Source organism: Sandaracinaceae bacterium, from assembly GCA_016706685.1.
Classification (GTDB): domain Bacteria; phylum Myxococcota_A; class Polyangia; order Polyangiales; family Houyiibacteriaceae; genus JADJJE01.
Genome location: JADJJE010000002.1, coordinates 343,254 through 400,924 on the forward strand (window position 1 = coordinate 343,254; position 57,671 = coordinate 400,924).

General features: G+C 70.8%; 49 protein-coding genes (2 of these 49 cut by a window edge). 26 read left to right on the forward strand and 23 right to left on the reverse strand.

Features of this window, described 5'->3' with window-relative positions; genetic code table 11:
* The 10 genes from IPI43_05080 to IPI43_05125 all read left to right on the forward strand — a co-directional run.
* Nucleotides 1–397, forward strand: the 3' end of a protein-coding gene (locus IPI43_05080) for a hypothetical protein (protein MBK7773495.1). It extends 1,877 nt beyond the left edge of the window; only the last 397 of its 2,274 coding nucleotides appear in the window; the start codon falls outside the window, past its left edge; its stop codon occupies nt 395–397.
* Nucleotides 398–597: 200 nt separating this feature from the next.
* Nucleotides 598–1,587, forward strand: coding sequence for a hypothetical protein (locus IPI43_05085; protein ID MBK7773496.1), 990 nt, complete (start codon nt 598–600; stop codon nt 1,585–1,587).
* A 492-nt stretch (nt 1,588–2,079) separates the two neighbouring features.
* Nucleotides 2,080–4,245, forward strand: coding sequence for a hypothetical protein (locus tag IPI43_05090; GenBank protein MBK7773497.1), 2,166 nt, complete (start codon nt 2,080–2,082; stop codon nt 4,243–4,245).
* Between the two features lie 13 nt (nt 4,246–4,258).
* A complete protein-coding gene (locus tag IPI43_05095) occupies nt 4,259–5,344 on the forward strand; it encodes a hypothetical protein (protein MBK7773498.1) in 1,086 nt (361 codons plus the stop codon).
* Between the two features lie 68 nt (nt 5,345–5,412).
* The gene (locus tag IPI43_05100; GenBank protein ID MBK7773499.1) at nt 5,413–8,055 is read left to right on the forward strand and encodes a TonB family protein; all 2,643 of its coding nucleotides are present in this window, start codon (nt 5,413–5,415) and stop codon (nt 8,053–8,055) included.
* The gene (locus IPI43_05105) at nt 8,052–8,936 is read left to right on the forward strand and encodes a hypothetical protein (protein MBK7773500.1); all 885 of its coding nucleotides are present in this window, start codon (nt 8,052–8,054) and stop codon (nt 8,934–8,936) included. The genes IPI43_05100 and IPI43_05105 overlap by 4 nt, the downstream gene beginning before the upstream one ends.
* 38 nt (nt 8,937–8,974) lie before the next feature.
* Nucleotides 8,975–9,961: a hypothetical protein gene (locus IPI43_05110; protein MBK7773501.1), complete on the forward strand. Its 987-nt coding sequence runs from the start codon at nt 8,975–8,977 to the stop codon at nt 9,959–9,961.
* 6 nt (nt 9,962–9,967) lie between these two features.
* Nucleotides 9,968–10,828: an energy transducer TonB gene (locus IPI43_05115; GenBank protein ID MBK7773502.1), complete on the forward strand. Its 861-nt coding sequence runs from the start codon at nt 9,968–9,970 to the stop codon at nt 10,826–10,828.
* A 46-nt stretch (nt 10,829–10,874) separates the two neighbouring features.
* A complete protein-coding gene (locus IPI43_05120) occupies nt 10,875–11,306 on the forward strand; it encodes a transcriptional repressor (GenBank protein MBK7773503.1) in 432 nt (143 codons plus the stop codon).
* Between the two features lie 50 nt (nt 11,307–11,356).
* Nucleotides 11,357–12,283 carry a hypothetical protein gene (locus tag IPI43_05125; protein ID MBK7773504.1) on the forward strand — a complete coding sequence of 309 codons (927 nt, stop codon included), beginning with the start codon at nt 11,357–11,359 and terminating at the stop codon, nt 12,281–12,283.
* Between the two features lie 30 nt (nt 12,284–12,313).
* On the opposite strand, the gene glgA is transcribed toward IPI43_05125, so the two are convergent.
* Nucleotides 12,314–13,768, reverse strand: coding sequence for a glycogen synthase GlgA (gene glgA, locus IPI43_05130; protein MBK7773505.1), 1,455 nt, complete (start codon nt 13,766–13,768; stop codon nt 12,314–12,316).
* 124 nt (nt 13,769–13,892) lie between these two features.
* Here glgA and IPI43_05135 point away from each other — a divergent pair, with 124 nt between their 5' ends.
* On the forward strand, nt 13,893–14,924 hold the full coding sequence (locus IPI43_05135) for a phytanoyl-CoA dioxygenase family protein (protein ID MBK7773506.1): 1,032 nt from the start codon (nt 13,893–13,895) through the stop codon (nt 14,922–14,924).
* Between the two features lie 19 nt (nt 14,925–14,943).
* Here IPI43_05135 and IPI43_05140 read toward each other — a convergent pair whose 3' ends face one another.
* The 5 genes from IPI43_05140 to IPI43_05160 all read right to left on the reverse strand — a co-directional run bounded on the left by IPI43_05140 (nt 14,944) and on the right by IPI43_05160 (nt 21,259).
* Nucleotides 14,944–15,846 carry an AEC family transporter gene (locus IPI43_05140; GenBank protein ID MBK7773507.1) on the reverse strand — a complete coding sequence of 301 codons (903 nt, stop codon included), beginning with the start codon at nt 15,844–15,846 and terminating at the stop codon, nt 14,944–14,946.
* Between the two features lie 52 nt (nt 15,847–15,898).
* Nucleotides 15,899–17,551, reverse strand: a complete 1,653-nt coding sequence (locus IPI43_05145) for a DUF3556 domain-containing protein (protein MBK7773508.1) — start codon at nt 17,549–17,551, stop codon at nt 15,899–15,901.
* Between the two features lie 44 nt (nt 17,552–17,595).
* Complete coding sequence (locus IPI43_05150; GenBank protein MBK7773509.1) at nt 17,596–18,675, reverse strand: MBL fold metallo-hydrolase; 1,080 nt, start codon at nt 18,673–18,675, stop codon at nt 17,596–17,598.
* Nucleotides 18,676–18,716: 41 nt separating this feature from the next.
* Nucleotides 18,717–20,522 carry a hypothetical protein gene (locus IPI43_05155; protein ID MBK7773510.1) on the reverse strand — a complete coding sequence of 602 codons (1,806 nt, stop codon included), beginning with the start codon at nt 20,520–20,522 and terminating at the stop codon, nt 18,717–18,719.
* Nucleotides 20,523–20,644: 122 nt separating this feature from the next.
* Complete coding sequence (locus IPI43_05160; protein ID MBK7773511.1) at nt 20,645–21,259, reverse strand: TetR/AcrR family transcriptional regulator; 615 nt, start codon at nt 21,257–21,259, stop codon at nt 20,645–20,647.
* Nucleotides 21,260–21,317: 58 nt separating this feature from the next.
* Here IPI43_05160 and IPI43_05165 point away from each other — a divergent pair, with 58 nt between their 5' ends.
* Nucleotides 21,318–22,757, forward strand: coding sequence for a hypothetical protein (locus tag IPI43_05165; GenBank protein MBK7773512.1), 1,440 nt, complete (start codon nt 21,318–21,320; stop codon nt 22,755–22,757).
* Nucleotides 22,758–22,778: 21 nt separating this feature from the next.
* Here IPI43_05165 and IPI43_05170 read toward each other — a convergent pair whose 3' ends face one another.
* Both IPI43_05170 and IPI43_05175 read right to left on the reverse strand, forming a co-directional pair.
* The gene (locus tag IPI43_05170; GenBank protein ID MBK7773513.1) at nt 22,779–23,567 is read right to left on the reverse strand and encodes an SDR family NAD(P)-dependent oxidoreductase; all 789 of its coding nucleotides are present in this window, start codon (nt 23,565–23,567) and stop codon (nt 22,779–22,781) included.
* A 9-nt stretch (nt 23,568–23,576) separates the two neighbouring features.
* A complete protein-coding gene (locus IPI43_05175) occupies nt 23,577–24,206 on the reverse strand; it encodes a class I SAM-dependent methyltransferase (GenBank protein ID MBK7773514.1) in 630 nt (209 codons plus the stop codon).
* A gap of 94 nt (nt 24,207–24,300) precedes the next feature.
* Between IPI43_05175 and IPI43_05180 the strand changes: the two genes are divergently transcribed.
* Entirely contained in the window at nt 24,301–26,343 is a 2,043-nt protein-coding gene (locus IPI43_05180; protein ID MBK7773515.1) for a M3 family metallopeptidase, read from the forward strand.
* Nucleotides 26,344–26,351: 8 nt separating this feature from the next.
* Here the strand turns inward: IPI43_05180 and sthA are convergent, their stop codons facing one another.
* Nucleotides 26,352–27,758, reverse strand: coding sequence for a Si-specific NAD(P)(+) transhydrogenase (gene sthA / locus IPI43_05185; protein ID MBK7773516.1), 1,407 nt, complete (start codon nt 27,756–27,758; stop codon nt 26,352–26,354).
* A complete protein-coding gene (locus IPI43_05190; GenBank protein ID MBK7773517.1) occupies nt 27,755–29,926 on the reverse strand; it encodes a molybdopterin oxidoreductase family protein in 2,172 nt (723 codons plus the stop codon). Before IPI43_05190 ends, sthA begins: the two co-directional genes overlap by 4 nt.
* Nucleotides 29,927–30,060: 134 nt before the next feature.
* Here IPI43_05190 and IPI43_05195 point away from each other — a divergent pair, with 134 nt between their 5' ends.
* The 3 genes from IPI43_05195 to IPI43_05205 all read left to right on the forward strand — a co-directional run bounded on the left by IPI43_05195 (nt 30,061) and on the right by IPI43_05205 (nt 33,102).
* A complete protein-coding gene (locus tag IPI43_05195) occupies nt 30,061–31,140 on the forward strand; it encodes a hypothetical protein (protein MBK7773518.1) in 1,080 nt (359 codons plus the stop codon).
* Nucleotides 31,141–31,143: 3 nt separating this feature from the next.
* Complete coding sequence (locus tag IPI43_05200; GenBank protein MBK7773519.1) at nt 31,144–32,322, forward strand: trypsin-like peptidase domain-containing protein; 1,179 nt, start codon at nt 31,144–31,146, stop codon at nt 32,320–32,322.
* 153 nt (nt 32,323–32,475) lie between these two features.
* The gene (locus IPI43_05205; GenBank protein MBK7773520.1) at nt 32,476–33,102 is read left to right on the forward strand and encodes a TetR/AcrR family transcriptional regulator; all 627 of its coding nucleotides are present in this window, start codon (nt 32,476–32,478) and stop codon (nt 33,100–33,102) included.
* Nucleotides 33,103–33,539: 437 nt separating this feature from the next.
* On the opposite strand, the gene IPI43_05210 is transcribed toward IPI43_05205, so the two are convergent.
* Nucleotides 33,540–34,505, reverse strand: a complete 966-nt coding sequence (locus IPI43_05210; GenBank protein MBK7773521.1) for a hypothetical protein — start codon at nt 34,503–34,505, stop codon at nt 33,540–33,542.
* 67 nt (nt 34,506–34,572) lie between these two features.
* Between IPI43_05210 and IPI43_05215 the strand changes: the two genes are divergently transcribed.
* Together IPI43_05215 and IPI43_05220 are read left to right on the forward strand one after the other, a co-directional pair.
* Nucleotides 34,573–35,658, forward strand: coding sequence for an aromatic ring-hydroxylating dioxygenase subunit alpha (locus IPI43_05215; protein ID MBK7773522.1), 1,086 nt, complete (start codon nt 34,573–34,575; stop codon nt 35,656–35,658).
* 4 nt (nt 35,659–35,662) lie between these two features.
* Nucleotides 35,663–36,580 (forward strand): serine/threonine protein kinase, encoded by a 918-nt coding sequence (locus IPI43_05220; GenBank protein MBK7773523.1) that lies wholly within the window; start codon nt 35,663–35,665, stop codon nt 36,578–36,580.
* 3 nt (nt 36,581–36,583) lie between these two features.
* Here IPI43_05220 and IPI43_05225 read toward each other — a convergent pair whose 3' ends face one another.
* The 5 genes from IPI43_05225 to IPI43_05245 all read right to left on the reverse strand — a co-directional run bounded on the left by IPI43_05225 (nt 36,584) and on the right by IPI43_05245 (nt 43,600).
* On the reverse strand, nt 36,584–38,980 hold the full coding sequence (locus IPI43_05225; protein MBK7773524.1) for a DUF87 domain-containing protein: 2,397 nt from the start codon (nt 38,978–38,980) through the stop codon (nt 36,584–36,586).
* On the reverse strand, nt 38,977–41,151 hold the full coding sequence (locus IPI43_05230; protein ID MBK7773525.1) for a hypothetical protein: 2,175 nt from the start codon (nt 41,149–41,151) through the stop codon (nt 38,977–38,979). Before IPI43_05230 ends, IPI43_05225 begins: the two co-directional genes overlap by 4 nt.
* 63 nt (nt 41,152–41,214) lie before the next feature.
* The gene (locus tag IPI43_05235; GenBank protein MBK7773526.1) at nt 41,215–41,988 is read right to left on the reverse strand and encodes a hypothetical protein; all 774 of its coding nucleotides are present in this window, start codon (nt 41,986–41,988) and stop codon (nt 41,215–41,217) included.
* Nucleotides 41,989–41,997: 9 nt separating this feature from the next.
* The gene (locus IPI43_05240) at nt 41,998–42,621 is read right to left on the reverse strand and encodes a hypothetical protein (GenBank protein ID MBK7773527.1); all 624 of its coding nucleotides are present in this window, start codon (nt 42,619–42,621) and stop codon (nt 41,998–42,000) included.
* A gap of 103 nt (nt 42,622–42,724) precedes the next feature.
* Nucleotides 42,725–43,600, reverse strand: a complete 876-nt coding sequence (locus IPI43_05245; protein ID MBK7773528.1) for an NmrA family NAD(P)-binding protein — start codon at nt 43,598–43,600, stop codon at nt 42,725–42,727.
* A 109-nt stretch (nt 43,601–43,709) separates the two neighbouring features.
* Between IPI43_05245 and IPI43_05250 the strand changes: the two genes are divergently transcribed.
* On the forward strand, nt 43,710–44,654 hold the full coding sequence (locus tag IPI43_05250) for a LysR family transcriptional regulator (GenBank protein MBK7773529.1): 945 nt from the start codon (nt 43,710–43,712) through the stop codon (nt 44,652–44,654).
* Between the two features lie 21 nt (nt 44,655–44,675).
* Here the strand turns inward: IPI43_05250 and IPI43_05255 are convergent, their stop codons facing one another.
* Nucleotides 44,676–45,443 carry a hypothetical protein gene (locus tag IPI43_05255; protein MBK7773530.1) on the reverse strand — a complete coding sequence of 256 codons (768 nt, stop codon included), beginning with the start codon at nt 45,441–45,443 and terminating at the stop codon, nt 44,676–44,678.
* A 655-nt stretch (nt 45,444–46,098) separates the two neighbouring features.
* Between IPI43_05255 and IPI43_05260 the strand changes: the two genes are divergently transcribed.
* Nucleotides 46,099–46,539, forward strand: coding sequence for a hypothetical protein (locus tag IPI43_05260; protein MBK7773531.1), 441 nt, complete (start codon nt 46,099–46,101; stop codon nt 46,537–46,539).
* A 7-nt stretch (nt 46,540–46,546) separates the two neighbouring features.
* Here IPI43_05260 and IPI43_05265 read toward each other — a convergent pair whose 3' ends face one another.
* A complete protein-coding gene (locus tag IPI43_05265; GenBank protein ID MBK7773532.1) occupies nt 46,547–47,263 on the reverse strand; it encodes a queuosine precursor transporter in 717 nt (238 codons plus the stop codon).
* A 60-nt stretch (nt 47,264–47,323) separates the two neighbouring features.
* Between IPI43_05265 and IPI43_05270 the strand changes: the two genes are divergently transcribed.
* Nucleotides 47,324–48,319 carry an alpha/beta hydrolase gene (locus tag IPI43_05270; GenBank protein ID MBK7773533.1) on the forward strand — a complete coding sequence of 332 codons (996 nt, stop codon included), beginning with the start codon at nt 47,324–47,326 and terminating at the stop codon, nt 48,317–48,319.
* Here the strand turns inward: IPI43_05270 and IPI43_05275 are convergent.
* Entirely contained in the window at nt 48,316–48,954 is a 639-nt protein-coding gene (locus IPI43_05275; GenBank protein MBK7773534.1) for a hypothetical protein, read from the reverse strand. The genes IPI43_05270 and IPI43_05275 overlap by 4 nt on opposite strands.
* A 75-nt stretch (nt 48,955–49,029) precedes the next feature.
* On the opposite strand from IPI43_05275, the gene IPI43_05280 reads away from it, so the two are divergent.
* From IPI43_05280 to IPI43_05300, 5 genes are all read left to right on the forward strand, one after another.
* Nucleotides 49,030–50,979, forward strand: coding sequence for an acyl-CoA dehydrogenase (locus tag IPI43_05280; GenBank protein MBK7773535.1), 1,950 nt, complete (start codon nt 49,030–49,032; stop codon nt 50,977–50,979).
* A gap of 552 nt (nt 50,980–51,531) precedes the next feature.
* Nucleotides 51,532–52,623, forward strand: a complete 1,092-nt coding sequence (recA, locus tag IPI43_05285; GenBank protein ID MBK7773536.1) for a recombinase RecA — start codon at nt 51,532–51,534, stop codon at nt 52,621–52,623.
* Nucleotides 52,624–52,822: 199 nt separating this feature from the next.
* A complete protein-coding gene (locus IPI43_05290; protein MBK7773537.1) occupies nt 52,823–53,677 on the forward strand; it encodes a hypothetical protein in 855 nt (284 codons plus the stop codon).
* Between the two features lie 158 nt (nt 53,678–53,835).
* Nucleotides 53,836–54,324 (forward strand): CarD family transcriptional regulator, encoded by a 489-nt coding sequence (locus IPI43_05295; protein ID MBK7773538.1) that lies wholly within the window; start codon nt 53,836–53,838, stop codon nt 54,322–54,324.
* Nucleotides 54,325–54,401: 77 nt separating this feature from the next.
* Entirely contained in the window at nt 54,402–55,130 is a 729-nt protein-coding gene (locus IPI43_05300; GenBank protein ID MBK7773539.1) for a DsbA family protein, read from the forward strand.
* Nucleotides 55,131–55,173: 43 nt separating this feature from the next.
* Here IPI43_05300 and IPI43_05305 read toward each other — a convergent pair whose 3' ends face one another.
* The 4 genes from IPI43_05305 to IPI43_05320 form a co-directional block, all read right to left on the reverse strand.
* Nucleotides 55,174–55,548: a VOC family protein gene (locus IPI43_05305; protein ID MBK7773540.1), complete on the reverse strand. Its 375-nt coding sequence runs from the start codon at nt 55,546–55,548 to the stop codon at nt 55,174–55,176.
* A complete protein-coding gene (locus IPI43_05310; GenBank protein MBK7773541.1) occupies nt 55,503–56,243 on the reverse strand; it encodes a hypothetical protein in 741 nt (246 codons plus the stop codon). Before IPI43_05310 ends, IPI43_05305 begins: the two co-directional genes overlap by 46 nt.
* 111 nt (nt 56,244–56,354) lie before the next feature.
* Nucleotides 56,355–57,623 carry a hypothetical protein gene (locus tag IPI43_05315; GenBank protein ID MBK7773542.1) on the reverse strand — a complete coding sequence of 423 codons (1,269 nt, stop codon included), beginning with the start codon at nt 57,621–57,623 and terminating at the stop codon, nt 56,355–56,357.
* Nucleotides 57,623–57,671, reverse strand: the 3' end of a protein-coding gene (locus tag IPI43_05320) for a protein kinase (GenBank protein ID MBK7773543.1). Its footprint extends 2,393 nt past the window's final position; only the last 49 of its 2,442 coding nucleotides appear in the window; its start codon lies beyond the right edge, outside the window; its stop codon occupies nt 57,623–57,625. The genes IPI43_05315 and IPI43_05320 overlap by 1 nt, the downstream gene beginning before the upstream one ends.

Consider the following 57,671-nt stretch of genomic DNA (forward strand, 5'->3'; position numbering starts at 1 on the left):
CGGCCTGCGCGACCGCATCGCGCTCATCACCGAGCGCGGCGGCTACCCGGCCGAGGGCTTCGGCTTCGACCTCAACGGCTTTGCGGGCGCGCCCGGGCCACGCTTCGGTGACGAGTCCGGCTGCGGCAGCCCGCAGAGCGATCCGATCACCTATCCGTTCATGTCCTACGCGGGTGACGTGACGTTCCAGGCGCCCCAACTGGGCAGCCGCGCGGTGGATTTCAACACCGAGGGCATGATCCACGTGGGCCTGATCCCCGAGCTGATCGAGGACGCCCGGCGCGATGGCGTGAGCGACGAGGACCTCGAGCCGTTGTTCCGCTCCGCCGAGGGCTATGTCCGCATGTGGGAGCGCGCCGAGATGCGCGGGGCGGAGCTGCGGGCCGCGCAGCCGTGAGCGGTGATCCGAGCGTGGCCTGGCAGGACGCGCTGGGCCCCTGGTAAGGTGACGCGCCGAGACCAAAGAAAGAGGTACGACGTGCAGCCTAGTAAGACTTCCTGGATGCAGCGGACTGCGCCACGCGGCCCGGGGGCCTGGCTGCTTTGTGGGGCCACTCTCCACACGGCCGACGCCGAAGTGCTCGCGAGCGACGCGCCTTGAAGCGCACGCGCAGGACCCCGTGGCTGGGCCCGTGGCTCGTGACGGTCGGGCTGCTCGCGGCATGCGGTCCGTCCCCGCGGCGTGCGCAGATCGCGTCGGCCGGTGCCACCGGCTGCGAGCCCGCGGCCATCGACGTCAGCCAGCTGCGGGGTGGCACGCAAGGGAGCTCGTGGATCGCGCGCTGCGGTGACGTGCACTTCCAGTGCAGCAGCGTCCCCGACGCCGCCGTGAGCTGCACCCCGGTGCGCAGTCGTGCGCGCGCTGCTGACGGCGCGGTGGAGGTCGCCCCCCGGGAGGCGTCGCGGGGCCAGGGCCCCCGGTTCCAGTTCGCGCGCCGAGGTGAGACGCTCCACGGCGTTCGGGCCACGTTCCGAACCGAGACGGCCACGCTGACGTTCACCTTCACCCCGGAGCAGAGTCGAGAACTTGTGCAGCTGACCCTCGAGCCACCCGAGCCCGGCGCCAGCCTCTCGTGCGAGTCGCTCGTAGTGTCGGCCGACGGATCCACCCTCTTCGATGCCCCGATCCAGGATGGCGCGGCGCAGCTTCCGCGTGCGTCCCTCCTCGCGGCCATGCAGGCGCATGCCCTGACGATGCGGTTCTGCGGCACCGAGTGGGTGCCCGACAGCGCGGACGTGCGCGGCTTCGAGCAGCTCGCGCGCCACATGGACGAGGCGCTGGCCGCGGCACCCGGCGAGCCTGCCGCCACCCCGAGCACCACCCTCGCTGTGGGTTCCGCCGAGGCGATCCGTGCGGTCCGGGAACACCTCGAAGCGCAACGTGCGCTGCTCCGGGGGTGTGCGGGCGTTCCTCGCGATGGCGTTCTCTCGGTGGAGGCGACCTGGGACGCGACCGGGGTGATGTCCGTGACCGTCCGCGGCCAGACGGACTCCGCGGTGAACGAGTGTGCTGGCAACGCGCTACGCGACCATCGGGCGCCGCTGGGAGTGGCTGGTCGTCTGATCCACGTGCTGCCCGCGGACTGACGGCACAGATCGTCGCGAGCAGAGGTTCGGCTCGTCGCGACGTTCACACCGAGGTCGTCTTTGCGTCCACGGGACCGTTGGAAGGAACGAACATCGAGGAGTCCTGGTGCCCTGTGGCTGGAGACATCGAGCGCCTTGACGACGCGCTTCACTATCAGGGTGAGCCTCGTGGCTGGTGGACGGTGTCGTGCCGACGAGGCCACCGCCGCCGTAATCGGCGCAGCGGGGGCGGTGTCCGAAATGCGGAGGCCGTCCGCGTAGTTGCCTCCGCGCGTGCCATCGTCGCCCGAGGATGCAACCATGGGTCCCGGACGCGCCGGGGCTGCCCGACCGCATACGACGTGACCCGATCCGAGGAGTGTCTCTGTGCCCCACCTGGTCTCCCTCTCTGTCCCATCTGCTCCACGCCGTGCGTGGCTCGCGCTGGGGCTCCTTTCGGCGCTCGCCTGCGCAGCTCTCCCGGCCTCCAGCGTCAGCGCGCAGGCTGCCCGCTTGCCGGAGTGCTTCGGCCCAGGCCCGAGCGGCAGCGCGGCCGCGTTCCTCGGCACGGCGGTGCGCCTCAGCAGCGAGTGCGAGTACAGCTTGTCGCGCAGCACGGGCTTCCGCTCGCTGGGGCTGAACCGCGACGTGGCGTTCTTGGCGGTGCTCGGCCAGCTCGGCTGGCGCAGCCCGCAACTGCCCGTGCTCTACGGGCGTCCGCGTGCGGCCGCGGCCCCCACGGCGCCTGCCACGCCGGCGCGCGGAGGCAGCGCGGCCTCGGTGCCGGCCACGCCCGCGTCCTCGCTCATCTTGGCGCACTGCACGGACTTCGTGCTGGAGGCCCAAGGCGCCTTCGCGGTGCAGCCGGACCCCAACGCGCGACGGCTCGCGGTGCGGCGCGCCTCCAACGAGTGTGGGGCGCCTTCCATGGACCTCGAGTTCACGTGCACCGCCGGTGGGGCCGCCCAGGCCATGCCGCGCACCCAGAGCACCATCACGCTGCCCGAGTGCGAGGGGCCCTGGCGCGTGGTGGCCCGCGTGGAGGGCACCACGGCCTATCCTCTCGGTCAGGTGAGCTCCGGCCGCCCCACGGCGCTGCTCGACTACTTCGCCACCGACGCGGCGCAGCGCGCCCTGCTGGTGCCGGACTTCACGCGCGGTGAGCGGGGCCTGTCGCTGCGGCGCGGGCCCGACGCGGAAGACGACCTGTGGGCCGAGCTCCAGCTGGCCGTGGCAGCGGGCACGCTGCGCTTCGTGCGTGGGCGTGGCGCGGACGCGTGCGAGGTGGGCGAGCGCATCGGCGCTACGGCGCTCGAAGACCGCATCGAGCTGGACGGCGGCCAGATGGGGCGCTTCATGACCACGCGCTACGGCGACACGGGCGCGAGCCTGGTGCCGGCGGCCACCGAGTGGACGGCGCTGCTGGGCGACGTGAGCGTGTGCATGGCGTCGTCGCACGGCGTGCACCGGCCCACCATGCAGGCGAAGCCGCTCGGCACGCTGGCGGCGCTGGACCTCATCGCGCGCACCACGCCGGCCGTGCGCTTCTGCGTGGACGAGCCGCGCGTGAGCGTGCGCCCCGATGGCGTGCAGGAGCTGGACCGCAGCCCGCGCTGCATGACCACGGGCGACGGCGCCACGCTGCTCACCACGGCGGGCGCCACCATCGCGGAGCTGCCGGCCGAGACGGTGCTCTGCCACGGCGAGGACGCGGTGAGCAGCCTGCCCATCACGCTTCAGCGCGGCTTCTACGAGCTGCGCTTGGCGTCGTCGGCCGGCTGCCGCGGGGCCACCGGGCTCTCGGCGGGCCGCATCGCCGTCATGGACCCAGCGCAGGACTGGGCGCCCGTGGGCTTCACGCGCGACGCCGACGGCGAGACGGGCGAGGCGGTCCCGGCCTGGCAGGGCGTGCGCCGCGATGACCCTCCCACCTTCGCCTTCCGCCGCAGCGAGGACGAGCTGCGCTTCCGCGTGGCCTCGCCCGAGGGCATCGCCAGCTCGTGGAACGACCCGCGCAGCGAGCGGCGCACGGTGCTCTCCGACCAGGCGCCCGTGGTGGGCGGCGAGACGGGCGACTACGGCCACGCCGGTGAGTCCGCCTTCGCGGTGGCGCTCACCAACGGCGGGGCGTGCCCCGTGGACGAGGCCGGCCAGCTCAACAGCAGCGCGCTCATCTCCTCGGCCGCCGAGCTGCGCATCGACCAGAAGGTGTACGCGCACTTGTTGCTGCGTGAGGCCGGCACCACCCGCTGCGTGGCCCGCGCGGCCCTGCGCGTGTGGCAGAGCCGCGTGGTGGCGCACGCCGTGGGCAGCGAGCGCTGGCACGGGCGCCTCGGCATCCTGGGCGACCCGCGCCTGGGCGTGTTCTTCAGCCAGCCGGACCCGTGGGCCATCGGCGTGGTGCTGCCGCTGGTGCACTTCGACATGAAGTTCAACTACGGCTTCGACCTCGAGTTCTCGGTGCCGTTCATTGCCAGCATCGCGGCCGACGGGCACGCCAGCCGCATCGGGCCCGCGTTCATGGTGGGCCTCGACTGGGGCTTGCCCAGCCGCGCGCAGAACCTGTTCACGCTGGGCTTCTTGGTGCACCCCAACTGGCCGCACCCGGACGACCAGGTCTACAGCTTCTTCTTCGGGCTGAACCTGGGCGGGCTCTACGACCTCATCGGGGGGCGCTGACGTGGGCCCGCGAATGACGGCTCGTGTGGGCGTTGGCGCGCTGCTCGGGCTCATGCTCGCGGCCTGCGCCTCCACCCACGCCACCGGCGTAGAGAGCCCGGCGGCCCCCGAGCTGGTGGCCGCGCCGCTGCCGGCCAACGAGGTGGACGTGTCGCAGGTGCGCGCGCTCGAGGCCCAGTGCCGCCAGCGCTTCTCGGCCGAGACCTTCCAGCAGGCCGCCAACGCGCTCACCGTGGCGCAGGTGGCGGTGGGCCAGCTGTGCACCATCGAGCTGGTGGGCAACTCGCCGCTCCAGTGGCGCGTGAGCTGCGGCAGCGACGACTTCTTCGAGTCGGGCGCGCACACGCTGGCGTCGGCCACCGGCTGCGAGGTGGGCGGCGTGCGTGGGCAGAACGGCTTCGAGTGCCTGGGCCTCGCCCTGCGCGCCATGCTGCCGCACGCCGAGACGGTGGACATCGCCACCATCGGGCACGTGGACTTCACGCGGCCGGCGGCGCGCCTCGACTGCGCCGACCTGGTGGGCGAGGGCTGGGGCACGCCGCCCTGGACCGAGCACAGCAGCCTGCGTGGAGACGCCGCGCGCGACGCCGCCAACGATCGCCTGGCCTGGTGCCGCGCCGCGCGTGCGGCCAGCGCCATCGCCACCGGCATCGGCCGGCGCAACAACGGGGTGCGCTTGGTGGCTGCGGGCGCGTCCACCAGCTGGATGGCTCCGCGCTACCGCGCGCCCGATGAAGAACTGGAGACCGCGGGTGAGTGCCCGCCGCCCAGCGCGCCCGACCGTGACGACCCGAGCGTGGGTCGCTGCGCCAGCTCCCGCCGCGTGGACGTGCTGGTGCGCATGAGCGCTCGTGCCGAGGCCAACGACACGGGCGCTCGCTGCGACCGCGCCGACCAGGCCCACACCCCGGCGGGCGCGCTCTACTGCCTGGAGCAGTGCCTGGCTTCCCCCGAGCGCTCGGCCAGCGGCCTGGGCGCGGCCACGCCGTTCTTGGAGCCCGGCTCGCCGGCCACCCCGCCTGCGCGCTGGCACGTGTCCACCAGCGACAGCGGCTTGCGGGTGGACCTCGGCATCATCACCCGGCGTCTGGGGTACTGACGACAGCTGAGATCCACAATCTTCTGCAAGTCATTTGCATTAGCATCCTGATGTGATAATCCGAGGCCATGTTCCCCGCCTGGGCACCTGGCTTCCGTCCCATTCGCCTCTGCGCCTGTAGCGCGCTGGCGTTGGTGGTCACGTGCGGCCTGGCGGCGCAGGTGCACGCCCAAGCAGGCGCCCCGGGCTCGGACGGCTCGGGTGAGGCTCTGCCACAGCCCGTGATTCAGCCCCCCGTGGTGCAGCACAGCGTGGCGGCCACGTACCCGCCCGCGGCCCTTGCCGCACGGCTCGAGGCGCACGTGGATCTCGGCGTCACCGTGGAGGTGGACGGCAGCGCGGGCAGCGTGGAGGTGCTGCTCTCGGGCGGCGCGGAGTTCGACGCGGCAGCCGTCGAGGCCATGCGGCAGTGGCGCTTCTCGCCTGCCACGCGGGACGGCCAGCCCGTGGCGGCGCGCATCCGGGTGCCGTTCGACTTCGTGCTGCCCGCGGCCGAGCCCGTGGCCGTGCCCAACGAAGAGCATCCCGAACACGGCAGCACACCGCAAGACGCCAGCACCACGCCCGCGCCAGAGCCGGACACGGATCCCGCCGCCGCCTCCACCACCCCCACGGCAGAGGAAGAGGTCATCGACGTGACCGTGCGCGGCGAGCGCGAGCTGCGCACCGAGGGCCGCTCCGCCAGCGACTTCGAGCTGCAGCGGGACCAGCTGGCTGCCGCGCCCCGCTCCGAGGGGGCCGAGGTGCTGCGTTCGGCGCCAGGGCTGTACATCGGCCGCTCCGAGGGGCCGGCCGTGGCCCACAACTACATGCTGCGCGGCTTCGACGCGGAGCACGGCCAGGACATCGCGTTCCGGGTGGGCGGGCTGCCCATCAACCTGCCTTCGCACATTCACGGGCAGGGCTACGCGGACCTCGGCTTCCTGATCGCCGACGTGGTCAGCGGCATGAATGTGCGCGCGGGCGTGTCCGATCCGAGCCAGGGCGACTTCGCGGTCGCGGGCTCCATCGACATTTCGCTGGGCGTGGCCGAAGACGAGCGCGGCGTGCGCCTGGCCACCAGCTACGGCTCGTTCCGCACCTCGCGGCAGCTCCTGCTCTTCGCTCCGCGCGGCCTTGCAGAGGAGACCTTCGGCGCCGTGCAGTACACGCGCACCGACGGCTTCGGGGAGAACCGCGCGGGCCAGGCCGCGAGCGCCATTCTCCAGCGCGCGGCCGAGGTGGGCGACTTCACGCTGCGCGCCATCGGCGTGCTGCACACCGCGCGCTCGGACCTGGCCGGCGTGCTGCGCCAGGACGACATCGCCGCCGGCCGCGTGTGCTTCACCTGCGTGTACGACCTGCCCACGGCGCAGGCGCAGAACGCGCTCGCCAGCCGCGTGATGCTGGGCCTCTTCGCGGACTACCGCGGCGAGCGCGGGGACAGCGGCCAGCTGGGCGTGTGGCTGGGCTACGACCAGTTCCGCATCCAGGAGAACTTCACCGGCTTCATCCAGCGCTCGCGCACGCTCGAGCGCGTGGCCGGGCGCGGTGATCTCATCGAGCAGCAGAACCGCACGCGCTCGGTGGGCCTCTCGGGCCGCTACCGCACGGCGCCCATGCGGCCCACCGCGTGGACTCACGGCACGCTCGAGCTGGGCGTCGAGGGGCGCCTGGACGGCATTCAGCAGGCGCAGAACCTGCTGGACGCCACGGTGCGCAACCAGACCTGGGACCAGCGCGTGGACGCGAGCGTGCGCGGCGTGGACCTCGGCTTCTGGGCGGACCTCGACTTCCACATCACCGAGTACCTGGACCTGCGCGCGGGCGTGCGGGGCGCCGTGCTGTCGTACGACATCGAGGACCGCCTCGGGAACTTCGCCCCCATCGTGCGGCCCGACGACACCTACATCGTGGGCTTCCGGCGCAGCGCGCTGGGCACCACGTTCGGGCCCCGGGCGAGCGCGCGCGTGACCCCGCTGCCGTGGCTCGAGATCCTCGCGGCTTATGGCGAGGGCTACCGCTCGCCCCAGGCGCGCCTGCTCGATGACGGGGAGCCCGCGCCGTTCTCGAAGGTGCGGTCGGGCGACCTCGGCGTACGCATCACCCACGACGAGGTGCTGGAGCTCACGCTGGGTGCCTACTACACGCGCCTCTCGGACGACATCGCGTTCTCGGCTGCAGAGGGCCGCCTCGAGCGCATCGGCGCTACCCAGCGCGTGGGGGCCACGGTGCACGCGGTGGTGCGCCCGCTCGACTGGATCGTCGCTTCACTTTCGGTGACCGTGGTGGGGGCCACGCTCCTGTCGCCGCCGCCGGCCAGCGCCGAAGAGCCGCTCCCGCCCTACGTGCGTGGGCAGCGCCTGCCCTTCGTGCCGCCCGTGGTCATTCGCGCCGAGCTGGGCGCCACCCACGTGCTGGCCACGCTGGGCGGGCACGCGCTCACGGGGCGCGCGGGTGTGGGCTTCTCCTATCTGTCGTCGCGGCCGCTGCCCTTCGACGAAGCCGCGGCGCCTGTGTCGTTGCTGGACATTGGCGCCGGCCTGCGGTTCCGCGCGCTCGACCTGGGGGTGCAGCTGCACAACGCCATCAACACGCGCTACGCGGCCGTGGAGTACAACTTCGCGTCGGACTGGGATCCCGATGACGACTTCCGCACGCGCACGCCAACGCGCCACATCGCAGCCGGCGCGCCGCTGTCGCTGATGGTCACGCTGGGGGTGCAGCTGTGACCCGCCGGGTACTCACGACCGCGTGGACGCTCGCATGGGCGCTGCTGCCCGTGGCATGCGCGGAGACCAGCCAGGAGCGCGTACAGCTGGCACTCGAGGTGGTGGGCACCGAGGCCGCCGCGCCCATCGAGGCTCTTGGCGGAGTGCCGGTGACGCTCACGCGGGCCGACCTCGCCTTCGGACCGCTCTACCTCTGTGCGGGCGCCCAAGCCGGCGAGCTGTGCGAGACCGCGCGCCTCGAGTGGCTGGACACGGTGGTGGTGGACGCACTCAGCGGAACGGCGCAGCCCGTCGGTGAGCTCTTTGGCGTATCGGGCGTGGTGCAGTCGTGGATGTACGACCTGGCCATCAGCGCGCAGCTCACGCAGGAGCAGCCCATCGTGCTCGACGCGGCCGAGGCGCTGGGCGGTCACTCGCTGGTGCTCGAGGGCACCGCCGTGGTCAGCGGCATCACGCTCCCCTTTCGCGCGGAGGTGCCGGTGCAGCAGACCGGCGCCACCGAGCTGGGCGTGCCGGTGGTGCGCAAGAGCACGAGCGACGACTTCTTCCACGACGTGACCGGCACCGAGCACGCGCTGCAGGTGCGCTTCGACCCGGCCACGTGGCTGGCGGGTGTTGAGCTGCGTTCGTACGTGCAGTTCGAGACCTGCGGGCCGGAGCAAACGGGCGTGGTGTGCGACGGCCTCGTGGAGTGGACCTGCGACCCCGATGGCGCCCACGTGAGCCGCGACTGCAGCGCCGCGAGCGAGGTGTGCATCGCCGGGCGCGGCTGCGCCGAGAGCGTGGCCATCGAGCCCACCAGCGAGGCCTTCCGCGCGCTGCGCAATGCGCTGACCTCGGGCGCGCGCCCGGAATTCGTGTGGGTGGAGGGCGCCGAATGAGCAACTGGAGACCCTGTGGTCCGACCAAGGAGACAACCGTGCGGAACAAGATCGAAGTGGTGGGCTTTCTGAACCTCGTGCTCCTCGGCGCGGCCGCCGTGGGCTGCGGTGGCGAGGCAGGCACGGGCTCGCTCACCGCGCTGCTCGAAGCTGAGGATGTGATCGTTGATGGGATCGCGGCGGGCGCAGACCCCGAGAACATCCGCGACGGCTGGGACGTGACGTTCGACCGCTACATCGCGACCGTGGGCGACCTCGACATGCACCTCTCCACGGACGAGGCGGTGGACGTGGAAGGCGCGGACGTGTTCGTGGTGGACATGACGCAGGTGCCGTCCGCAGGCCTCGACCTCTGGCAGTTCGACGGCATGCGCTCCGGGCGTTGGGAGTTCAACTACAGAACGCCAGGGGCCGCCGACGGCGGCATGCGCCACAGCTCGGTGAGCCAGGCCGACTTCGACGAGATGGTGGCCAACGACTGGACCTACCTCATCGACGGAACCCTCACCAACGCCGAGGGCGAGTCCTGCCCGCCGGCCGCCCTGGCCCAGGTGGGCAGCGCCACGCCGAACGGCAACCTGTCGGGCACGAACCCCTGCTACGACGTGGCGACCGTCCGGTTCCTGTTCGGCGCCACCGCCGAGACGAGCTACGGGCCTTGCCGGGTGGACGAGGTGACCGGCTTCGCGGTGACCGCCGATGGTTCCACGTCCGTGTCCATGACCCTGCACGGCGACCACCTGTTCTTCAACGGCTTCCCCGAGGGCGACGAGGGCGGCGTCATGCGCCTGGCCCAGTGGTTGGCGGACTGCGACCTCAATCTTGACGGAACCGTCACCGCGGCCGAGCTTCAGGCCATTGCGCCGGCGCAGCTGCCCGAACTCGACGACCGCTTCCAGCTGGGCGGAACCACCATCACGGATCTCGACACCATGTACACCTACGTACGCGCGCAGTTGAAGACCCAGGGCCACTTCCAGGGGGAGGGCGCGTGCCCCGTGGACGGCGTGGGGCACGAGCACTGAGTGACCATGAGTGAAGCCCGCATCACGTTTGACCAGCCCGTCGGGACAGCCAACACTCCGGCCGTGTCGCGCCGTGGGCGAGCCTGGGTGTCGCCCGATGGGCAGCGAAGCGTGGTGGCTGGGCTGCTCGCGCTGATCACGCACGTGTTGGTGTTGTGGGTGGCCGGCTTGCTCCCCACCGGCGCTGGCGAGGGGCATGCGTCGCTGCGCCCCGAAGAGACGCCCAGCACCATGACCATCCCGCTCGAGGTCATCGAGGAGGCGGCGCCTGCGGGTGACGCCCCTGCGGCGCAGCGTGTGCCCGAGCCAGTCTCGCCTGAAATGGCGGCTCGCATCGCGACCATCGCGCGGGTGCGCCTCGCCATCGAGACCACTGCGGCCGAAGTCGCGGCACGGCAGCATGCCGCTGCTCCGGTGGATCTCTCGCATCTGGCCGACGTCCGTGGCGTGGTGAACGCCGGCATGGTCGCGCCCGGAGGCATGGCAGCGCGGGTGGGTGCTGGCAGCAACGGCGGAGCGCCGAGCGGCGGCGTCCAAGGTGTCGCCGGAGGTCCCGGTGGCGGTGGTCAAGGCACTGGCCGCCCGTCGCTTGCCCAGCCCGCGCGGCCCAGCGGCGGTCAGTGGCGTTGCCCCTGGCCCAGCGAGGCCATGGCAGCCGACATCTACGCGCAGAACGTGCTCGTCCGCGTGGTGGTCGAGGCAGACGGCAGCGTGGTGAGCGCCAGCGCGCTGAGCGACCCAGGCCATGGCTTCGCCGCTGCCGCCGAGGCCTGCGCCCGCCGCGAGACCTACAGCCCCGCGCGCGATGACGCCGGCACACCCGTGCGCGCCACCACGCCGGCCATCCGCGTCAACTTCGCCCGCTGACGAGGGCCACTTGTTTCCACCACGTCCGACCGATACGTTGCCCGCCATGGAGCGCGTGTCCAAAGACGAGGTGCGGCGCCGCGTGCAGGCCTCTGGTTTGCGTGCCACCGCTCCGCGTGTGGCGGTGTACCAGCTGCTGCTCGAGACGGATCGCCCGCTCTCGCACACCGAGGTGGTGACGCAGCTGGCCAGCCCCGACTGGGATCAGGCCACCATCTACCGCAACCTGCTGAAGCTGGTGGAGGCGGAGCTGGCGTGGGTGGCCAGCCACGTGGGCGGCGTGGCGCGCTACGAGGCGCGCAAGGCCGACGACGAGCCGCACTACCACCCGCACTTCTCGTGCCGCACCTGTGGGGCCGTGGAGTGCCTGCCCGAGGCGCGTTTGGCCGCCAGCGTGGACCGTCGCTGGCGCGAGGCGCTGGCCGATGCCGAGCTGCAGCTCGTGGGCACGTGTCCCAGCTGCCGGGCTACCGCATAGTCGTGTCCAGGATGCAGCGAGGCCACGCGCGCCAGTGTAGGCTCGCGCCCATGCGATTCCCCACAAGCCCAGCCGCTTCGCGTTCGCTCGCCTTCACCCTCGGTCTCGCCCTCACCGCGTGCCACGGCTCGTCCGGGTCCACCACGCCGGGTGAAGGCGACGCGAGCGAGGCCCCTCCTCCGGACTTGCTGCAGGCTCCTGCGGGCTCGTATGGCAGCGTCATCGTCCACGAGGACGCGCCCTACCTCTTCGTGTCGTTTGCGTATGTGCACGAGGGAGCCGAGCCGCCGGCGCCGGCCGGACCCGCGCCCAGCACCGTGCAGCTGCTCACCCCCACGGGCCCCTGCGACGCGCAGGTGGGCGAGCCCGTCTCCCTCAGCACCGGCCAGTGCGAGACCTCCACCACGGTGGCGCGTCCGCTGACCGGCTGCACGGGGCCCTTCGCCCGCGTGGCCCGTGTGTCGGGCAGCTGGCCCGAGGGCGTGCGCTTCATGGCGCTCACGGAGCCCACCGACGAGCCGTTCACCAGCCCGGCCTCGCTGCGGGACGCCCAGCACCGCGCTCGGGTGGAAGCGTGGATGAGCGAAGAGGCGGTGTCGGGTCGCCCGCTGCAGCAGGCCATCAGCGCGCACGCGCAGCTGGACGCAGGTGCCGAGACGCTCGAGACGTCCTCGGCGAGCTTCCTCGTGGGCCCGAGCGACGCGCAATGCGAGCAGCAGGTGGAGCACCGCACCGCGAGCGCGCTGCGCCGGGGGGAGCGCGTGATCCCCATCGAGGGCCTCGAGCAGTGGCAGGGCGTGGTCACCTACCGCGGGCGCGTGGCGGGCGTGCTCTACCGGGCGCCGCACCTGAGCGCGTTGGCCTCGGTGTCGCCCGACGGAAACCTGCGCGAGGAGTGGAGCGAGCGCGTGTGGTCCGACAACGAGGAGTGCGGCCCCTTCTGGTGGGCCCACATCGAGTACCCCTGCGGCCCGTGAGGCTCTGCATCGGGTGCAGCGCGGCGGCGCTCAGCGGCTCGCCAAAAGCTCTTCGTACAGCGCCTGGTACTCGGCGGCGGCGGGCCCCCAGCCCACCGGCTGGCGCATGCCCGTGGCCGTGATGGCCTCCCACTTCGCGGGCTCGTCGTAGAGCGCCAACGCCCGCAGCAGCGCTTGCGCGAAGGACAGTACGGTGGCGTCATCGAAGACCACGCCGGTGGCGGTGCCTGCCGCGATGTTGTTCTGCGTGGCGTCCACCACCGTGTCGGCCAGGCCCCCCGTGCGCCGCACCACGGGCAGCGTGCCGTAGCGCAGCGCATACAGCTGAGTGAGCCCGCACGGCTCCACGCGCGAGGGCACCAGCAGGGCGTCCGAGCCCGCCTCGATCAGGTGCGCCAGCGCCTCGTCGAAGCCCACGCGCACGGACACCTGGCCCGGGTGCGCGGTCTGCAGCGCGCGCAGCGCCGTCTCGAGCGCGGGCTCCCCGGTGCCCAGCACCACCAGCTGCGCGCCCTCGGTCAGCGCCGGCAGCACCGCCTCGGGCAAGAGGTCGAGGCCCTTCATCCACGCGAGCCGCGCCACTACTCCCAGCAGCGGCGCGCTGGGCTTCACCGTGAGCCCCATGCGCTTCTGCAGCGCGGCCTTGCACACAGCCTTGCCGCTTCGGTCTTCGTCCGTGAACGTGGCCGGCAGGTGCGGGTCACGCGCCGGGTCCCACTCGCGCTCGTCGATGCCGTTCACGATGCCGTGCAGCACGGTGCGGCGCTTGCTGAGCAGGCCCTCGAAGCCGCAGCCAAAGGCGGCTGTCTGGATCTCGTCGGCGTAGGTGCGGCTCACCGTGGTGATGCGGTCGGCGTATACGAGCCCCGCCTTCATGAACGAGAGGCGCCCGTAGAACTCCACGCCCTCTGGCGTGAAGGCTCGGTCGGGCAGCCCCAGCTCGTGCAGCACGTGGGCGTCGAAGTTCCCGGCGTAGGCCAGGTTGTGGATGGTGTGCACCAAGCGCGGCCCACCGGGTCCGTTGCGCAGGCGCTCGTAGGCCGGCAGCAGCCCCGCCTGCCAGTCGTGCGTGTGCACGATGTCGGGCCGCGCGCCGCCGTCGAGCCCGCGCGAGAGCAGGCTGCCCGCCCAGGCCAGCGCCGCGAAGCGCCGGTGGTTGTCCGGCCACTCGTGCCCGCGCTCGTCGCTGTACGGCCCGCCGTCGCGCGTGAAGAGGCCCGGGCAGTCCAGCACGCACGCCGGCAAGTTGGGCGGCACGAGCGTCCCGCACAAGATGCGCGCCGGCCCGCCACCAAAGAAGTTGGCGTCCGTGAACAGCACGCGGCTGGCGCCGAGCGCGCGCATCACCGCGGGATACCCGGGCAGCAGCACGTGCACGTCCACGCCGCGCTCACGCAGCGCGAGGGTCAGCGCGCCGCCGACGTCGGCCAGGCCGCCGGTCTTGATCAGCGGGTAGAGCTCGGAGAGGACGTGGAGGACGCGCACGGGGGCTGAGCGAATAGCGCGTGAGCGCGGATCCGTCCAGGTCGTCACGCAGCCACTCTCTGGGGCGCCCGCCGTTGCTCCGCGCGGGGAGACGCGAACCCGGCGAAGCGCGTATCCTCCCGCCGTGTCCGCTGTGGCCCACCCCCACCCACGTGCGATCCCCGACTCACCGGATGTGGGCGCTCATGGCGTGATGCACCTGCCGCGCTTCTGGGCGCGGCTGCTCGTCCCTCCAGGTGAGGCGGCGGAGGTGCCGCTCGAGCCGGATCTCGATGCTGCGCTCCTTCACCTGCTCCGTCTCCCCTTGCAGCCCACGCTGCGGTACCTGTTGAGCGCACGGCCCACGCTGACCGAGTTCGAGCACTGGATCGACCGCACCAGCGAGAGGCTGCCCTCGCGTGGCGCCATCACGCGCTTCAACGACGTGGTGCTCGGCGGGGATCGCCCGGTGCCGTGTGTCCCCTCCGAGGAGGACGTCCTCACCGAGGACCAGTGGCGCACCTGGCGTGAAGACGGCTACGTGGTGGTGCCCAACGTGCTGTCGCACGAGGCCTGCGAGCGCACGGTGCAGATCGTGTGTGCCCACCTCGGTGTAGACGAACGCGACCCGGCCACCTGGTACGGCGCTCACCCCGACAAGCAGGGCATCATGGTCCAGCTCTTTCATGGCGCTCAGCTCGAGGAGAACCGGCTGGCGCCATCCGTGCGCGGTGTGTTCGAGCAGCTGTGGCAGCGCACCGACCTGCTCCCGTCGTTCGATCGCGTGGGCATGAACCCACCGGAGAGCAAGGCCTACACCTTCCCGGGTCCCGATTTGCACTGGGACGTGAGCCTCAAAACGCCCATCCCGTTCGGGACACAGGGGCTCATCTACCTGCGTGACACCGAAGCCGAGCAGGGCGCGCTCACGCTCGTCCCTGGGATGCACCGCACGCTCGAGGCGTGGCTCGCGACACTCCCGGATCCCAGCGTGGCCCGCTCGACCGACCTGCACGCCCTTGGCGCTCGCCCCATCGCGGCCGGGGCGGGGAGCCTGGTGGTCTGGCACCAGGCGCTCGCTCACGGCAGTCGCCCCAACCGTGCGCTTCGCCCGCGCTTCGTGCAGTACGTGAACTACCAGCCCGTGCGCATGGCGGTGAATCCGCAGTGGGTCTGAGCGCGCCCGGCGCTCTCCGCTAGGCGCCCAAGAACCAGGCGGCCAGCGTCACGGTGACGAACGAGAGCGGGATGCCCACCCCCAGCATCAGCGTCACCAGCTCGGGGTCGAGGTCGCGCTCTTGGGCGATGATGCCCGCCGAGATCATGGGCCCCATGGCCGCCTCGAGGACGACCACGCGCGTCATGTCGGTGAGCCCGAGGGTGGGGAGGTAGAGGAGGGCCATCGCGAGGGGCGCGAGGACGAGCTTGAAGCCGAGCCCGAGTGCCAGCGGAGCCGCACGCTTGCGGACTTCGCCGAGCGTGAGCTGGAGGCCCACCGAGGCCATTGCCAGGGGCGTGAGCGTGGCCCCAATGCGCTCGAGCGCCTGGTCCACGATGGGCGGGAAGCCACCGAAGGGGATGGTGGCGGCCCCCACCAGCAGCGCCACGAACGGCGGAAAGCGGATGATGCGGAGCGCCAGCTGCTTCGGGTCCGCAGCGCCACCCGCCCAGGCGGTGGCGAGCGCGATGCCGGGGAGGGAGAGGACGAAGAACGAGCCCAGCTGGTCGATGACCACCGCCACGGGCAGCGACTCCGGGCCCAGCAGCGCCTCCAGCATGGGGAAGCCCACGAACGACGTGTTGCCGAGGCCGGCGGTGAGCACCAGGGCCCCGCGCGTCTTCACGGACAGGCCGAGCGCGCGCCCCAGCGGCCAGAGCAGCGCGAACGCCAGGCCGAACACCAGCCATGGCATGGCCGCCGCCGCGAGCAGCGTGGCGTCCATCGGCAGCCGCGGCACGGCCCGCAGCACCACCGCGGGGAGCGCGATGTCGAGCACGAAGGCGTTCAGCGCCTTGTGCGCGTCAGCCGGCAAGCGCGGGCTCCGGCGGAGCCACACCCCGCAGGCGAAGGACAACACGACGACGAGCAGACTGGCCATGACGCGGCGGGAAGATGACCTGCGCCCGCCCTCGGCGCCCGTGCTCGTGAGTTCAGCCCGGCTGGCCGAACGCCCAGGGCTGCCGGTCGTGCATCGCCGCGACCTCGGACTCACCCCGGGCGATGAGCCCGTCGCGTGCGTCGTGGACCTGCCAGGCCATGGTGCGTCCGAAGAGCGGCTGCCCCTCGATGGACACGACGCGCAGCTCGCCGGACTCGAAGCCGCACTGACGCTGCACGTTCGCGAGCAGCTGCGCGCCGTTCAGGTGGCCGTCGCCGAAGTTCCACCCGATGATCGCCCCGCCGATCACCTCGCCGTCCATCCACTCGTAGTCGTCCAGGTTGGGGGCTACGTAGGGCAGCGCGTCGTGCAATGGCCGGCCCTCGAGGTGCAGCAAGCGGTGCGCGGGCGTCATCATCAGCGTCTTGTGGCGCTCGTTCTCGTCGGGCACCAGCTTCTCGAGCTGCTCGCGGAGCGTCCCGGCGGCCTTCTTCAGCTTGCTCAGCTTCGCCGCGCTGTCGCCCCGGAAGAGCCAGATGGTGTAGGCCCAGTTGCCGGCGTAGTAGCGCATGGCGAGCAGGAACGAGACGCGGCTCGGCACCACGTTGCCGTAGGCGGGGATGGCCAGCATCACGACCACGAGGAAGGCGAGCAGCGCGGGGTGAGCCAACAGCGCGGCGAGGCTGGCCTCCGGGTGCACGCCGAAGAGGAACCAGCCGCCGTAGACCATGGCGATGTTCCACTCGATGGGCATGCCGCTCGGGTTGTTGAGCGCGATGTAGCCGTGGAACACGGTCATGACGCAGAGCGCGCCGAAGGTGAACTCGGGGGAAGGACTGAGCACCAGCAGCGCAGGGATGGAGAGCTCGATGAGCGTGCCCATGCGCGCCATCCCGATGGCGAAGCCGGAGGGGCGCAAGTCGTCCGGGAACGCGCGGAACAGGCGCCGCTTGAGGGCCTGCGGGAAGAAGGGCCCGTTGTTCATCATCACCATGATCACGGACGGAAAGTGGTGGTTCATCTTGGACACGCCGGCCCACAGCCAGATGCCGAGCCACACCACCTGGCACGCGGCCACCCAGGGCTCGCTCGCGCCGAGGACCGTGAGGCACAGAAGCGACGTGAAGAAGTGTTCCGAGCGGGCGGCCAGGAACGTGGTCTTGTCGAGCACGCCGAGCGCGGCCGTCAGGATCACCACGGGCAGCAGCAAGGCAGGCGTGACCGTGGGAGCGACGAGCGCCCACACGCAGGCACCCATGAAGGCGGCGTACAGCACGACGTCGAGCCCGCCGCGGGTGTCCGCCCCGATCAGCGGCGCGCCGGGGAAGAGCGGCAGCTTGGTGCTGCCCGGGCGCAAGAAGTAGAGCGCCCCGCCCATTGGCGGCCAGAGGCGGGCGTTCATGGGCCCGAACGAGCCGCCGAAGCCGAGCGACTCGTACAGCAGCGACCACAGCACGGCCTTGCGGAAGGCGTCTGCGGTGAAGGCCCACTCACCCACGGCCGTGAAGGGCGTGTCGCCGCGCGAGAAGCCCACGAAGAGGGCCCAGCCGCCGATGTAGAGGAGGGCGTACTTCACCCAGTAGAAGACGATCACCCCCATGGGGGTGGCGTGCTCCCCCGCCGCCCAGTTGCGGCAGGTGAGGCGCATGCGCTCGGGGAAGGGCGCTCCGTGCGCCTCGGCGATGGGATGCGGTGGCAGGGACATGACGGCGGCATGGTCGCACGAAGCGGGCCGCCTGCGTCACCGCCTCAGCGGGCCTCGCGCCACCACGGGTCCACGCCCTCCACGTGGGCCAGCTCGAAGGGGCGGCCCAGGCGCGGCGTGATGATGCGCTGACCGCCTTGCCGAGCCAGGTGCACCAGCGTCTCGGCGGGCTCGTCCCAGGCGTGCAGGGCCAGGTCGAAGGTGCTCCAGTGCACGGGGAAGAGCGCCTTGCCGCGCAGCATCTCGAAGGCGCGCAGCGCGTTCTCGGGGCCGAGGTGGATGGCCCCCCACGCGGGGTGCCAGGCGCCGATCTCCAGCATGACCACGTCGAACGGCCCATAGAGCCGGCCGATCTCCCTGAAGTCCTCCGTGAGGCCCGTATCCCCCGAGAAGAAGACGCGGTGCGAGGCGCTGGTCATGACCCACGACGACCACAGCGTGCGGTTGCGGTCCGTGAGAGAGCGCCCCGAGAAGTGCTGCGCGGGCGTGGCCGTGAAGCGCAGGGCGCCGCCGGGCAGGGTGAAGTCCTCCCACCAGTCCAGCTCCACGATGCGCTTCGGGTGCACGCCCATGGCCTCGAGGCGGGCGCCCACGCCCAGCGACGTGATGACCGGCACGCCCAGCTTGGCGATTTGCCGCATGCTGCTGGCGCACAAGTGGTCGTAGTGGTCGTGCGAGAGCAGCACGGCGTCGAGCGGCGGCAGCTGCGACAGCGCGGCGGGCGTCTGGTGGAAGCGCTTGGGCCCGGCGAACGTCACGGGCGCCACGCGCTCGCCGAACACCGGGTCGGTCAGCACGCGCACGCCGTCGATCTCGATGAGCACGGTGCTGTGCCCGAGCCACGTCATGCGCAGCTCGGTGGACGCGCGCTTGGCCAGCACGGGCAGGGGGCTCTCTACGGGCAGGGCTCGGGTGGGCCGCCGTTGGCCTCCGCCGAAGAAGAAGTCCTTCATCACGGGCCAGGGTGGACCCTGCAGCGAAGGGCCGAGCCCGCTCGGGTTGTGGAAGCGCCCGTCATCCCCGAAGCGCCCAGAGGCGCGGGCCCGCTCGAGGCGCAGGCCGGTCAGCAGGGGGCTCTTGGCCTCGGAGATGAGCGCCGCGTCGCGTTGTTTCACGTCCAGCATGAGCACCTTCGTCGCAGAAGGCGCCAGAGCGTGACTTCGCGTCAGGGGGTGTAGAGCGTGCCTGCCCCGGTGAAGCCCACGGACAGCGCAGCGCACTGCCCGCCAACCTGTATGTCGTACAGGTTCTCGAGGATCGGCTCGACGTCGTCGAAGCTGTAGTTCCCGTCAATCGTCGCAAGCGCCTCCATGAGGGTGGTCTCCAACGCCGTCTGCACCAGAGCGCCACCAATCACCACGTTCGACAGCGAGTTAGCCGTCACATTGCCCGTGATGATGACGTTCGTGATGGTCAGGTCGATGTCCACGGTGCCCGTGTCCGTGCCGTAGGGAATCGTCAGATTCAGGCTGCTCACCACTCCGCGGACGTTGCCACTCCCATCTCGGGTGCCCGAGAACGGCCCGGCGAGGGTCTCGCCGTTACCGTCCTCGATCTCCATGATCACGCATCCCGTGCCCGTTCGGACGGACACGATCAGGTCCATTCGCGTGCAGTCCACGCTCGCTGCCGGGCAGTTCAGCGCGGTGTCGATCTCGGCTTGGAGATCCATGGGATCATCCGGGGCCAGCGCCGGAAGTGCGGCGGCCAGGTCGATCAGCGAGTTGTCGACGCCACCGTCGTAGTCCGGCACGCCGCAGGTGTCGCCCGCGCGGTCCACGTTGTGGCCCACGATGTCCCCGGCCGCGGCCTGGTCGGGGGTCGGAATGTCGAGGCTGTTCAACCGGTACAGCACGGCCGTGCCAGCGTCGGCGCAGAAGCTCGCGTCTCGGCAGATGTTGCCCGCGTCGCACGTCTGGGCCCAGCCACAGGTACTCCCGGCGCAGCAGATCTCGCCAATGTCGCCGCAGGGAGCGGTGCACGTGGCGGTTCCGCCAGCGCGGAGGCATGAGCCCCCGTTGCTGCACGTCCCGCCGAAGCACGATGTCGCGCTCTCACAAGTCGTGTTGCAGCACGGGGCCCCCGTCGTCCCACACGCCACACACACCCCTTGGTAGCAGGTGTCGCCTTGCGCGCAGGCGTTCCCACAGCCGCCGCAGTTGGTCTCCGAGCTTCGCAGGGTCGGGTCCGACGAGACCGTGGCGTCGCTGTCGACCACGCCGTTGCAGTCGTCGTCCACCCCGTTGCCGCAGCGCTCGTTCTTGCCGGCGCCCACCTGGGAGACCGCGTCGTTGCAGTCCGTGCCGCCGCACACCAGCGGGACCTCGCCGTCCTCGTCGTTGTCCAGCGGCGCGAACACGCACGTGGCGCTCGCCGCGTCGCACATCTCGTCGCGCGTGCACGGGTCACTGTCCACGCACTCGGAGGGCGACCCACAGATGCTCCCCACCAGGCAGCCCCGGGTCGGATGGCACACCCCGTTGTCCGCGCAGAGCGACGACGTGGGCGTGTGCAGGCAGCTGCCCGACGCGCTGCAGCTGTCCACGGTGCAGGCCACGGCGTCGTCGCAGTCACCCACGTCCTCGCAGGCCACGTGCTCGCAGACCACCCCGTTGCCGTTGAAGCCACCCGCGCACTCGCACATGAACGCCGCCACCGTGTCGGTGCAGATGGCGTTCGGCGAGCAGTTGTCGGTGCCCAGCGTGCACTCGTCCACGGGACCGCTCGACGTGCACACGCGGCCGTCGCCCACGTAGCCCGTGGGGCACGCGGCGCACAGCACCTGGCCCGTGCCGCTGAGCCCACACAGCACCATGGGGCTGATGGAGCAGCCGCCGTTGTTCACGGCGCACGTGGTGCTCACGGCCTGGTCGGCCGGCCCGCTGTCGAGGGGCGCGTCGCCTCCCCCGCATCCGGGGAAGAGCGTCGCGGCACACATGGCCAGCGTGAGGAGCAGGTGGCGAATGGTCATCAGTCGTGTCTCCGGAGGCAGTCCTTGCGCTCCGGGTATACCGTGGCGCGAGCCTTCGGTACAGCTACAGCCAGCGCCGGTGCGGGCCCCTGCCAGCTTCCGGCCGCTGAGCCGACCAGGCCCTACGACTCCGCCTCCGGCCGCGGGAACATGGCCATGGCCTGGTCGGTGAGCACCTCCACCGCCGCTTCGAACGGGTAGCGCCCTTCGCGCACGCCGATCGAGGCCTGCCACGTGAGCGCCATCATCAGCTCGATGCGCATGACCGCGTCGGGGCCGGGCGCCACGCCATAGACGCCCAGATCCGACACGAGCCCGTCGCGCAGCTTCTCGAGCGCCGCGCGCACGGCCACGCCTGCCGCGTGATCTGCTTCGCGCATGGCGACCAACGCGCACATCTCACTGTGTGCGGAGAAGTGCGTGAGGGTGATGCGAAAGCCCGCGTTCGATACCTCGCGTGACGTGCGCGTGGCGAGCGGCAGGCTGCGCAGGCCCTGGCGACGGGCCGCGAGGCGGTCTACCAACGCGTCCGCTTCGCGGGTGACCGCCTCCGCCAGGCACGCCTCGCGCGAGGGAAAGTGGCTGTAGAAGCTGGACTGCCGGATGCCCGCTGCGGCGGCGATGCGGCCGGTGGTCGCCTGTTCGTAGCCGTCGCGCAGCAAGACGTGGAGTGCCTCGTCCAGCAGCCGCGCGCGCGTGTCGTTCCGCCGGCCGTCGGCCTTTTCTTCGCTCGTCACGGGCTCGAACTTACCCCACTTGCCACCGTTCACAATGCACGATAATCTATCGCTCATCATGGTCGAGCATACCTTCGCTTCTCCGAGTTCCGCGCGCTTCCTTCTCCTCGGGGTGAGCGTGCTGCTGGGCGCCACGTGCCTCGCCAGCTGCACCGGCGGCGCCAGCCTCCCGCGTGACGAGGCCCTCGAGCAGCGCCTCACGCGCGCGGGCTACAGCGTGCAGCGCGGCGCCGTGAAGCCGTTCCGCATCGAAGACTGCGCGGAGCTGCCCAGCTGCTTCGGGAACAACGCCACCAGCCCCTACGCCATGTGGTGGCTGCCGCCTGCGCCGGGCACGGCGCTGCCTGCTGCCGAGGGCATGGGGCTCCCACCTGATCCGGAGGGGCGCAGCGCGGGCTGGGCGCTGCGCGCCGACGAGGCCGTGGTCTACGTGGGTCGCACCTCGCCGGAGGCGGCGTACTTCAGCTACGCGCCCTACGTGTTCTCCCGCCAGGATGACCAGGGCGAGCGCCAGCCCATCTTCGCCAGCATCACGGACGCCGTGAACCACACCCACTTCCCGGACGGCGCCTTCGACCGGGAGATCGGCGTCATCATCACCGGCAGCCCCGAGCTCGAGGCGGAGCTGCGCCGCGGCCTGCGGGCCACCGGCCTCGCGGACGCCGACATCATCACGTTCGGCCTGCCTGCAGAGCAGGTGCGCTTCGGCAATGGCTCCGATGCAGACCTGATCATGCTGCTGCAGCGCTTCGCCCTGTTCAGCGACGCCGCGGCCGGAGCCGCCCACCTCGACGCCATCCCGGCCCACGTGATGCGCGTGACGCCGAGCGAGCCGCGCGAGGTGAGCGCGTTCCCGGTCCCCATCCGCGCCACGCGCGCGACAGGTGACAGCGAGAGCCAGCTCACCCCCGCGCTCGACGCGCTCGAGGCCGCCGTTCGCGCTCGGCATGCGGGGGGCACCTTCACCCCTGTCCCCGTCATCTCGGCGTCGATCGTCTCGCTCGTGCTGCGCTCCGAGGCGTGCCTGGCCAACTACTCCAACTGCCTCGGCGAGATCAGCGACACGGTCTACAGCGCCGGGCCCGCCTCCCCCACGGGGATGACCGCGAACACGCTGTTCCTCACCGACGCTCCGGGCGAGCGCATCGTGGCGCTGGGCGTGAACCACGCCGCCTTCGGCCGCGCCACCTACAGCAACATGGTGGTCATGAACTCGGCGCGCCTCGCCGGCGTGGCCGCCATGACCAGCGAGCAGATGCGTGGCAGCGCCGACGCGCTGCTCCCAGACGATCCCGACGCCGAGTACCTCTACGCCGTGTCCATCATGCGCGACTGCGGCGACGAGCCGTATTGTGTGGAGGTCCCCACGGGGTTCCCGGGCGTCGACCTCGACGAGGCGCTGAGCTTTGCCTTCCGCGCCTATGTCCAGCCCGGGGCCAGCGTGTCCCCCGCGCCGCGCGAGCTGATCGTGGAGCGGCTGCTGCACGTGGTCCCGTGAGGCACAGACCCAGCCGCCCCGCTAACGATTGAGGAAGCGCAGCGAGAGCCCGTTCAGCTTGCCGCTCAACCAAGGGCTCGCTCGGTGCAGGGAAGCCAGCGTGTGCGCCAGGCCTCCGACCAAGATGGTGGCGTCGTTGCGATCGACGCCCCTCAGGATCACGTCGCAGCACTCGCCCACGTCGATGCCCCGCGGGATCCGGCTCTTGACCTTGTCGGGGTTCTTGGCCTTCACGCTGAAGCCGCGCGTCATGGGCGTGTCGATGATCCCGGGGCAGGCCACGGACACCCTCACGCCATGGGGAGCGGCCTCCACGCGCAGCGCATGCGACAGTCCGACCACCGCAGACTTGCTGGCCACGTAGGACACCTGACCGGCCGAGGGGAAGAGCCCGGCGATGGACGCGATGTTGACGATGTGCCCCGTCCGCCGGCGGACCATCTCCGGGTACACCGCGTGGATGCAGTTGACCACTCCGTAGAGGTTCACGTCGAGGACGCGCTTCCAGTCGTCGTACTCGAAGAGGTGGGTCTCCCCCGCGCGCACGATGCCCGCGCTGTTCACCAAGAAGTCGATGGGCCCGTGCTCGCGCGTGATGCCATCGATCACGGCGCGCACCTGGCCCGCGTCGCGGACGTCCAGCGGGATGCCCGTGCACCTCATCGAAAGCGCCGCCTCGCGCACCAAGTCTTCGTTCACGTCCGCGATGAAGCACCTCGCGCCCGCGGCGCCGAAGCGCTCGGCGAGGCCTCTCCCGATGCCCGATGCGCCACCGGTGATGAACACGATCTGGTTGGACAGGTCTCTCATGGGGCCTCCTCAGCGCCTCACCCCGAAGAACCGACAGACCCAGCCCTGGCCCTGGTGGTAGATGCCCTCGCGCAGCTGGACCTCGCCCTCCAGCAGCTCGAGCACGTCGCAGCCCTCGAACAGCTGGCGCAGGTCGTCCGCGGTGAAGAGCTGGTCCGGGTCGCGCGGGCCGCCCGAGGCGTGGTGCGGCTGGTAGGTGAGCTGGCGCTGGCCGAAGACCTCCACGATCACGTGTCCGCCCGGGCGCACGGCGCGCAGCAGCTTCGGATACAGCTCGGCGCGCACGGCCGAGGGAAAGTGCGCGTACACGAAGGCCAGCGCGTCCACGCTCTCGTCCGCGTAGTCCATGGCCATCGCGTCGCCCACCCGATAGTCGAGGGCGTCCTCGTACCCCGCGCACAGCACCAGCGCCTTGCGCTGCGCCTCGCTCGACAGGTCGCAGGCGTCCACCGTCCAGCCCTGGCGCAGCGCGAAGGCGGCGTTGCGCGCCTCGCCCTCGGCGGGCAGCAGCAGCCGGCCGGGCGGCAGCGCGCTCAGCTTCTCGGCGAAATAGACGTTCGGCTCGGTGCCGTAGGCAAAGGGCTGGGCGCCGTAGCGCTCGTCCCACATGGCCCGCGTGGCGTTCAGGTCTTGGGTCATCGGGGGCTAGGGTAGCGCGCCGAGCCAGGCCCATGGGGGCCCTCGTAACACCAGCGCGTGCTCGCGCGACAAGGTCGAGTAGGATCACCCCCAAATGACCGCAGCACCTGACGCGCAGAACCCCTTGCTCGACCTCGGCTTCGAGCTGCCCTTCCACGCCGTTCGCGCGGAGCACGCCGTGCCGGCCACGGACACCCTCATCGCCGCCGCCAGCGCGGCCATGGACGCGGTTCGCGCCAACACCAGCCCGCCCACCTACGCCAACACGCTGGGCGCCATGGAGGCCGCCACCGCCAAGCTGGAGCTGGCCAGCACCGTGCTCGAGCACCTCGAGAGCGTGGCCACCACCGACGCGCTGCGCGAGGCCTACAACCAGACCATCCCCAAGACCACCGCCTTCTGGTCGGCGCTCTCCATGGACCACGGGCTCTACGAGCGCGTGAAGGCCTTCTCGCTCACGGCCGAGGCGGCGTCGCTCGACCCCACCCGTGCGCGCTTCCTGAAGAAGACGCTGGACAGCTTCCGGCGCAACGGCGCCGCGCTCGAGGGCGACAAGAAGACGCGCCTCGAGGCCATCGACACGCGCCTCTCCGAGATCACCACGCGCTTCTCGCAGAACGTGCTGGACTCCACCAACGCCTACGAGCTGTACCTCCCGACCGAAGCGAGCCTGGCCGGGCTGCCCGACAGCGCCAAGGTGGCCGCGCGCGAGGCGGCTGCGGCCCAGGGCAAGGACGGGTGGCGGTTCACGCTACACGCGCCCAGCGTCATCCCGTTGCTCACCTATCTGGACGACCGCGTGGTGCGCGAGCAGGTCTGGCGGGCGTACAACACGCGCGCCACCAGCGGGGACCACGACAACGGGCCGCTGCTGCAAGAGATCGTCGCGCTACGCGCCGAGAAGGCCACGCTGCTGGGCTACCAGAACTTCGCGGACCTGGTGCTGGAGAGCCGCATGGCGGCCACCGGTGCCCGCGCGCGCGAGTTCGTGGACGACCTGGTCACGCGTACCGAGGCCGCGTTCGCGCACGAGAACGACGAGCTGCTGGCCTTCCGGCGCGAGCTCGAGGGTCCTGACGCCGAGGCTCTCTCGCCCTGGGACGTGGGCTACTACGCCGAGAAGCTGCGCCGCGCGCGCTTCGACTTCGACGAGGAGGAGCTGCGCCCCTACTTCCCCGTGAAGGGCGTGCTCGATGGCCTGTTTGCCATCGTGCAGCGCCTGTTCGATGTGCGTATCGAGCCCACCACGCTGCCCACGTGGGACCCCGAGGTCACGACTTACCGCATCGTGGATCCGGACGGCGCGCACGTGGCCACCTTCTACGCGGACCTCTTCCCGCGCGAGAACAAGCGCGGCGGGGCGTGGATGCACCCGCTCATCTCGGCGGTGGACGGTGGCCCGCAGCTGGGCCTGTTCTGCGCCAACAACACCAAGCCCACGGCGGACAAGCCGGCGCTGCTCACGCACCGTGAGGTGGAGACGCTGTTCCACGAGTTCGGGCACCTGTTGCACCACTCACTCAGCCGCGTGTCCGTGCGCAGCCTGGCGGGCACCAACGTGGCCTGGGACTTCGTGGAGCTGCCGTCGCAGATCATGGAGAACTGGTGCTGGGAGCGCGAGGCGCTGGACCTGTTCGCGCGCCACTACGAGACCAACGAGCCCATCCCCGAGGCGCTCTTCCAGAAGATGACCAGCGCGCGCACGTTCCGCGCGGGCAACGCGCAGATGCGTCAGCTGGGTTTCTCCAGCGTGGACCTGCGCCTGCACACCGAGTACGACCCGGCGCGAGACGGCACCGTGCTCGCCTACTCACGGCGCCTGCTCACGCGCTTCTCGGCCTGCCCCTACCCGGACGAGTACGCCATGATCGCGGGCTTCACCCACCTGTTCTCGAGCCCCGTGGGCTACGCCGCCGCCTACTACAGCTACAAGTGGGCCGAGGTGCTGGACGCGGACGCCTTCTCGCGCTTCGCCGCCGAGGGCGTCACCAACCCGAGCGTGGGCCGTGCCTTCCGCGAGGCCGTGCTCGAGATGGGCGACAGCCGCGACCCGGGCGAGCTCTACCGCGCGTTCATGGGCCGCGACCCCGACCTCACCGCGCTCTTGCGGCGCTCGGGGCTGGCCCAGGCAGCCTGAGCCGGCGCTCACTTCCCCAGCTGCGCCAAGCATGCATAGGCCGCGTACTTGTAGCTCTCGGCCAGCGTGGGGAAGTTGAAGACCATCTCGATGAAGAGGTCCACCGTGGCGCCGGCCATCAGCGCCGTCTGCCCGATGTGGACCAGCTCGCTCGCGCGCTCGCCGATGACGTGCACGCCCACGATCTTGCGCGTGTGGCGGTGCACCACCAGCTTGGTGATGCCCTCGGTGTCGCCCGTGATCTGCCCGCGCGCGTTCTCGCGGTAGAAGGCCCTTCCCACCACCACGTCGAGGCCGGCCGCGCGCGCGCTCTCCTCGCTCTCGCCCACCGAGCTGAGCTCGGGGATGGTGTAGATGCCGTAGGGCAGGGTGCCCGACACGCTCTTCTTGTAGTCGAAGCCGAAGGCGTGGCAGACGGCCACGCGCGCCTGCTCCATCGATGTGGAGGCCAGCGCTGGGAAGCCGATGACGTCGCCCGCCGCCAGCACGTAGGGCGCCGCGGTGCGGTAGACCTCGTCCACCGTGAGCAGCCCGCGCGAGTTGGGGCGTACGCCCACGTGCTCGAGGCCCAGGTCCGCCGTGCAGCCCATGCGCCCCGCGGCGAAGAGCAGGTGGTGCGTGACCAGCGTGTCGTCTCCCAGCTGGGTGTGCACGCTGTCTCCGTCAGCACCCAACGTGACGGCGCCCCACGCGCGCCCCAGGTGCAGGCGCACGCCCAGCTCGGCCATGGCGCGCTCGAGCGCGGCCACCATCTCGCGGTCCATGAAGCCCAGGATCTCGTCGCGCGCCTCCACCAGCTCCACCGGGATGCCCAGCGCCGCGAACATGCACGCGTACTCGCAGCCGATCACGCCCGCGCCCAGGATGGTGAGCGAGCGCGGCAGCTCCCCGATCTCCAGCACTTCGTCGGAGTCGTGCACCAGCGGCGACGCGAAGTCGATGTCGTCCGGCTGGCGCGGCTTGGTGCCCGTGGCCACCAGCACGAACTTGGCGCGCAGCGTGCGCGTGCTGCCGTCCGCGTGCGTGACGCACACCTCGTGCGGGCCGGTGAAGCGCGCGTGCCCCTCGATGAGCTCCACCTGGTGCCGTGCGAGGTTGTTGCGGATGCGCAGAGACTCGGCTGCTGCGATGGCGGCCTTCCGCCCCATGAGCCCGTGCAGCATGCGCTGCGGCTCGAGGTCGATGGCCACCCCGTAGAGCGACCGGCTGCGGTGCCCCGAGAGGTACAGCGCCGCCTCGCGCAGCGTCTTGCTGGGCAGGGTGCCCGTGTGCACCGCTGCGCCGCCGGGCTCTTTGGCGCGCTCCACCACGGCCACGCGCTTGCCGAAGTAGGCCGCCTGCGCCGCGCCCTTCTCGCCTGCGGGGCCGCCGCCGATGACCAGCAGATCCAGCTCGTCTGCGCCCTCGGCCGTCATGACGCGGCCTCCGCCAGCTCGAGCGTGAGCTCCACGGGCACCCCGTTCAGCGCCGCGTTGCCGGTCAGGGTGTCCAGCAGCGTCTCGTCGGTCAGGTCGTTCACGCTCACGCCCGGGTGCGCGCTCGCCACGCGCAGCTGCACGCCCTCCCGCTGGTGGCCGAAGCCGTGCGGCAGCGAGACCACGCCGGGCATGATGTCGTCCGTGAGCTCGGCCACCACGCTCACCTCGCCCGTGCGCGAGCGCAGCCGCACGTGCGCGCCGTCCACCACGCCCAGGCGCGCGGCGTCGTCTGGGTGCAGCATGGCCGTGCAACGGTCGCGGCCCTTCATCAGGCGCTCGCTGTTGTGCAGCCAGCTGTTGTTGCTGCGCACGTGGCGTCGGCCGATGAGCACCAGGCTGCGCTCGTCGTCGCCCATGCTGGCGCGCAGGCGCTCCACGTCGGCCAGCATGGGCGCGGGCGCCAGCTCCACATAGGCGTGCTGCTCGGGCAGGCGCTCGCGCAGGCAGGGCTGGAGCGCGCCGAAGTCCTCCCCGTGTGGGTTCTCGCGCAGCTTCTTCAGCGTGAGCCCGTCCTTCAGCAGGTTGGCGCCCGAGCCGTAGGGGCCCGTGCGCAGGCCCACGTCCAGCATGCGCTCGGGCCCTGCCTTCTCGAGCGCGCGCAGCCGGAGCACTTCCTTGTCCATGCGCCCCCCGCGCAGCGCCGCCAGACGGCGCGCCAGCCCCAGGTGGATCTGCCAGTCGTCCAGGGCGCCCCGCTTGGGAGGGAAGGTCGGCAGGCTGAACTTGGCCGTGTTGCGCACCGCGAAGATGTGCAGCGCCAGGTCGTAGTGTGGACGCTCGAGCGGCGAAAGCGGCGGCAGGATCAGGTGCGCGTGGCGCGTGGTCTCGTTGATGTACGGGTCCACGCTGATGAGCAGGTCCAGCTTGCCGAGCGCGCGGTCCAGCTGCCCGCCGTTGGGCGTGGACAGCACGGGGTTGCCCGCCATGGTGAGGAGCCCGCGGATCTGCCCGGTGCCCTCGGTGAGGATCTCTTCGGCCAGCACCGCCACCGGCAGCTCACCGCCGAACTCGGCCAGCCCGCGCACGCGGCTGCGCCAGCGGCCGTGGCTGCCGCGCCCCACGCCGAAGCCGCCCACGGCCTTGAGCGAGTCGAGCGCGGGCTGCGTGAACATGACGCCGCCCTCGCGGTCCACGTTGCCCGTGATGGCGTTGAGCGCATAGACCAGCCACGCGCACAGGCCGCCGAAGCGCTGGGTGGAAGCCCCCATGCGCCCGTACACGGCTGCCCGCCGCGCCGCGAGCAGGCGCGTGGCGATGCTGCCCAGCACGTCTGGCGAGATGCCGGTGTGGTCGGCTGTGAACGCGGCCGGAAACTCCTTGGCCACGGCGCGCAGCTCGTCGAGCCCGCGCGTCAGCCCCTCGAGGTTGCCGAGCCGCACGGCGCCCCGCGCGAACACCTCGTTCACCAACGACAGCAAGAACAGCGCGTCGCTGCCTGGCCGGATGAAGTGGTGCTCAGTCGCGCTGCGGGCGCTCTCCGTGCGGCGCGGGTCCAGCAGGATCACTTGCCCGCCGCGCCCCCGGATGGCGTCGAGGCGCTTGCGGATGCCGGGGGCGCTCATCAGGCTGCCGTTGCTGGCCAGCGGGTTGGCGCCCAGCATCAACAAGAAGTCCGTGCGGTCCACGTCGGGCACGGGCGCCAGGAGCTGGTGCCCGAACATGTAGTACGCCGCGAACATGTGCGGCAGCTGGTCCACGCTGGTGGCCGAGAAGCGGTTCTTGCTGCGCAGCGCCCGCAGGATGGTGGGCCCGAACAGCATGGCCCCCATGTTGTGCACGTTGGGGTTGCCCAGGTACGCCGCCATCGCGTCGTTGCCGTGCCGCCGCTGCAGGCCGTGGATGCGCTCGGCCGCCTCGTCCAGCGCCTCGTCCCACGAGATGGGCACGAAGCCGCCGCGCTCGCGGCGCATGGGCTCGCGCACGCGGTCCGGGTCGTCGTGCAGGTCGGAGAGCGCGGTGGCCTTCGGGCAGATGTGGCCTTGGCTGAACGGGTCCCGCTCGTCACCGCGGGTGGCCAGCACCTTGTCTCCGTGGACCTCGAGCGTGATGCCACACATGGCCTCACAGAGTGAGCACGTGCGGTGATGGAGCGTGGGCGTCGACATGCGCGCCAGCATACACGGCAGGCGTGGCGCTTCGGCAAACGAAGGGCGATCTCCGCCTGCCGAGGTGTCAGGCATGTGATATCAAGCCGAGTGTGACGCGACAGGAGGCCGACGTGGTGAGGAGCAGACGAAGTGTGAGGCGAGCCCCAGCCGTCGGCCGGAGGCAGCGCACGCTGCTGGCGCTGGGCTGTGTGGCGCTCACCGCTTGCTACAGCGGCGGCGGCGGCAGCCTGCGTCCCACCGCCACGATCTACAGCGGTGGCGGCGTCAGCGGCCTCACCCCGGCGTCGCAGTGGGTGGAGGTGCGCCTGCCGGTCGCGCGCGCCAGCGTGCGCATGCCCAGCCAGCCCCAGTACCTGCCCGCGTCCACCGGGGTGGAAGACGACGGCGCCGCGTACCGCACCACCATCGGTGGCCGCGACTACGGCTCGGTTCAGCTCATGGTGGCCATCAGCGAGGTGGACGGCGGCATCGTCGGTCAGCCCCTCGAGCGCCTGCACGCCATGCGCGAGTCGCTGCTGGAAGACGCGCAGGAGCAGGCGTTCGGCACCGTCATGGTCAATGGCTCGCCGGGCTTCGACATCGCCTACATCGTGACCGAGTCGGGGCAGCTGGTGAACGCGCGCGCCGTGCTGGGCCGCCGCCACATCTACCTGCTCATGGCCATGATGGCGCCGCACCTCGCAGCCTCGCACCGCGCCACCACCGCGGCCTACCTCGAGAGCCTGCGGCTCGACCCACAAGACTCGTTCGGGGCCACCGGCGACGGCGTCTACCGGGCGGGCGCGTGGCGCTGGTCCATGCCGGCCGAGGCGCACTTCGCCGTTCGCTTCCCAGGGGCACCCACGGCCGCCGAGGCCACCAGTCCCGCCGAGGGCGCGAGGTTCGTGCGCACGTACCGCGTCATCGGCGCAGGCGGCGCCACGTTCGAGGTGCGCGCCACCGGCTACGAGGACCTGCGTCCTCCGGGCGCCGTGGCCACGCTCGAGGCCGCTCCGCTCGCGCACTACAGCCTGCGCGTCGCGCGCGACACCACTCGTCAGGGCTACTCGGGCCGCTCGCTGGTCTACGAGAGCGAGGGGCGCATGCGCTTCACGCTCATCTTCGGCACCTACGGCGCCACCTACGAGGTCAGCGTCGACCTGCCCCGCACTGCCAGCCCCGACATGATCGAGGCGCGCAACATCTTCCTCGACAGCTTCCGGATGCTCTGAACCATGCGCCTCGTCCATCCCCCCTCGCGCGCGCTCGGCGGTCTCTGGTTCGCGGCCTTGCTCCTCGCTAGCGCCTCGGTCTCGGGGTCGGCACCCGCGGCCGGACAGGCGCCTGTCGCCCCCACGCCCCCCCCACCTGCCGACGGCGGCATCGAGTCGCGCATCCGCCTCCGCCCGATCGACCGCGCCAGCGTGCGCGTCCTGCAGATCACGGGGGCCTCGGCCTACACGTTCGAGGGCCGCGTCAGCCGCGTGCGGCGCGCCGTCAGCCTGCCCGACGCCGTGCACGGCACGGGCGTGGTGGTCGGCCCCGAGGGCCTGGTGCTCACCGCCGCTCACGTGGTGCGCGGTGGCGACGTGCTGGCCATCTTGCGGCCCGGCGCCGACGAGCCGCAGGCCGCGCGCGTCATCTACTCCGACGCGGAGCACGACCTTGCCGTGTTGGCGGTCGATGGCCCGCTGCCCGACCGCATCACGCTGCCCACCGCCATCCGCCCGCTCACGCTCAGCGAGCGCCTGTTCGCCACGGGCTACCCGCTCGACATCCGCGAGCGCTATCCGGCGGCGGTCTCCGGTGAGCTCAGCCGCGAGAACAACGACGGCTCGCTGCAGGTGGCCATGAGCGTCAACCCCGGCAACTCGGGCGGTCCGGTCATCGACGCCGATGGCGCGCTGGTCGGCATCATGGCCCGCCGCGGCGAGCCCACGCGCGGCGTCGAGGGCATCGCCATGCTGGAGCCGCTGCGCTTCGTGCTGCCCGCCATGGAGCGCGCCCGCGCGGCGCTCGGTCAACGCCCGCCCACCTTCGGGCCGCAAGAGCGCCACATCGTGCGGGTCATGGCGGACTTCGTGCGCACCACCGATGAGCGCCCCATCTTCGAGCAGACCGCCGTGGCCACGCTGGACCTCGCGGCCCAAGCCCCGCCCAGCTACGAGGCGGGTGCCATGGTGGCCGTGCATGCGTGGAACATGCAGATCGCGCTGCTCGAGGCGCGCAACGTGAGCGTACGGGACCAGCTGCCGCCGGCTGATCGCGCGCTCGCCGAGCGCCTGAACGAGATGGCCCAGCGTCTGGCGGCCTGGGCGCTGGATGGGGCCCCTTACCTGTCGGTGAATTATAGTGGCCTACGTGGAATTCGCGTGAGCCGGGGCCAGCCGTGGGTGCCCGCACCCACCGAATGACGCTGTTTCTGAGGGGGGCCGGGGCAAAATTGACGCAGCGCGTTGACGCAGCGCGTAAAGCGCTCTAAGTGGTTGGTATCGGTAGGACAAGGTTGCCTTGACACCCAATGCCCCTAATAGGTGCATTGTCCAATCGGGATGGGAAGTCACGACATGAGTACCCGGAAAGCCAACAAAGAGCGCACCCGCCACAAGCTGGTCCAGGCCACGCTGAAGATCCTGCACAAGCAGGGGCCCACGGCGCTCACCACCGGCCGTATCGCCCAGGCCGCCGGGGTCGCGCAGCCCACGTTCTACGTTCACTTCAAGGACATGGACGAGGCGCTCGAAGAGGCTGCCATCACCGTGGGAGACGCGCTCCGCGCTCGCCTGCGTGAATTCCGGGATGGCCTTCAGGACGGCGCCAGCCCGCAGGCCGCCACCCGCCACGCGTTCGCCACGGGCGTGGAGGCCCTCACGGCCGACCGCCGCAGCGCCGAGCTGTTCCTCCGCCACCGCCGCGACGTGGCCAACCCGCTGGGTCGTCGCTGGCGCGAGCTCATGGACGGCGCCCGCGAGGACCTCATCGCCGACCTGCACGCCCGCGGCGTGGGCAAGCACGTGGACGATCTGGTCGTCCTTGCCGATACCATCATCGGACTCGTGCTGACCACGGTGGAATCCATCCTGGACGGTCGAGTGACCAACCGCGCGTCGGCGATGGACATGATGATGCGCAGCGTCGAAGCCAGCATGACGCCGCCCGTGCAGAACGCCAGCCTGGGCGCTTCGGCGGCCTGAGCTTCCGCTGCGGGCAGTGCCGAGCGGATCTCGAGCATGCTGGGCGGCAGTGAGTTGGAAGCGGTGCGATGGGCACCCCCGGCTGGAAGCCGAGGGCAGCAAACCACGTGGCTGATGAGCGTAAAGTCCCCCGCCTTTCGGCGGCGGACTACGTGGCTACCAGCAGGGTTTGCCCTACTGAGGGTACTCAGACACTGCGCCCGGCCACCCTTGGTAGAACACACCCTGTTGTCGATCAGGCAGTCCGCCCAAGGGCGGACTTTCAGCAGGTCCAGGCCTGGTCTGCTGCCCTCGGCTTCCAGCCGGGGGTGCCCATAGTGTCTTGCCACAAGGCGAATAGGCCCCCCTAGCAAGATGTGTCGAATCCTCAGGCTAGGCTTCAGCTGTGGGTGCCCATCGACCCAGCACCGACCGGTCGAGATCTCTGACACGAGGTCCTAGTTGAGGGTCTTCGCGCCCAGCGCTTCGTTGGCCAGCTCGTCGAAGCTGGCGCGCTGCGCCCACTTCTCTTCGGCCTCGTCGTAGAGGATGCCGATCACGCGCCGGTCGATGCCCAACACGCGCTCCACCACGGGCCGGAACACGGGGCCCGACACCGGGTGGTTGGCCAGGTCCGCGAGCGCGCCGGCAAAGCGCGGGAAGGGCCGCGCGGCCACCTCGGGCTTGGCGCCGATCAGCTGGGCGCGCTTGAACGCCTCGAGCAGCCGCTTGCCGCTCGGGTCCACCACGTCCATGGGGCCGAAGAACACGTCCTTGAAGAACGGGCGCGCGTGATAGAACACGCGTGCCATGGACGAGGCGCCGCGCACGCGCTCCTCGAGCTTCAGGCTGGGGCGTGAGGCCTCCGCCGCGATGCCCTCCGGCGACGCGTAGTACTCGATCATGTGGTAGTCCATCGCGATGTGACGGCTCTCGTCGCGGTTGATGCGGTTCATGGCCTGGCGGCTCATGTCGTCATCCACGAAGTCGTCGATGGAGCGCAGCAGCGCCACGTCCAGCAGAAGCTCGCCCGTGGTGATGTAGGCGTTGGCGATCTCCGCCGACAGGTACTGCAGCAGGTCCGCGAACGCGTCCGAGAACGCGAGCAGGTGCGCGTTCATCTTGTACTGCTTGTAGTGGTGCACGTCGTAGTGGCGGGCCAGGCGCACGGCCACCTCGCTGTGGCGCAGCTCGTCCACCACGAACGAGTCGAAGATCTTGGCGAGGACGGGGTCCTCCGCGCGGTCGCGCTGCACCTGGAAGAGCTTCCCCGCCAGCAGCTCGATGCCTGCCATGTCGGTGAAGTACTGCACCACGGCGATCTCGTCCTCACGGCGAAGCTGCTTGGGCTTCACGCTCCAGTCGAGGTCGTCGGCGTGCCACTGGTTGCGTTCACACAGGGAGAGCATGCGGTCGAGGTCCATGTCTGGAGTCTACTAACCGCTTGGTTAGTTAGCAAGTGACACGAAGCGCCGTGTTACGCTCTCCCGCATGGGACTCGATCTCGCCCCCAACCTCATGCAGCCGCCGCTGGGCGTGCCAGACGACTGGTACGTTGCGTGCGAGGCGCGCGAGCTCGGCCGGAAGCCTCTCGCGGTGGAGCTGCTGGGGCTGCGCTTGGTGCTCTTCCGCGATGCGGCCGGCAGGGCGCGCGCGCTCTTCGACCGCTGCTCGCACCGCAACGTCCCGCTCTCCATGGGCCGCGTGTGCGACGGCCAGATCGAGTGCCCCTACCACGGCTGGCGCTTCGATGGCCAAGGGCAGTGCGCGCACGTGCCGGGCCTGCTGGACGACGACCGCGACGCCGGCGCGCAGGGCCGCGCGGTGCCCAGCCTGCTCACGCGCGAGGCCGACGGCTACCTCTGGGTGTACTCCACCGTGGGCGCCACGCGCTCGGTGCGCGAGCCCTTCTCCATGCCCTTCACCAAGGACTCGGCGTACACCACGGTGACGCACGTGCAGGACTTCGAGGGCTCCGTGCACGCCGTGGCCGAGAACGCGCTGGACGTGCCGCACACGGCCTTCGTGCACCGCGGGCTCTTCCGCAGCGGTGGCGAGAAGCGCGGCATCGACGTGGAGGTGCGCCGCTATCCAGACCGCATCGAGGCGGAGTACATCGGCGAGCCGCGGCCCGACGGAGTGATCGGTCGCGTGCTCTCGCCGGGTGGTGGCCTGGTGCGCCACTGGGACCGCTTCTTCCTGCCGTGCATCGCACAAGTGGAGTACCAGCTGGGCGACGACAGCCACGTCATCGCCAGCGTGGCGCTCACGCCCATCGCCGAGCACAAGACGCGCATGTTCGCGAGCGTGAGCTTCCGCATGCCCATCCCCGGTGCGCTGGTGGGCAGCCTGCTCAAGCCCATCGGGCTCCGCATCCTGGACCAGGACGTGCGCATCCTGGCGCGGCAGATGGAGAACATCCGCGCCTTCGGCGGTCAGCGCTACGCATCCACCAAGCTGGACGTACTGGGCCCCGCCATCCAGAAGCTGCTGCGCCTCGCAGAGCGCGGTGAGCGCGAGGCACAGGGCGCCTCTGAAGACGAGCCCGCGCGGCGCTCGCTCCGCATCCACGTCTAACCCCATGCAGGCCACCACCCTCCTCTCCGAGCGCTACGAGGTCACCGGGAGTGTGGCCCGCGGTGGCATGGCGCACGTGTTCCGCGGCGTGTCCCGCGCCCCGGTGGACCAGCAACGGCACGTGGCGGTCAAGCGGCTCCTGCCCAACTTCGGCGGCAACGAGCGCTTCCAGGCCATGTTCCTCGAAGAGGCGCGCGTGGTCGCAGACCTCCAGCACCCGAACATCGCCAGCTTCTACGAGCTGTGCCACGACGACGGCGGGATGCTGTGCATCGTCATGGAGTGGGTGGATGGCGTGGACCTGTCGCGCATGCTGCTGGCCGCGCGTGACGTCGCCCGCCCGGTGGCCGTGCCCGATGCGGCCTTCATCGCCACCTCGGTGCTGAAGGCGCTCAGCGCTGCACACCGCCGCGCGTCGGGGCCCGTGTTCCACCGTGACGTGACACCCGCGAACATCCTGGTGAGCCGCGCGGGCGAGGTGAAGCTCACGGACTTCGGCCTGGCGCGCGCCATGGACCGCATGACCGTCACGCTGCCCGGCGTGGTGGTGGGCAAGCTGGCCTACGTGGCGCCCGAGCTCATCGCCGCCGAGCGCTCCACGGCGGCCTCGGACATCTACAGCCTCGGCGTGGTGCTCTGGGAGATGTTGGCCGGGCGTAGGCTCTTCCAAGCGCAGAACGAGCTCGAGCTGTTCATGCTGGCGGGGCGCGCGGTGATCCCCAGCCTGGACGAGCTGCGCGACGACGTGCCGCCCGCGCTGGCCGAGGTGGTGCGCCAGATGACCCACAAGCAGCCAGCGCAGCGCTTGGCGTGCGCGCAGGCGGCAGCCGAGTTGCTGAGCGCCTTCGTCACCAGTGAGCGTGGCGAGGCGCTGGGCCGCTGGGTCGACGAAGCGCACACGGCCACAGCACCCAAGCGGTAGCCGCTACTCCTGCACCCACAGCAGGTCGAGGCGCGTCACGGCCAGGTCTGCTTTGGTGGGCCGCACCACCACCTCGGTGATGGGGGCGCTCGGCTGCTGGGCGGTCAGCTCGGCGAGGCGCGCCTGGAAGTCGGCCTCGAGCTCGGCCAGCTCTTCCTTGAGGGACGCGACGCTCTGCTCGGCGGCCTGCACCTGTTGCTGGTCCTGGCCGATGCGCGATGCGCTGCGCACGGCAGTGCCGGCACGCGCCACGCTGCGGCTGCCCAGCAGCGCGCCCAGCACCGTGGTGCCCACGTTCACGGCGGTGTCCATCTGCCGCTGCCGCACCTGCCCCTGTTCGTTCTTCACCTTCTGCTCGGCCTTGGTGATGCGCTCACTCAGGCGCGCCAGCTTGGGCTCGAACGCCGCGCGCAGCTTGCCCATCTCGAGGTCGCGCGCCTCGCGCAGGCCGTGCTGCACGCGCGCCACGAACGACGCGTGGTCTTCGCCCGCGCTGGACCACAGCTTGAGCGGCTTGCACTCGTAGAGCGTGAGCCCGAGGTCCTGGTAGGCCTGCGCCTTGATGGCCTTGTCGAGCGCCTTCCAGGTCTTGTCGGTGACGGCGCCGGCGGGCAGCGCCGCGAAGCGCGCGTTCGCGGGCGGGGCGTTGCGCAGGGGCAGGTTCTCGAGCGCGTGGGGCTCCACGTGGGCCAGCGTCTCGGTGGGGTCACGCCCCAGCCGTGGCGCGATGTACGACGCCTGCTGCCAAAGGTCGGTGCTGGTCTTGGCGTGCTTGTAGTGCTGCGACAGCGTGATCAGCAGCCCCGCGTGGTAGCGGCAGCCGTCGGTGCCGCCCAGGAACGTCTCGGCGATGCCTGCGGGCACCACGGGGCGCGACTCGTCGGGCGCGCCCGGGGTGGGGGCTGCGCTGCCGACGCCTGCAGCTTGCGTGGCGGCCAGCACGGCGCTCGGAGCGCTGATGGTGGCGGGCGCGGCCATGCCTTCGCCCCCGTCGCGCGAGAGGCTGCGCAGCTGGTCACGCGTGAGCGGCCCGCGCAGGTACGACAGCGCCCAGCGCGTCTGGAACAGGTCGGGGCCCGCGTCGTGCACGTTGTTCAGCACGAACTGGCGGCCCTTGAGCCCGGCCAGGCGCGCCTCCATGGCGGCGCGGTCGAAGCCCTGGCCCGTGGAGCTGGCCGCGCCCGCGAGGCCGTCCAACACGCGCGCCATGTCGCGCTCGGTCTGCAGGCGCCCCAGCATCCACGTGCCGCAGTTGGAGAGCGCCTTGTAGTCCACGTCCACCGGGTTCTGCGTGGCCAGCACCACCCCCAGGCCGAACGCGCGCGCCTGCTTGAGCAGCGTGAGCATGGGGCCCTTGGACGACGGGTTGGCCACGGGCGGCAGGTAGCCGAAGACCTCGTCCATGTAGAGGATGGCGCGCAGGCTCGACGTGCCCGACTGCGTGCGCATCCACGCGATGACCTCGTTGAGCAGCAGCGTCACGAAGAACATGCGCTGCGCGTCGTCGAGGTGCGCGATGGACAGGATGCTGATGCGCGGGTGCCCGTCTTCGCGCCGCAGCAGGCGCCCCACGTCGAGAGGCTCGCCCTCGAGCCAGGCCGAGAAGCCAGGCGACGCGAGGATGCTGTTGACGCCCATGGCGAGCGACGCGCGCTCCTTCGCGGGGTAGAACGACTCGAGGTCCATCACGCCCACGCGCGTGAACGGCGGCGCCTGGATGCGGCGCACCAGGTCCGCGAGGCTCACGTCTTCGCCGTTGTTCCAGGCGCTGGTGAGCAGGTTGGACAAGAAGATGTGCTCGCGGCTGCGCACGGGGTCGGCCTCGATGCCGAGCATGCCCAGGAGGCCGCTGACCGCACCCAGCACGCGCTCGCGCAGGGCGTCGGGGTCTGCACGCAGCTCTGCGGGCGGCACGGCGAGCGACCGCATGATGGAGATGGGCCGCGCGATCTGGCTGCCGGGCGTGTACAGCACCACCTCGGCCGCGTCGCGGAAGCGCCGGATGCGCTCGCCGTCCTGGCCCCAGTCAGCCAACCCCGTGCGCCACTGCGCTGCCACCGTGCTGGCGTGCTCCGCGGGCGTCTGCCCCTTGCGGCTCGCCTCGCTCGGGTCGATGTAGGGCAGGAAGTCCTCGGCCCGCAGCTCCGGGAAGCGCAGCGCCAGGTTGCCCAGGTCGCCCTTCGGGTCGATCACGATGGCGGGGATGCCGTCGATCGCGGCCTCTTCCAGCAGCGACACGCACAGGCCGGTCTTGCCGCTGCCCGTCATGCCCACGCAGAAGGCGTGCGTGGTGAGGTCCTTCGCGTCGTAGAGCACCAGCTCGTCGTGCCGCAGGGCGCCGTCGTCGGTGCCCACGCGCTTGCCCAGGTAGAACGCGCCCAGCTTCTCGAAGTCGGTCACGGGGCGGTCTCACCGCTCGTGGCCAGCGTCTCCACCAAGCTGCGGCTCATCTGATACTCCACGTAGTTGACCATGCCGGTGGCGAACACGGCCTCGTAGCCCGTGCGCGCCGCGCGCGTGTCGCCCGCCGCCGTCTGCCGCACCGCCACGTAGAAGTGCGCCTCGGCGCGCTGACCGGCCGTGGTGGCTGCCGCGACGAGGCCCGGACCGTCCAGCGTCCCCGCGCCGAAGGCGGCCAGGCGCCCGTACCAGGGGGTGTGGCGGGCAAAGCGCTCGAGCACGGCGTCCACCTCTTCACCGGCGGGCTCCCCCGCGCGCAGCGCCACGAACTGCGTCCAGAGCGCGAAGTACACCTTCCACTCGGGGGCCAGGCCCAGGTTCAGCAGCGCACGGCGGTAGAGCTCGCGCATGAGCGGCAGGTCGGGCGTGGCCGTGGTCAGGTGCATCATGGGCACCATGTAGATCTCGCGCTCGAGCGGGCTCGCTTCCACGGCGGCCAGGAACGCGATGCGCGCCTGCTCGCGGGAGCCGAGCGTGTCGAGCAGCACGCCGCGCCGCGACTGCACGAAGCCCACGCCTTGCTCGCTCAGCTGGGGCAGGGCGGCGTCGTAGAGGTCCAGCGCCTGCCGGTACATGCGCTGCGCCTGCGCTTCGTTGCCGGCCACGTGGAACGCGTTGCCCAGCTCCTGGAGCAGGCCCGCGCGCTGCACGTTGACCTCGAGCGACTCGCCCAGCGTGCGGTCGAGCGCGCGGCGCAGCAGGTCCGCCGCCGGCTCCGCGTTGCCGAGGCGTGTCTCGAACGTGCCGAACTCGCGCAGCACTTCGTTGAGCGGGCCTGCCTCGAGGCTGGCCAGGAAGTGCTGCCGCGCGCCGTCGGGGTGTCCCGAGTGCAGCTCGACCATGGCCGCCAAGAACTCGATCTGGGCGAGCGACACGGGCGCGGGCGAGCTCGGGAAGCGCGTGGCGCGCTCGGTCAGCAGCCTCCGCGCATGCGCGGTGAGCGCGCGTCCAGCGGCGGGGTCTTCGTCGAACACGCCGCGCTCGATGAACTCGTTCAGCTGCGCCAGCGCTTCGTCGTAGAGTTCACGGTTCTCGGGGTCGAGCGCCAGGGCCACCACGTACCATGCGGTCGCGTCCTCGGAGCGCCCCTCGGCGGCCTCCACGGCGGCGAGGCACTCCGGGAAGCGGGTGTCGCGCGGGTAGTCGCGCAGACCACGGCGGCAGATGCCCTGCGCCGTGTCCGGCCGCGAGCGGCCATAGGCCTCGGACAGCTGCGAGAGCGCCTCGGCCCCCGCCTCCGAGCGGCCCTGCGCGGCCACCAGCAGCTCCAGCAGCTGCGCCTCGGTGCGCCCACGCAGCCCCATCTCGCGCACCTTGCGGATGGCCCCGTCCACGTCGCCCACGCGCAGGTACACCGCCACCACGTCGATGGGCGCGATGCGCCCGATCTGCAGCGGCAGCGACGGGGGGTACTCGGACAGCACGCCCTGCATGCCGGCCTCCGACGCGGCGCGCATCACGAAGTCGCGGCGGTCGATGTGCAGCTGGGCCAGCGTCTCCAGCACCGACGGCGACGACGTGTAGTGCGCGTGCTCTTCCCACACGTCGATCAGCGAGGAGTAGCGCTGCAGGAAGTCCGGCAGGCTCTCGCGGGAAGTGCGACCCCACTGCGACACCTGCTGATACTGCTCTTCGGCGCTGAGGCCGCCGCCCTCGGGCGCCTCGATCACGATGCGGCGCAGCACCTCGAGCGCACCCAGCACGGGGCCCTCGTCGCCACGCGGCGAGCCCAGCTCCACGATGCGAAGCGCCACCGGCGCGAGGCTCTCTGGCACCCGGTCGCTGGTGTAGTCGCTGGGCACCAGCAGGTCCGTGCACGCCGCGAAGTGCTCGAGCAGCGCCTCGTAGTCGTCGCCCTCCACGAGGGGGCGGCCCACGCCGTCCAGGTAGGCGAACAGCCGCTGCCGGTCGACCTCGCGGCGCGGGTTGTCCAGCTCGAGCCCGTGGAACGCGCGGCGGGTGGGCGGGAAGCTCGCCTCGTCGAGGGGGCCCACCGAGTCGGGCGTGGTGCTGCCGCCGGGGGTGGAGCCTCCGCAGCCGGCCAGCGAAGTCAGGAGGGCGAGCGCCAAGAACAAGGAGGGCGCGGGAGCGAGCGGGCGTCGATGGGTCATGAGTTGGGCGCAGGATACCGAGCGAAGCCCCGGGGGGCACGCCCATAACGGGCAGCGCCCCGCTCAGCCGCCGGAGGGCCGCGCGTCCAGACCGAGGATGGTCTCCAGGGTGAGTCCCAGCTTGGACAGGTTCTCCTCGAGCGTCTCCTCGAGGCGCTCCCGCAGCCGCTCGCGATCGCGGGGCGCCTCTCGTGCCACCGTCTCCCGCAGCGCCGCCTCCAACACCTCCCGCCCGATGCGGGCCATGACCTCCTCCGGCTGGCCGAGAAAACGCTCTACCGCGCTCTCGAGGTTGGCCGGGTGCAGCTTCAGCAGCAGCGACGCCTCGAGCGCCCACGTCTCACCCCCGGGGGCGAACACCTGCTCCACGCGGGCGTTCACCGGGAACGGCCGCAGCGACATGCATGTGGCCAGCTCCACGAACGGGATCAAGAAGCGCTGCTGCCCCGGCCGCAGCAGCCGGTGGCCCACCACGCTCCCGTCCGGGAGCCGGTCCGCAGCGCCGCCCGAGATGACCCACAGCTCGCCTGGGCGCGCGCGCAGCAGCTGGCGCATCATCAGCGCGCCGAGCACGGCCGTGAGCAGCACCACGCCGCCCGCCAGGAAGCGCACCGGCACGCGGCCAACGGTGGCTCCGGTGGCCAGCAGGAGGAGCCCCCCCAACAGCAGCGGCAGCAGCGCGATGGGCAGCGCCTTCCTCGGGCTGGGCGTGTGCGGCTTCTGCGCGAGCTGCTCGGTCAGCGCCCGCTTCTCCGCCTCGAGCGCCTCTACGCGTTGTTCGAGGGCGTCGGCGCGCTGTCGCGCGGCTAGGTCGTCGTCGCGGAATGCCCCGGCCATGCCGTGGTTCTATACGGTTGTGGCCGCGGGCGCGAGCATGCTGCGGATGGTGGGCACCGCGGCCGGGTCGAGCCACAGCGAGAAGCCGCGGCCGTCTTGGCCCCACCAGTGCACCAGCTGGAAGTCCACTTGGCCGCCGAGCGCGCTCGTCAGCTTGGGCGCGTCCGAGCGCGGGTAGGGCACCCCCTGGAACACCTCTTCGAAGGTGGAGAGCTTGGCCTGCCCCGCGCTCACCAGCGCGTAGGGCTTGAAGAACGACGTCTGTGAGCCGAACTGCGCCTTGGCGATGGCCGCGCTGCGCTCGAGGCCGTCGAGCGGCTCCATGGACACTCCCACGCGCCCGAGGCTGGTGGCGCACACGTGCACCTGGGCGCCGCGCTCGTTGCTGGTGGCCAGCGCGTGCAGCAGCTTCTCGCCCAGGTGCGGCACGCCACCGCCCGGCATCAGCGGACCGATGTAGCAGACCGCGCTCCACCACGACGTGATGGTCTCGCCATCGCTCAACCCGAACTCCTCCTGGTGCTGCTTCTGCATCAGGTTCCCGCGCCCACCCGCAGCCTTCACGCTGCGGAAGTAGTTGGCGTACCAGATGCCCAGCACCACGACGATGACCACGAACGGCAGATAGCTCATCTCGATCTCCTCTCGTCGGCGTTTACTCGCTGGGGACCCGTTCACGCAAGCGACTTTCTGCTACGTGGCACGTCTCGGGCGCCGATCGGACACTGACTGAACGTCAGCTCGCGAACGCCGGGCGCAGCACCTCGCGCGCGAAAGTCGCGAACGACGTGGGCGTGGTGGTCTGCGCGCTGCGCGGCTCGGCGGGGACCATGCGGCCGTTGCCGAGGCCCTCCAGCATGCCGCGGTACAGCGTCACCACGAACTCGGGCACGCCCGCGCCGCGCATCCCGTCGAGGGCGGCGTCGAGCGGCACGGACACGAAGCTCACGTTGCGCTCCAGCACGCCGGTGAGGATGTCCGCCACCTCGCTCATGGACAGGTCCTCGGGGCCGTGGATGCCGCGGTAGCGATGCCCGCTCCACGTGGCGCGCAGCTCCTCGGCCGCGACCCGCGCGATGTCGCGCGTGGCGACCAGCGGCATCTTGGTGTCGGCGGGCTGCGGCATGTACCACGCGCCGTCGCTGCGGATGGTGCCCAGGTTCCCGAGGAAGTTCTCCATGAAGTACGCGGGGCGCAGGGCCAGCACGTTGGGGAGCTGCGCGCGGAAGGCCTCCTCCACGTGGCGCATCAGCGTGACCGGCCCGTTCCCGTCGTTGTGGGCGCCCACGCTGGAGAGCACTACCACGCGCGTGACGCCCGCCTTCGCCGCGGCAGCGGCGGCGATCTTGGCAGTGCCCGAGGTCCACGCCGCGAAGTCTGGCCTGTAGGCCGGCGGGGTGAGCCAGAACGCGGCATGCACGCCCTCGAATGCGCGCTCGAGGGTGGCCGGGTCGTCGATGCTGCCCGCCACCACGCGGGCCCCGCGGGCGGCCAGGTCGGCCACCTTCGACGGGTCGCGCTGGATGACGACCAGCGACTCGCCGGCGGCCAAGAGGGCCTCCGCGAGCGGGCGTCCGATGTTTCCGTTGGGGGTGTTGATCAGGATGGTCATGGGCTCTGCTCCTCGCCGACGGCTCCGTGCGTGGCGTCTTGGGTTCGAGACCATCCTGGGTGCTCCGTAAGATTGAGTAAAACGACTAGGACTCACTATGAGTTGAGAGATACTCAACCACGTGGACCACGCTCGCCTCGCCCAAGCCAACCTGAACCTGCTCGTCACGCTGGACGTGCTGCTCGAGACGCGCAGCGTCACGCGCGCGGCCGAGCGGCTGGGCGTCACCGTGTCCGCCGTCAGCCATGGGCTGCGGGCGCTGCGTGAGAGCTTCGACGACCCGCTCTTCGTGCGCACGCGCGCCGGTCTCGAGCCCACGCCGCGCGCGCTGGGGCTCGCGGGGCCCCTGCGCCAGGGGCTGCGCACGCTCGACCAGACGCTCGAAGACGACCCGCGCTTCGACCCGGCCACCAGCACGCGCACCTTCACGCTGGCCACCACGGACTATGTGGCCACCATCCTCGCGGGGCCCCTGATGCGCGCGCTGGCCGAGACCGCTCCAGGCGTGACGCTGGACATCCGCTCGGTGCCCGAGGCCGAGGTGGAGGGGCAGCTGGCGCGCAGCGAATTGGACGTGGCGATCAGTCCGCCCGCCCCGGCTCTAGATGGTCTGATGCGCCGCCGACTGTTGGACGATGGCTTCGCGTGCTTGGTGCGCGAGGGGCACCCGCGCGTGGGCAAGCGGCTCTCGCTCGCCACTTATGTGGCTCTGCAGCATGCGCTGATCAGCCCGCAGGGCAGCGGCACCAGCATCGTAGACCGTCTCTTGACCGAGCGCGGCCTCGCGCGGCACGTGGCGCTGCGCGTGCAGAGCTTCGTCACCGCTCCGCTGGTGGTAGCCGAGTCCGACCTGATCCTCACCGCACCCACGTTGCTGGTGCGCACCTTCGCGCGGCATGCAGGGGTGCGCGTGCTTCCGCCGCCCCTCAGCGTGCCGCGCTTCACCGTGTACAGCTTCTGGCACCAGCGTGTGGAGCGCGACCCGGCCCACACATGGCTGCGTGCCCGCCTGGTGGACGCGGCGGTGCTGGCCAGCCGCGCGAAGGCGGGGTGAACCGAGGGCGCCTGCGCGCGGCTACTCTCGCAGCGTCGCGCGGCGCTCGATGGAACCCAGCTCGTCGGCGGGGATCGGGACGTGTGAGTGCAGCCCCGCGAAGACGCGCTCGACGGAGTACAGCATGGTGCCGCCCTCGGGGCGCCCCTGGTTGTCCCAGACCTCCCAGCGCAGCCAGCCGTGGTCGAACCGGGCCTTCGAGCCCGCGGTGGCGTCCCCCGTGCTCCACGTCTTGGTGGGCAGCTCGTCGTAGTCCAGCAGCGGGAACGTGCGGAGGGACCGCGCGCCAGAGGCCAATGCGCTGCGCAGCCCACGGCGCAGCTCGCGTCGGAAGTCGAGCGGCAGCGCACCGCGCACCGGGCCGTGCAGGAACACACCGTCCCAGCGCGCCACGTACTCCTGCGCGGGCGTGCCCACGGGGTGGCGTCGCAGGCCCTCCGGGGTGGCGAACACGCGGTAGGTCGGCTCGCCCGGCGCGACCGAGAGCGCCTCCATGGCCGGGACCGCCGCGGGGTCGAACGCCTGCCAGAAGCGCCAGCGCTCGTTGGTGTCGCCGCTCAGCCCGTGCGCCTTCCCACGCGCCATCGCCAGCAGGACCGCCGACTCGGTGGCCGGGTCGGCCACGCTCTCGCCACGCAGCAGCTGTTCGAGCGACACGCGCTGCGCCGGCAGCTCGCGCCCGTCGATGCGTGTGTCCACGGTCACCACCTGCTCGTCGAGCGACAACGTCAGCGTGCGCGTGCCCGCGTACCAAGGGACGGTCCAGCTGCGATCGGGGTGCTTCGGCATGATGCCCGGAGCGTGGCACGCTGGGGCGGCGCGAGGCCACCGTGCTAGCGTTGCACTGCATGGATTCGCAGCCGAGCGAGGGCGAGCAAGACGGAACGCAGCGCTGGTTCGCGGGCCTGCCGTCGGTGGGGGTGGTCCCACCCGAGGCGCTCACCGATGTGCATCGACGTGTGGCGGAGAAGGCGCTGCGCCAGGTGCGTCGCCAGCGGGCACCTGGTGCCCGGGAGTCTCGCCATCCTGATCCTGCTCGTCGTGATGGTGCGTGTGCCAGGCATGCTGTGCTTGGTGCTGCCGTTGGTGCTGCTCTTCGCCTTCTACGGCCCTCGGTTCTTCGAGCGCAGTTGGCGGCTGCGCGCGCTCCCCCGTTGGGTGGACGACCGCGGGATCCACGGCACCGTCGAGCGCTTCGAGGGGCACCAACCGTCCATGTCTCGAAAGCAGTTCCTTGGTCAGCTCGCTCCCCGAGAATCAGATGTCCACCGGGGGTACGGGTCCTCGGCTTCTTCGGCTCGACGTGCTGGTCGAGATCGGCCTGGTGCTGAGGGTCGAAGAACTCCCCAGGCTCGGGCGCCCTGGGGCCCAACGCCGCCATCGAGAAGCCAGCACGGCGCCCGGCGGAGTCCAATACCTGCACGTCCAAACCACCTCGGATCGCATGGCCGGCACCGAGCAAGGCGCCACCCGCCCGCTGGCCACGAACGAGCGCGTGGAGCTCACCGACCTCGCGCGTCACGATTCCGTGTGGCGCACCATCCTGCCCGGCGTGCCCGCGCTCCCGCCCATCCTCTGGATCGCGCGCGCCGTCTTCGGGTGGCCGGGCATCTGGGTGGTCGCCGTGCTCACGCTGCTGGGGACCTCCGTGTTCGCCGTCACCGATCTGCTCGCCATGCGCCGCCGCCACGCGCAGGTGAAAGCCGCTCAGCGCACGGCCACCGTCATGGGCGGCGTCAACCGCGACGGCGAGCAGGTGGAGGTGCTGCTGCCCGACAAGCTCCTCTGGACCGTGGGCGGGCGTCCCGCTCCGGACCGGCTGCGCGAGCGCTCCCGCGCGCTGTCGGGCACGCTCGGGGACCGCCATGCGCCGACCACGTTCTAGGCCAGCGCTAGGGCGTGGGGGGCGTCTCGGCCTCGCCCATCTCGGCCAGCGACAGGCGCTCCACGTGCAACAGCCGGTGCACGAAGCCGTGCAGCGCGTAGATCACGGGGGTGAGGCACACCGCGATGATCAGCTTGAGCACGTACGAGCTCACGATGACGTCCACCAGGTCGAACTCCATCCCCGAGCCGCCGTAGCGCAGGCCCACGTTGATGACCACGGTGTCCACCAGCTGCGAGATGGCCGTGGAGCCGGTGGCGCGCAGCCAGAGGTGCTTCGACGCCGTGATGCCGCGCAGGTAGTGGAACACGTAGATGTCGCACAGCTGCCCGATCAAGAACGCTGTGAGCGACGACACGAAGAGCACCACCCCGATGCCGAACACGGCCTGGAACGCCGGCTGCGGGATGGGCGAGTCCGCCGAGATGGGTGCCCGGATGGCCAGCTGCAAGATGATGAACGCGTAGATCACCATCATCATCGCCACCAGCGTGACGAAGCGCGCGCCCTTCTTGCCGTAGAACTCGTTGATGATGTCGGTCATCACGAACGTGACGGGGAACACGAACGTGCCCGCGCTGATGGTGTGCCCGAACACGCGCACGAACTTCCCGCCGATCAGGTCGCCCACCAACAGGCTGGACACGAAGACAGCCGCGAGGCCGATGTAGAGCCGGTGGTTCTTCGAGAGGAACTCCCCCTCATGGGCAAATGCGCTGGCCATCCGCGTCGTGTACCACGCAAGCAGGCTGCTGCAGAACCCATCCTGCTACCCTCCGCGCCCATGAACCTGATTCGCAAGCTCATGGACGGTGTCCGCCCGGCGGTGCGCGCGCGGCGCGCGGTGTTCGGCCCCATGCGGCCCACGTGGAACGAGGACCTCGAGGTGGTGGCCACGGTGCTGCAGCGCTCGTCCAACGCGTCCACGCTGATGCCGCTCGCGTGGCAGCGGGCGGTGACGGACCCACCGCGTCCCGAGACGCGCGTGATGCGCGAGACCCGCATGACCGACGTGCAGGTGCCCTCGGCGCACGGGCCCATCCCCAGCATGTGGTTCGAGACCGACGAGAGCGACCCCGAGCGCGTGCTCATCTACCTGCACGGCGGGGGCTACAGCATCGGGTCGCTGCGCTCGCACCGCGACCTGATCTGCCGCATCTGCCACGCGGGAAAGATGCGCGTGCTGGCGCCCGCGTATCGGCTGGCCCCCGAGCACCCCTTCCCCGCACAGCTGCAAGACGCGCGCGCGGTGTACGACTTCGTGCGCGACCAGGGCGTGCGCCCCGAGCACGTGGTCATCGCGGGCGAGTCGGCGGGCGCGGGCCTCACGCTCAGCACCGCGCTGTCCCTGCGCGACGACGGCGAGGCGCTGCCGGCCGGCCTGGCGGTGGTGTCTCCGTGGGTGGACCTCGAGGGGCGCGGCCGCAGCCTGGACGACAACCGCCGCTACGACTTCGTGAGCCGCTACGCACTGCGGCAGTACGCGAAGCGCTTCGTGGCCCCGCATGATCTCCGCAACCCGCTGGCCGCGCCCATCCACGCGTCGCTGCACGATCTCCCGCCCCTGCTCATCCACGTGGGCGCCGCCGAGGGCCTGCTGGACGACGCGCTGCACCTCGCCGAGCGGGCGCGCGACCAGCACCTGGACGTCACCCTCCAGGTCTTCCCGGACATGATCCACGCGTTCCACGTGTTCGCGCCGCTGCTGCCCGTGGCCCGCGAGGCCATCCTGGACATCGGCGTGTTCGCGCAGCGCCGGACCGGGGCTCTCCCGCGCTAGCGCAGGCCCACGCGATCGAGCGTGACGTCCTCGTCCCAGCTCGCGGCCCAGCCGTCGTAGTGCACGCGCACGCGGCCGTCGGCGTACACGGCGATGACCGTGGCGTTCCACCAGCGCCCGCTCCACAGCACCTTCACGGGCTGCCCCAGCGCCAGCTGCCCCGGCGCGGCCATCACCGCAGGCGCCATGGTCGCGGGAGGCGCCGAGCTGCTGGTGGCTTGCCTCGCGAGCAGCACGCCCACGCTCATGGCCACGACGAGCGACACCGCGATGATCATGCCGACCGCCCGGTTGCCGGTCGCGCGCGGCACCTTGGCCGAGCGGGCCGCCAGCCGCTCGAGGCCCACCGTCTCGTCCCAGGAGCTCGAGTAGCCGTCGTAGTGGATCAGGTACTGCCCGCCCGGCAGCTCCGCGAGGATGGTGGCGGGCCACCAGCGCCCTCGCCACTCGCAGAGCACCGGCCGGCCCCGCGTGTAGCGTTCGACCGACGCCGCGGGACGTGCGGCCGGGCGCTCCACCGCCGCCATCATCGCCGTGACGACCTGGTCCTTCTGGCAGTAGCCACAGCGGACGGTGCTCGTCCCGTCGGCGAGCTCGAGGGGGGCACCGCAGTGATCACAACGAACGAGCGACATGGCCGGTGCGATATTACGGCCACCGCGCACTGAAGCTTCATTCATTTCTTGCGGCACTTGGCTTGACGCTCGCGCATGCTGAGACAAGATTCACTTCATTACGCGGGCACACCGTTCCTGGGTGCCCAGTGTAATCAACCCCTACTTCAACCTTCGGACCCGCTCCGAGTGGAGGCGACCGTGGCAGCGCACGCGATCAACCGTTACAAGGCCGACCTTCGCGACTTCCAGTTCCTGCTCTTCGAGCAGTTCAACCTGCAAGACGTGCTGGGCAAGGGTCCCTTCGCAGACTGGGACGCGGACCAGTGCAAGATGGTCCTCAGCGAGGTCTACCGCTTCGCGTGCGAGGTCACCGGGCCGCTGAACCAGATCGGCGACCAGCAGGGCTGCCGCATCGAAGACGGCCGCGTGAAGACGCCCGACGGCTTCAAGAACGCCTGGGACAAGGTCTTCGAGGCCGGCTGGCGCACGCTCGCGGCTCCCGTGGAGATGGGTGGCCAGGGCGCGCCCTTCACGCTGTCGGCGCTGTCCGAAGAGATGATCAGCGGCTCCAACACCGCGTTCGCCATGTACCCCGGCCTCTCCATGGGCGCGGCCGAGGTCATCCAGCACTTCGGCACCGACGCGCAGCGCAAGAAGTACGTGGCCCCCATGATGGTGGGCAAGTTCGGCGGCACCATGTGCCTCACCGAGCCACACGCGGGCTCCGACGTGGGCATCGCCAGCACCGCCGCCACCAAGAACGCGGACGGCACCTACAGCATCCGCGGCACCAAGATCTTCATCTCGGGTGGCGACCACGACCTGGCCGAGAACGTCATCCACCTGTGCCTCGCGCGCATCGAGGGCGCGGGCCCCGGCACGAAGGGCCTCTCGCTCTTCATCGTGCCGCGCGTGCGGGTGAACGACGACGGCTCGCTGGGCCAGACCAACGACATCACCGTGCCCAGCATCGAGCACAAGATGGGCATCAACGGCTCGGCCACCTGCGTGCTCAACTTCGGTGACAACAACGCCTGCGTGGGCGAGCTGGTCGGCACCGTCGAGAACCAGGGCATGCCGCAGATGTTCAAGATGATGAACTTCGCGCGCATCGGCGTGGGCATCCAGGGCCTCAGCGTGGCGAGCACCGCCTACCTGAACGCGCTCGAGTACGCCCGCGAGCGCAAGCAGGGCTCCGGCATCAAGGACTTCAAGGACGCCACGGCGGAGCGCGTGTCCATCATCGAGCACCCCAACGTGCGCCGCGACCTGCTCGACATGAAGGCCAAGGTCGAGGGCATCCGCGCCCTGATCGTGAAGCTCTCCATGCACAGCGACCGCGCGCTGGTGATCGGTGGCTCGGACGACGCCTCGGCGGCGTACCACAAGGGCCAGATCGACCTGCTCACGCCCATCGTCAAGGCCTACAGCACGGACCAGGGCTTCCGCGTGTGCGAGACCGCCGTGCAGACCTACGGCGGCCACGGCTACCTGCAGGACCACCCGGTGGAGCAGTGCCTGCGCGACTCCAAGATCTTCAGCATCTACGAGGGCACCAACGCCATCCAGTCGATGGACCTCGTGGGCCGCAAGCTGGGTCAGGGCGGCGGCGCCAACACCAAGGCGTTCCTCGGTGACATCCAGAAGTTCATCGACGCCAACAAGGCGCACCCCGTGCTGGGCGACTCCGTCGCGCAGCTGCAGCGCGCGCACGGCGCCGTGGGTCAGTGCGTGATGCAGTTCCTGCAATGGTTCCAGGGCGGCCAGATGCAGAACATCCCGCTCAACTCCGAGCGCTTCCTCGAGATCATGGGCGAGCTGGCCATCGGCTGGTTGCTGCTCGAGCAGGCGGCCCTGGGCCTCGAGAAGATCGACGGCCTGAGCGAGACGCACCCCGACCGCGCGTTCTACACGGGCAAGAAGTTCGCGGCGTTGTACTTCGCGCAGAACATCCTGCCGCTGGTGCCGAGCCGGGCGAAGGTCATCGCCAGCGCGGACCAGAGCGCCAACGAGATCCCGCTCGAGGCCTACTCGACGATCTGAGCTCGGGAGTGGGAAATGGAGTGAGCGCCGGCGGGTCCGTTGGCGCTCGTTTCAATTGATCTCATCCACGGAGCTATGGAGATCGCACGACGGGTGGGGACCGGATGGACTCTGTGTGGATGCCGTTCTAGCCCTTGTTTCAAGGCATTTGGGCGCCCCGGCTTGAAAGCCGGGGCAGCGGGACCTTCGCCTCGGCTCCTGGACAAGGTCCTCCCCCTAACGGCGGAGGACTGGGCATCGGAAGCAGGAGGAGCGGTCTGGGGCTCGGGTGGTCTGAGAACCTAGTCATCCGCTGCGACCACCCAGTCCTGCCCCGACAGGGGCAGGAGTTGTCCAGGCATCAGGGCGAAGAACGCCTGCCCCGGGTTTCAACCCGGGGTAGCCAAAACTCCTTGAAACAAGTCGCTCCCGAATCCGCGAAAGTCGACGTGGCTCTGGTTGGGCATGGAATGTCACAGGCATCTGAGAGAGTCGCCTCACGGTGCAGCGGAGTTTTTTCTTGTCAGCCGCAAACCCGTGTACTAAACAGCCGTTCAGGAGAAACGCACCGCCATGGCCCAAGACACCAACCGTGAAAAAGCTCTAGAACTCGCCCTCGGGGCCATCGAAAAGAACTTCGGCAAGGGTGCGATCATGAAGCTCGGTGACAAGGTCGCCGAGGAAGTGCCCGCGCTGCCCAGCGGCTCCATCTCGCTCGACATCGCGCTCGGCGTGGGTGGCTATGCGCGCGGCCGCATCATCGAGATCTACGGGCCGGAGTCCAGCGGCAAGACCACCCTCACGCTGCACGCCATCGCGCAGTGCCAGCAGCGGGGCGGTGTCGCGGCCTTCATCGACGCGGAGCACGCGCTCGACCCGCAGTACGCCCGCAAGCTGGGCGTCAACGTGGACGAGCTGCTGGTCAGCCAGCCGGATCACGGCGAGCAGGCCCTCGAGATCGCGGACACGCTGGTGCGCTCCGGCGCCGTGGACATCATCGTCATCGACTCGGTCGCCGCGCTCGTGCCCAAGGCCGAGATCGAGGGCGAGATGGGCGACACGCACGTGGGCCTGCAGGCGCGCCTCATGAGCCAGGCGCTGCGCAAGATCACCGGCAGCGTGCAGAAGAGCAACTGCACGCTCTTCTTCATCAACCAGATCCGCATGAAGATCGGCGTCATGTTCGGCAGCCCGGAGACCACCTCGGGCGGCAACGCGCTCAAGTTCTATGCCTCGCAGCGCCTGGACATCCGCCGCATCGCCACCCTCAAGGTGGGCGAGGACGCCATCGGCAACCGCTGCCGCGTGAAGATCGTGAAGAACAAGGTCGCGCCGCCCTTCCGCACGTGCGAGTTCGACGTGCTCTTCGGGAAGGGCATCAGCCGCAGCGGCGACATCCTGGACCTAGGCGTCCAGGACGGCATCGTGGACAAGTCGGGCGCCTGGTACAGCTACAACGGCGAGCGCGTCGGCCAGGGCCGCGACAACGCGCGCATCTTCCTCGAGGAGCACCCCGAGATGATGACCGAGATCGAGGACAAGCTGCTGGCCAAGTACGACATGTCCCGCGGGGGCGGTAAGCCCATCACGGTGGATGGCGCGGCAGGCGAAGAGGCCGAGGCCAAGGCCAACGGCAAGCAGGCGCGTCGCCCGCGGGCAAACTGATCCTCCTCTGAAGGCGCACGGCGGCATGCAGGAACACGGGGCGCGCTCCGGGGGCGGGCGGTCGCGGGGGCAAGCCCCCCGTTGGCGGCTCGCGTGCGCCTTGTGCCTCGTGGGGCCGCTGCTCACGGCGCCAGGGCTCGGGTGCCGCGGCGGTGGAGGGGAGACCACGCCCCACGGGGAACAGGTGGCTCCGCCCCGCGTGCTCACCGCCTTCACGCCGCCGGGCGCCAGTTCGGTGCTGGCGCTCGAGCCGCAGCAGCTGCTCCGCGAGCCCGCGTGGGCGGGGCTCCTAGAGGTCGCGTTCCCCCCGGACCAACGCCAGGCCTTCGAGCGCCTGTTCGTGGTCCGGCCGGAGGAGGTGCGCGAGGCTGCCTGGGTGCGCTGGGGCGAGCAGGGCTTCGTGGCGCTCCTGCGCGGGGACTTTCGTGGGAGCGATGCCGTGCGTGGGCTCGGTATGCGCATGAACACCGTGGAGGTCACCCGTGAGCAGCCCGCCCGTCGCGTGGGCTTTCTGGGCACGGCGCGCCGCGAGGCGCTGGAGCTGGACGAAGCCTCTTTCGCATACTCGGGGGATGCGGGGCCCGCCATGGCCGCCGTAGCCGAGTTGGCATCCACCCCCGAAGCTGACACCAGCGCAGCCTCGGGGGCGCGCCAGGAGCTCGAGGCGCAGTTGGGGCCCGCGCCGGTCCGCTATCTGCACCTGGTCCCCCTCGCGCCCCCCGCCGACAGCCCGCTCTACCTCGTCTTGGCGCAGCAACGCATGCTCGGGGTGGCCCTGCGCGTGGTCGGCCCAGATACGCTCGAGCTGCACCTGGTGCTGACCGGCGCCTTCCCCTCCACCATCGAGGACAATGCCCGCGCCGTCCTCGGGCAGCTCATGCGCTCCGACTTGGGTCAGGTGCTTCTGGGCCACGAATCCCCTCCGCTGACGCTGGAAGTTCGGGAACATTCCGTCCATGCGCGCGTTCAGCTCAGGGCCAGCACGCTGCACTCCGGGCTCCGAACCGTCTTCGTGGACGGCCTCGCGGACCTCTTCGTGGCGCCCTCATTGTGAGCTAAATAGCGAGAATCACGACATAAACACATTTGCGCCGCTTGACGTATAGAGACACACACGCTACACTCCCCTTACCCATTCAATTGTAATGCGGGGGTGAAGCGGGCTGGCAAACACCAGCCCCTCTCTGCGTTCTGGGGGAAACGAGACCACTCATGAGCTTCAACATCGGCGACAAGGCCGTGCACCCTGCGCACGGCGTCGGAGAGATCACCCGCATCGAAGAGCGCGATGTGGGCGGTACGCGCAGCCAGTTCTACATCCTGAAGATCGTCGAGTCCGGGATGACGGTGATGGTCCCCACGCTGCGCGCCAAGACGGTTGGGCTGCGCAACATCATGTCCAAGAAGGACGCGAAGGACGTCTTGGCCGAGCTCGAGTCCACGGCCGTCGCCGTGAAGTCTCAGCCGTGGAACCGGCGCTACCGCGAGTACATGGAGATGCTCAACAGCGGCTCCCCCGTGGAGGTGGCCAAGGTGCTGCGTGATCTCTCGCGTCTGCGCACCGACAAGGAGCTGAGCTTCGGCGAGCGTCGTCTGCTGGAGCAGGCGCGTGGGCTGCTCGTCACCGAGCTGGCGCTCGCCAAGCGCGTCAAGGAAGCCCGCATCGAGCAAGACATCGACGCGCTGCTCCCCCCGGCCTGAGGCGCCCGAGGCAACCCGTGGAGTTCGCGCGCCATAGGCAGCCACAGGGGCCGAGCGCTGCTCGGGCCCGCCCCGGAGTGACGCAGGCTTTCGGCGCGCTCCTGGGACTCTCGGGACTGGCGGCGCTGCTGGTCGCCAGCTGTGCGGGCGCACCCGCCGCCGGCCCAGAGACGCCAGGCGAAGCAGACACGTCCGGCGCCGACGAAGCCAGTGTGGGGCAGCCCAGCGGAGACCAGCGCCAGGAGGGCGAAACCGCGAACCAAGAGTCCGCACCCACGCCCCAGGCGCCGCGCTTCGACACGAGCGAGCTCCCCACGCAGGGCCCGGCAGATGCCGCCGTCGTGGTGGACGTCTTCTCGGACTTCGAGTGCCCGTACTGCTCCCTCGCGCGGCGCCACACGGCCCGGCTGCTCGAGGACTTTCCCTCCGTTCGGGTGCGCTACCGGCACTTCCCGCTGGCCGGCCACCCCCACGCCGGCATGGCCGCCGAGGCGTCGGTCGAAGCCTATGCCCAGGGCGGGAACGAAGCCTTCTGGTGCTTCCACGACCAGGTCTTCGACCACCAGAGCTCGCTCTCCCGCGCGCTCCTGCTGGAGCTCGCCACCCGCTGCCGCCTCGACGCAGGCGCCATGCGGCAGGCGCTCACGGACCACCGCCACCAGCCTCGCGTCAACCAAGACCGCACAGCCGGCGAAGCGCTGGGGCTCCAGGGAACCCCCACGTTCTCCGTCAACGGCACCCTGGTAGACGGCGCTGACTACACCGACGTGGAAGAAGCCGTCGACCGAGCCCACCCCAGCTGGTGAGGCAGGCAGTCCGAGGCCAGGCCTCGGCCTCCGACTCGGCCGCTCAGCGCGGCAAGCCGCCGTCTTGGTACAGCGAGAGCACGTGGCCTTCGGGGTCCTTGAATTCGGCGGACCATCCGCCAGGGGCTTCACTGACGGGCGTGACGATCTCGACGCCTGCTGCGGCGAGCGACGCCACCATGGTGTCGATGCCTCCCTTGGCGAGGCCGAAGACAACTTGGGGGGTGGTGCCGTGCGTGGCGGTTCCCTGCAGGAAGACGAACTCCACTTCGCCGGGGAGACGTGCCTGGAGGTAGCCGTTCTCGAGGTCCTCGACCTCGAAGGCGACGCCGAGGGTCTCCGCATAGAAGCGGTGGGTACGGGCGAGGTCCGCTACGTAGAAGACGATCGCGAGGTTCTTGAGCTGGCCGTTGAGCATGGGGGTCCTTTCTCGGGCGCCCGAGAGTTGGGTACGGACGCATCGGTAGTTGCCGTGTGCCGGCCCGGTGTGAGCACCTCGGCAAAGATCAGCCCGTGGCCGTCCGGATCTCCCACCGCCAAGACGCGCGCGGGCTGGCCCTCCTCGCGAGGACGCACTGCCGTCAGCCGGGGCAGCAGCTCGACCTGGCTGCGGCGCAGCCGGGTGAGCGCGGCGCTGCGGGTAGACCAGCGCAACCGGGGCCGCGTCAGTGGCCCAAGCCGGCGAAGCGCCTCGAATCGCTTTCGCAGCGCCGCGTCACTCAGCCCCAGCACGCAGCGCAGCTCCGCCTTGTCCAGTCCGGAGAGCAACAGCCACAGCGTGGTCTCGAGGGCCGGAGAGAGAGTCTGCGGCGCCAACCCCTCGGTGACCTCGCCCTGCGCATCCACGCAGTTCGCGGCGAGCTGCTCGGCCGCGGCGCGCAGCTCGCGGGCTCGACGGCGCAACGCACTGCGCGCGAGAAACGCGCCATGCCGGCGCGCAGAGCCACGCGCACCGCGGATGAATGCTTCGCTCGTGAGGGGCAGACCCCGCCCCAGCGCTGCGAGGATGATGTCGTGCGCGAGGTCCTCGGCCTCGTGAGCCACGCGGCTGTGCTGTCTCCCAGCGTCGACCAGCAGCCGTCGCACGGCACGCAGCGAGTCGTCGTTGCTCACGGAGTCGTCAGCACAGGTGCTGCCTCCACGCGCTGCCCGCCGGAACCATGACTCTCGAGCGTCACTCGCCGACCCTACGCAGGTCCTTGCCTCTCGGCAACACAGTCTGCCTCAGCGCGCAGGCGGGTCGCCTGCAGGCTCACCCTCCGTTGGCGGAGGCGGCAGGTTCACGAGTGGTCCGGCGGGGACCTCGGCGCCGCCCTCGGGCCCGAACACCGCTTGACGCAGGTGGTACACCGGCCGCGGGGGCACGTAGGTGGCGGCGCCCACGGTCATGATGCGCAGCACCGCGGCGCCCGTGGCGGCGATGGGGTTCGCGCGCTCGCGGCACTCGAGCGGAGCAGCCGGACCGTCGGTCATGACGCCCGAGCACAGGCCCGGCAGGATGAAGCCGCCGAAAGGCTCCGCCATGGGCTCGTTGGGCATGAACGGCCGCATCTGCCCACCCTGTGTGGTGGTCCACGCGTAGAGCCCGCCGTTCCAAGCCAGCAGGCGCTCACGCACGGGGCGCTCGTCCGGGTAGCGGATCTCGAGCGGGAACATCCGCAGCCCGTGCTCGAGCTCGGCGCTGCCCAGGGTGACCACCACCTCCTCGCGCTCCGTGGAGGTCGTTGACGCCCCGAACGCAGCGGACGAGCGGCTGGACGTCACCAGCTCGTAGACCCAGCGGTTGCCATCCCGCAGCTGGAAGCGTGGGCTGCCCAGCTCGGCCCCGGCCGTGAGCGACATGGTGTGCCGCACGCGCATGGTGGAGGACGCGATCTCGAGGTCGTACGTGACCGGCCCCGGCTCGGTGGCGGTGAGGTTCTGCACGGGCGGGATGGGCCAGCCGTCGCCGCAAGACACCAGCGTGCGCACCGCGCGCGTGCGGCCCACGTGCAAGAAGCCGTGCCCTTCGCGCTCGAAGCGCGGCAAGCAGTCGAGCGCCACGAACCAGGTGGCGTGCGCCATGACCACGGCGCCCGCCAGCAGCGAAAGCGCGCCCGAGGTGAGCGCCAGCTTGGCCGGACGCCCCTGCACCTTGCGCGAGCGCTGCACCATGAGCCCAAGCAGGAAGAGCGAGGCCCCCAGCACCGACGACCACGTGGTGCGCTCGAGGAACGGACGGAACACGCGGTAGGAGTGGATCTCGGCGGAGCCCCCGTAGGCCCCGCCCACCTTCCACCACGCCAGCATGGGCATGCCCACGAAGAGCGCGCCTACCGCGATGACGATGAGCAGCGGCATGCAGCCGAGCTGCGGTGCCCGCCGCCCGCCAGCCTTGGGCAGCGAGTAGAGCATGAGCGACAGCGCGCCGAGCGCGATGGCCAGCGCCGACACCCACAGCGGCCATGGGTGGATGGTGAACTCGTGCCCCCGGTTGACGACTTGCTCGAGCATCAGGGGCTGAGCACCAGCGGCCAGGGGAGCCCGCTCAGCTCCTCACGC

Bases quoted from the DNA above. Each gene is read 5' to 3' on its own strand.
- IPI43_05095 (MBK7773498.1), top strand. From the start codon at position 4,259: ATGACGGCTCGTGTGGGCGTTGGCGCGCTGCTCGGGCTCATGCTCGCG.
- IPI43_05100 (MBK7773499.1), top strand. From the start codon at position 5,413: ATGTTCCCCGCCTGGGCACCTGGCTTCCGTCCCATTCGCCTCTGCGCC.
- IPI43_05115 (MBK7773502.1), top strand. From the start codon at position 9,968: ATGAGTGAAGCCCGCATCACGTTTGACCAGCCCGTCGGGACAGCCAAC.
- IPI43_05120 (MBK7773503.1), top strand. From the start codon at position 10,875: ATGGAGCGCGTGTCCAAAGACGAGGTGCGGCGCCGCGTGCAGGCCTCT.
- IPI43_05125 (MBK7773504.1), top strand. From the start codon at position 11,357: ATGCGATTCCCCACAAGCCCAGCCGCTTCGCGTTCGCTCGCCTTCACC.
- IPI43_05140 (MBK7773507.1), bottom strand. From the start codon at position 15,846: ATGGCCAGTCTGCTCGTCGTCGTGTTGTCCTTCGCCTGCGGGGTGTGG.
- IPI43_05145 (MBK7773508.1), bottom strand. From the start codon at position 17,551: ATGTCCCTGCCACCGCATCCCATCGCCGAGGCGCACGGAGCGCCCTTC.
- IPI43_05150 (MBK7773509.1), bottom strand. From the start codon at position 18,675: ATGCTGGACGTGAAACAACGCGACGCGGCGCTCATCTCCGAGGCCAAG.
- IPI43_05155 (MBK7773510.1), bottom strand. From the start codon at position 20,522: ATGACCATTCGCCACCTGCTCCTCACGCTGGCCATGTGTGCCGCGACG.
- IPI43_05165 (MBK7773512.1), top strand. From the start codon at position 21,318: ATGGTCGAGCATACCTTCGCTTCTCCGAGTTCCGCGCGCTTCCTTCTC.
- IPI43_05170 (MBK7773513.1), bottom strand. From the start codon at position 23,567: ATGAGAGACCTGTCCAACCAGATCGTGTTCATCACCGGTGGCGCATCG.
- IPI43_05175 (MBK7773514.1), bottom strand. From the start codon at position 24,206: ATGACCCAAGACCTGAACGCCACGCGGGCCATGTGGGACGAGCGCTAC.
- IPI43_05180 (MBK7773515.1), top strand. From the start codon at position 24,301: ATGACCGCAGCACCTGACGCGCAGAACCCCTTGCTCGACCTCGGCTTC.
- sthA (MBK7773516.1), bottom strand. From the start codon at position 27,758: ATGACGGCCGAGGGCGCAGACGAGCTGGATCTGCTGGTCATCGGCGGC.
- IPI43_05190 (MBK7773517.1), bottom strand. From the start codon at position 29,926: ATGTCGACGCCCACGCTCCATCACCGCACGTGCTCACTCTGTGAGGCC.
- IPI43_05200 (MBK7773519.1), top strand. From the start codon at position 31,144: ATGCGCCTCGTCCATCCCCCCTCGCGCGCGCTCGGCGGTCTCTGGTTC.
- IPI43_05205 (MBK7773520.1), top strand. From the start codon at position 32,476: ATGAGTACCCGGAAAGCCAACAAAGAGCGCACCCGCCACAAGCTGGTC.
- IPI43_05210 (MBK7773521.1), bottom strand. From the start codon at position 34,505: ATGGACCTCGACCGCATGCTCTCCCTGTGTGAACGCAACCAGTGGCAC.
- IPI43_05215 (MBK7773522.1), top strand. From the start codon at position 34,573: ATGGGACTCGATCTCGCCCCCAACCTCATGCAGCCGCCGCTGGGCGTG.
- IPI43_05220 (MBK7773523.1), top strand. From the start codon at position 35,663: ATGCAGGCCACCACCCTCCTCTCCGAGCGCTACGAGGTCACCGGGAGT.
- IPI43_05230 (MBK7773525.1), bottom strand. From the start codon at position 41,151: ATGACCCATCGACGCCCGCTCGCTCCCGCGCCCTCCTTGTTCTTGGCG.
- IPI43_05235 (MBK7773526.1), bottom strand. From the start codon at position 41,988: ATGGCCGGGGCATTCCGCGACGACGACCTAGCCGCGCGACAGCGCGCC.
- IPI43_05240 (MBK7773527.1), bottom strand. From the start codon at position 42,621: ATGAGCTATCTGCCGTTCGTGGTCATCGTCGTGGTGCTGGGCATCTGG.
- IPI43_05245 (MBK7773528.1), bottom strand. From the start codon at position 43,600: ATGACCATCCTGATCAACACCCCCAACGGAAACATCGGACGCCCGCTC.
- IPI43_05255 (MBK7773530.1), bottom strand. From the start codon at position 45,443: ATGCCGAAGCACCCCGATCGCAGCTGGACCGTCCCTTGGTACGCGGGC.
- IPI43_05260 (MBK7773531.1), top strand. From the start codon at position 46,099: ATGGCCGGCACCGAGCAAGGCGCCACCCGCCCGCTGGCCACGAACGAG.
- IPI43_05265 (MBK7773532.1), bottom strand. From the start codon at position 47,263: ATGGCCAGCGCATTTGCCCATGAGGGGGAGTTCCTCTCGAAGAACCAC.
- IPI43_05270 (MBK7773533.1), top strand. From the start codon at position 47,324: ATGAACCTGATTCGCAAGCTCATGGACGGTGTCCGCCCGGCGGTGCGC.
- IPI43_05275 (MBK7773534.1), bottom strand. From the start codon at position 48,954: ATGTCGCTCGTTCGTTGTGATCACTGCGGTGCCCCCCTCGAGCTCGCC.
- IPI43_05280 (MBK7773535.1), top strand. From the start codon at position 49,030: ATGCTGAGACAAGATTCACTTCATTACGCGGGCACACCGTTCCTGGGT.
- recA (MBK7773536.1), top strand. From the start codon at position 51,532: ATGGCCCAAGACACCAACCGTGAAAAAGCTCTAGAACTCGCCCTCGGG.
- IPI43_05295 (MBK7773538.1), top strand. From the start codon at position 53,836: ATGAGCTTCAACATCGGCGACAAGGCCGTGCACCCTGCGCACGGCGTC.
- IPI43_05305 (MBK7773540.1), bottom strand. From the start codon at position 55,548: ATGCTCAACGGCCAGCTCAAGAACCTCGCGATCGTCTTCTACGTAGCG.
- IPI43_05315 (MBK7773542.1), bottom strand. From the start codon at position 57,623: ATGCTCGAGCAAGTCGTCAACCGGGGGCACGAGTTCACCATCCACCCA.